General features: G+C 65.1%; 51 protein-coding genes and 2 pseudogenes (2 of these 53 running past the window's edge). 8 read left to right on the top strand and 45 right to left on the bottom strand.

Annotated features, from left to right (window positions below):
- The 3 genes in view from JL108_RS09175 to JL108_RS09165 are tightly spaced (each overlapping or abutting the next) and all read right to left on the bottom strand, a layout consistent with a single transcriptional unit that may run on beyond the window.
- A protein-coding gene (locus JL108_RS09175) for a hydantoinase/oxoprolinase family protein (protein ID WP_205198004.1) crosses the window boundary here: on the bottom strand, nucleotides 1–365 show its 5' end (the start). 1,699 nt of this gene lie to the left of the window's left edge; 365 of the gene's 2,064 nt are visible here — the first part of the coding sequence; it begins with the start codon at nucleotides 363–365; its stop codon lies beyond the left edge, outside the window.
- Nucleotides 365–1,732 carry an MFS transporter gene (locus JL108_RS09170; RefSeq protein ID WP_205198003.1) on the bottom strand — a complete coding sequence of 456 codons (1,368 nt, stop codon included), beginning with the start codon at nucleotides 1,730–1,732 and terminating at the stop codon, nucleotides 365–367. The genes JL108_RS09175 and JL108_RS09170 overlap by 1 nt, the downstream gene beginning before the upstream one ends.
- Nucleotides 1,729–2,682, bottom strand: coding sequence for a dihydrodipicolinate synthase family protein (locus JL108_RS09165; protein WP_205198002.1), 954 nt, complete (start codon nucleotides 2,680–2,682; stop codon nucleotides 1,729–1,731). The genes JL108_RS09170 and JL108_RS09165 overlap by 4 nt, the downstream gene beginning before the upstream one ends.
- Before the next feature lie 131 nt (nucleotides 2,683–2,813).
- Between JL108_RS09165 and JL108_RS09160 the strand changes: the two genes are divergently transcribed.
- Nucleotides 2,814–3,581 (top strand): IclR family transcriptional regulator, encoded by a 768-nt coding sequence (locus JL108_RS09160; RefSeq protein WP_205198001.1) that lies wholly within the window; start codon nucleotides 2,814–2,816, stop codon nucleotides 3,579–3,581.
- A 57-nt stretch (nucleotides 3,582–3,638) separates the two neighbouring features.
- Here JL108_RS09160 and JL108_RS09155 read toward each other — a convergent pair whose 3' ends face one another.
- From JL108_RS09155 to JL108_RS09100, 12 genes and pseudogenes are all read right to left on the bottom strand, one after another.
- Nucleotides 3,639–4,301, bottom strand: a complete 663-nt coding sequence (locus JL108_RS09155; protein ID WP_205198000.1) for a hypothetical protein — start codon at nucleotides 4,299–4,301, stop codon at nucleotides 3,639–3,641.
- Nucleotides 4,302–4,433: 132 nt separating this feature from the next.
- Nucleotides 4,434–6,125 (bottom strand): FAD-dependent oxidoreductase, encoded by a 1,692-nt coding sequence (locus tag JL108_RS09150; RefSeq protein WP_205197999.1) that lies wholly within the window; start codon nucleotides 6,123–6,125, stop codon nucleotides 4,434–4,436.
- A gap of 67 nt (nucleotides 6,126–6,192) precedes the next feature.
- On the bottom strand, nucleotides 6,193–6,891 hold the full coding sequence (locus JL108_RS09145; RefSeq protein WP_205197998.1) for an RES family NAD+ phosphorylase: 699 nt from the start codon (nucleotides 6,889–6,891) through the stop codon (nucleotides 6,193–6,195).
- On the bottom strand, nucleotides 6,888–7,274 hold the full coding sequence (locus JL108_RS09140; RefSeq protein WP_205197997.1) for a hypothetical protein: 387 nt from the start codon (nucleotides 7,272–7,274) through the stop codon (nucleotides 6,888–6,890). The genes JL108_RS09145 and JL108_RS09140 overlap by 4 nt, the downstream gene beginning before the upstream one ends.
- 368 nt (nucleotides 7,275–7,642) lie before the next feature.
- Entirely contained in the window at nucleotides 7,643–8,128 is a 486-nt protein-coding gene (locus tag JL108_RS09135) for a transposase (RefSeq protein ID WP_374190847.1), read from the bottom strand.
- A gap of 382 nt (nucleotides 8,129–8,510) precedes the next feature.
- Entirely contained in the window at nucleotides 8,511–9,149 is a 639-nt protein-coding gene (locus JL108_RS09130; RefSeq protein ID WP_307837227.1) for a CoA transferase subunit B, read from the bottom strand.
- A complete protein-coding gene (locus JL108_RS09125; RefSeq protein WP_205197996.1) occupies nucleotides 9,146–9,925 on the bottom strand; it encodes a CoA transferase subunit A in 780 nt (259 codons plus the stop codon). The genes JL108_RS09130 and JL108_RS09125 overlap by 4 nt, the downstream gene beginning before the upstream one ends.
- Nucleotides 9,926–10,352: 427 nt before the next feature.
- Nucleotides 10,353–11,186: a CoA ester lyase gene (locus tag JL108_RS09120; RefSeq protein WP_205197995.1), complete on the bottom strand. Its 834-nt coding sequence runs from the start codon at nucleotides 11,184–11,186 to the stop codon at nucleotides 10,353–10,355.
- A complete protein-coding gene (locus JL108_RS09115) occupies nucleotides 11,179–11,679 on the bottom strand; it encodes a MaoC family dehydratase (RefSeq protein WP_240190806.1) in 501 nt (166 codons plus the stop codon). The genes JL108_RS09120 and JL108_RS09115 overlap by 8 nt, the downstream gene beginning before the upstream one ends.
- Nucleotides 11,680–11,684: 5 nt before the next feature.
- The gene (locus tag JL108_RS09110) at nucleotides 11,685–12,875 is read right to left on the bottom strand and encodes an acyl-CoA dehydrogenase family protein (RefSeq protein ID WP_205197993.1); all 1,191 of its coding nucleotides are present in this window, start codon (nucleotides 12,873–12,875) and stop codon (nucleotides 11,685–11,687) included.
- 298 nt (nucleotides 12,876–13,173) lie between these two features.
- Nucleotides 13,174–13,353: pseudogene (locus tag JL108_RS09105) on the bottom strand (transposase); the annotation flags it as partial.
- A 1,137-nt stretch (nucleotides 13,354–14,490) separates the two neighbouring features.
- On the bottom strand, nucleotides 14,491–17,880 hold the full coding sequence (locus tag JL108_RS09100; protein WP_205197992.1) for a pyruvate carboxylase: 3,390 nt from the start codon (nucleotides 17,878–17,880) through the stop codon (nucleotides 14,491–14,493).
- A gap of 178 nt (nucleotides 17,881–18,058) precedes the next feature.
- On the opposite strand from JL108_RS09100, the gene JL108_RS09095 reads away from it, so the two are divergent.
- The 3 genes and pseudogenes from JL108_RS09095 to JL108_RS09085 all read left to right on the top strand — a co-directional run.
- Nucleotides 18,059–19,228, top strand: coding sequence for an acyl-CoA dehydrogenase family protein (locus JL108_RS09095; protein ID WP_205197991.1), 1,170 nt, complete (start codon nucleotides 18,059–18,061; stop codon nucleotides 19,226–19,228).
- Complete coding sequence (locus tag JL108_RS09090) at nucleotides 19,228–20,271, top strand: CaiB/BaiF CoA-transferase family protein (RefSeq protein WP_275888603.1); 1,044 nt, start codon at nucleotides 19,228–19,230, stop codon at nucleotides 20,269–20,271. Before JL108_RS09095 ends, JL108_RS09090 begins: the two co-directional genes overlap by 1 nt.
- A 223-nt stretch (nucleotides 20,272–20,494) precedes the next feature.
- A pseudogene (locus tag JL108_RS09085) lies at nucleotides 20,495–21,674 on the top strand (IS3 family transposase); the annotation flags it as partial.
- A gap of 256 nt (nucleotides 21,675–21,930) precedes the next feature.
- Here JL108_RS09085 and JL108_RS09075 read toward each other — a convergent pair.
- The 25 genes from JL108_RS09075 to JL108_RS08955 all read right to left on the bottom strand — a co-directional run bounded on the left by JL108_RS09075 (nucleotide 21,931) and on the right by JL108_RS08955 (nucleotide 46,994).
- Nucleotides 21,931–22,146 (bottom strand): transposase, encoded by a 216-nt coding sequence (locus JL108_RS09075; protein WP_205197987.1) that lies wholly within the window; start codon nucleotides 22,144–22,146, stop codon nucleotides 21,931–21,933.
- Nucleotides 22,147–22,408: 262 nt separating this feature from the next.
- Nucleotides 22,409–23,404: an LLM class flavin-dependent oxidoreductase gene (locus JL108_RS09070; RefSeq protein ID WP_205197986.1), complete on the bottom strand. Its 996-nt coding sequence runs from the start codon at nucleotides 23,402–23,404 to the stop codon at nucleotides 22,409–22,411.
- Nucleotides 23,401–24,921 carry a TRAP transporter large permease gene (locus JL108_RS09065; protein ID WP_205197985.1) on the bottom strand — a complete coding sequence of 507 codons (1,521 nt, stop codon included), beginning with the start codon at nucleotides 24,919–24,921 and terminating at the stop codon, nucleotides 23,401–23,403. The genes JL108_RS09070 and JL108_RS09065 overlap by 4 nt, the downstream gene beginning before the upstream one ends.
- Nucleotides 24,918–25,460 carry a TRAP transporter small permease gene (locus tag JL108_RS09060; protein ID WP_205197984.1) on the bottom strand — a complete coding sequence of 181 codons (543 nt, stop codon included), beginning with the start codon at nucleotides 25,458–25,460 and terminating at the stop codon, nucleotides 24,918–24,920. Before JL108_RS09060 ends, JL108_RS09065 begins: the two co-directional genes overlap by 4 nt.
- A 23-nt stretch (nucleotides 25,461–25,483) precedes the next feature.
- On the bottom strand, nucleotides 25,484–26,752 hold the full coding sequence (locus JL108_RS09055; RefSeq protein WP_205197983.1) for a hypothetical protein: 1,269 nt from the start codon (nucleotides 26,750–26,752) through the stop codon (nucleotides 25,484–25,486).
- Nucleotides 26,753–26,865: 113 nt separating this feature from the next.
- Entirely contained in the window at nucleotides 26,866–27,648 is a 783-nt protein-coding gene (locus JL108_RS09050) for an MBL fold metallo-hydrolase (protein WP_240190805.1), read from the bottom strand.
- Nucleotides 27,645–28,514 carry a hypothetical protein gene (locus JL108_RS09045; protein ID WP_205197981.1) on the bottom strand — a complete coding sequence of 290 codons (870 nt, stop codon included), beginning with the start codon at nucleotides 28,512–28,514 and terminating at the stop codon, nucleotides 27,645–27,647. Before JL108_RS09045 ends, JL108_RS09050 begins: the two co-directional genes overlap by 4 nt.
- Nucleotides 28,511–29,185 (bottom strand): RraA family protein, encoded by a 675-nt coding sequence (locus tag JL108_RS09040; protein ID WP_205197980.1) that lies wholly within the window; start codon nucleotides 29,183–29,185, stop codon nucleotides 28,511–28,513. The genes JL108_RS09045 and JL108_RS09040 overlap by 4 nt, the downstream gene beginning before the upstream one ends.
- A gap of 5 nt (nucleotides 29,186–29,190) precedes the next feature.
- Nucleotides 29,191–29,847, bottom strand: a complete 657-nt coding sequence (locus tag JL108_RS09035; RefSeq protein ID WP_205197979.1) for an RraA family protein — start codon at nucleotides 29,845–29,847, stop codon at nucleotides 29,191–29,193.
- Nucleotides 29,844–30,263, bottom strand: a complete 420-nt coding sequence (locus JL108_RS09030; RefSeq protein ID WP_205197978.1) for a RidA family protein — start codon at nucleotides 30,261–30,263, stop codon at nucleotides 29,844–29,846. Before JL108_RS09030 ends, JL108_RS09035 begins: the two co-directional genes overlap by 4 nt.
- A gap of 5 nt (nucleotides 30,264–30,268) precedes the next feature.
- Nucleotides 30,269–31,264, bottom strand: a complete 996-nt coding sequence (locus JL108_RS09025) for a hypothetical protein (RefSeq protein ID WP_205197977.1) — start codon at nucleotides 31,262–31,264, stop codon at nucleotides 30,269–30,271.
- Nucleotides 31,257–32,315 (bottom strand): aldo/keto reductase, encoded by a 1,059-nt coding sequence (locus tag JL108_RS09020; protein WP_205197976.1) that lies wholly within the window; start codon nucleotides 32,313–32,315, stop codon nucleotides 31,257–31,259. The genes JL108_RS09025 and JL108_RS09020 overlap by 8 nt, the downstream gene beginning before the upstream one ends.
- Before the next feature lie 22 nt (nucleotides 32,316–32,337).
- Entirely contained in the window at nucleotides 32,338–33,549 is a 1,212-nt protein-coding gene (locus JL108_RS09015) for an amidohydrolase family protein (RefSeq protein ID WP_205197975.1), read from the bottom strand.
- 22 nt (nucleotides 33,550–33,571) lie between these two features.
- Nucleotides 33,572–33,883: a hypothetical protein gene (locus tag JL108_RS09010; protein WP_205197974.1), complete on the bottom strand. Its 312-nt coding sequence runs from the start codon at nucleotides 33,881–33,883 to the stop codon at nucleotides 33,572–33,574.
- Entirely contained in the window at nucleotides 33,873–34,250 is a 378-nt protein-coding gene (locus JL108_RS09005) for a Rieske (2Fe-2S) protein (RefSeq protein ID WP_205197973.1), read from the bottom strand. Before JL108_RS09005 ends, JL108_RS09010 begins: the two co-directional genes overlap by 11 nt.
- 37 nt (nucleotides 34,251–34,287) lie before the next feature.
- The gene (locus JL108_RS09000; protein WP_205197972.1) at nucleotides 34,288–36,486 is read right to left on the bottom strand and encodes a CoA transferase; all 2,199 of its coding nucleotides are present in this window, start codon (nucleotides 36,484–36,486) and stop codon (nucleotides 34,288–34,290) included.
- A gap of 1 nt (nucleotide 36,487) precedes the next feature.
- Nucleotides 36,488–37,954 (bottom strand): MmgE/PrpD family protein, encoded by a 1,467-nt coding sequence (locus JL108_RS08995; protein ID WP_205197971.1) that lies wholly within the window; start codon nucleotides 37,952–37,954, stop codon nucleotides 36,488–36,490.
- A gap of 155 nt (nucleotides 37,955–38,109) precedes the next feature.
- Nucleotides 38,110–38,757 carry a GntR family transcriptional regulator gene (locus tag JL108_RS08990; protein WP_240190862.1) on the bottom strand — a complete coding sequence of 216 codons (648 nt, stop codon included), beginning with the start codon at nucleotides 38,755–38,757 and terminating at the stop codon, nucleotides 38,110–38,112.
- A gap of 146 nt (nucleotides 38,758–38,903) precedes the next feature.
- Complete coding sequence (locus JL108_RS08985) at nucleotides 38,904–39,881, bottom strand: amidohydrolase family protein (protein ID WP_205197969.1); 978 nt, start codon at nucleotides 39,879–39,881, stop codon at nucleotides 38,904–38,906.
- Between the two features lie 36 nt (nucleotides 39,882–39,917).
- Nucleotides 39,918–42,077: an acetate--CoA ligase family protein gene (locus JL108_RS08980; protein ID WP_205197968.1), complete on the bottom strand. Its 2,160-nt coding sequence runs from the start codon at nucleotides 42,075–42,077 to the stop codon at nucleotides 39,918–39,920.
- 1 nt (nucleotide 42,078) lies between these two features.
- The gene (locus JL108_RS08975) at nucleotides 42,079–42,858 is read right to left on the bottom strand and encodes an enoyl-CoA hydratase/isomerase family protein (protein WP_205197967.1); all 780 of its coding nucleotides are present in this window, start codon (nucleotides 42,856–42,858) and stop codon (nucleotides 42,079–42,081) included.
- 20 nt (nucleotides 42,859–42,878) lie between these two features.
- Nucleotides 42,879–43,916, bottom strand: coding sequence for an acyl-CoA dehydrogenase family protein (locus JL108_RS08970; protein ID WP_205197966.1), 1,038 nt, complete (start codon nucleotides 43,914–43,916; stop codon nucleotides 42,879–42,881).
- On the bottom strand, nucleotides 43,913–45,049 hold the full coding sequence (locus JL108_RS08965) for an acyl-CoA dehydrogenase family protein (RefSeq protein WP_205197965.1): 1,137 nt from the start codon (nucleotides 45,047–45,049) through the stop codon (nucleotides 43,913–43,915). Before JL108_RS08965 ends, JL108_RS08970 begins: the two co-directional genes overlap by 4 nt.
- Nucleotides 45,049–45,720 (bottom strand): RraA family protein, encoded by a 672-nt coding sequence (locus tag JL108_RS08960; protein WP_307837226.1) that lies wholly within the window; start codon nucleotides 45,718–45,720, stop codon nucleotides 45,049–45,051. The genes JL108_RS08965 and JL108_RS08960 overlap by 1 nt, the downstream gene beginning before the upstream one ends.
- Before the next feature lie 5 nt (nucleotides 45,721–45,725).
- Nucleotides 45,726–46,994 carry a hypothetical protein gene (locus JL108_RS08955; RefSeq protein WP_240190861.1) on the bottom strand — a complete coding sequence of 423 codons (1,269 nt, stop codon included), beginning with the start codon at nucleotides 46,992–46,994 and terminating at the stop codon, nucleotides 45,726–45,728.
- A gap of 104 nt (nucleotides 46,995–47,098) precedes the next feature.
- On the opposite strand from JL108_RS08955, the gene JL108_RS08950 reads away from it, so the two are divergent.
- Nucleotides 47,099–49,303, top strand: a complete 2,205-nt coding sequence (locus JL108_RS08950; RefSeq protein ID WP_205197963.1) for a CoA transferase — start codon at nucleotides 47,099–47,101, stop codon at nucleotides 49,301–49,303.
- A gap of 62 nt (nucleotides 49,304–49,365) precedes the next feature.
- Here the strand turns inward: JL108_RS08950 and JL108_RS08945 are convergent, their stop codons facing one another.
- Nucleotides 49,366–49,992, bottom strand: coding sequence for a GntR family transcriptional regulator (locus JL108_RS08945; RefSeq protein WP_240190859.1), 627 nt, complete (start codon nucleotides 49,990–49,992; stop codon nucleotides 49,366–49,368).
- A 93-nt stretch (nucleotides 49,993–50,085) separates the two neighbouring features.
- On the opposite strand from JL108_RS08945, the gene JL108_RS08940 reads away from it, so the two are divergent.
- The gene (locus JL108_RS08940; protein ID WP_205197961.1) at nucleotides 50,086–51,336 is read left to right on the top strand and encodes an MFS transporter; all 1,251 of its coding nucleotides are present in this window, start codon (nucleotides 50,086–50,088) and stop codon (nucleotides 51,334–51,336) included.
- On the opposite strand, the gene JL108_RS08935 is transcribed toward JL108_RS08940, so the two are convergent.
- On the bottom strand, nucleotides 51,324–52,553 hold the full coding sequence (locus JL108_RS08935; protein WP_205197960.1) for a TRAP transporter substrate-binding protein: 1,230 nt from the start codon (nucleotides 52,551–52,553) through the stop codon (nucleotides 51,324–51,326). The genes JL108_RS08940 and JL108_RS08935 overlap by 13 nt on opposite strands.
- Nucleotides 52,554–52,780: 227 nt before the next feature.
- Here JL108_RS08935 and JL108_RS20455 point away from each other — a divergent pair, with 227 nt between their 5' ends.
- Complete coding sequence (locus JL108_RS20455; protein WP_205197959.1) at nucleotides 52,781–54,385, top strand: GMC family oxidoreductase; 1,605 nt, start codon at nucleotides 52,781–52,783, stop codon at nucleotides 54,383–54,385.
- 41 nt (nucleotides 54,386–54,426) lie between these two features.
- A complete protein-coding gene (locus JL108_RS08925) occupies nucleotides 54,427–55,893 on the top strand; it encodes an aldehyde dehydrogenase (RefSeq protein ID WP_205197958.1) in 1,467 nt (488 codons plus the stop codon).
- Between the two features lie 15 nt (nucleotides 55,894–55,908).
- Here the strand turns inward: JL108_RS08925 and JL108_RS08920 are convergent, their stop codons facing one another.
- The 3 genes in view from JL108_RS08920 to JL108_RS08910 are tightly spaced (at most 29 nt apart) and all read right to left on the bottom strand, a layout consistent with a single transcriptional unit that may run on beyond the window.
- The gene (locus JL108_RS08920; protein WP_307837231.1) at nucleotides 55,909–57,165 is read right to left on the bottom strand and encodes an FAD-dependent oxidoreductase; all 1,257 of its coding nucleotides are present in this window, start codon (nucleotides 57,163–57,165) and stop codon (nucleotides 55,909–55,911) included.
- A gap of 29 nt (nucleotides 57,166–57,194) precedes the next feature.
- Nucleotides 57,195–57,518, bottom strand: a complete 324-nt coding sequence (gene fdxA / locus JL108_RS08915) for a ferredoxin (protein ID WP_205197956.1) — start codon at nucleotides 57,516–57,518, stop codon at nucleotides 57,195–57,197.
- 1 nt (nucleotide 57,519) lies between these two features.
- Nucleotides 57,520–57,671 carry the 3' portion of a hypothetical protein gene (locus JL108_RS08910; RefSeq protein WP_205197955.1) on the bottom strand. The gene runs 151 nt beyond the window's last position, so 152 of the gene's 303 nt are visible here — the last part of the coding sequence; its start codon lies off the right edge, out of view — the gene reads right to left on this strand; its stop codon occupies nucleotides 57,520–57,522.

Genomic DNA, 57,671 nt, shown 5'->3' with positions numbered 1-57,671 from the left:
ACCCGCGACCGCGGGATGAGGGGTTCGGGACGGACGGCGAACAGGTCTACCGGTTTGCCGAGGTGCAGCCGTCTGAGCTCGAGGATGTCGCGGAAGCCACGGGTCACCACGAGTCCGAGCCGCTCGCCGCGACGTTGCAGCACCGTGTTCAGCGCGATGGTCTGGCCGTGGACGAAGCGCTCGACATCCGAGGGGACGTAGCCCTTCTCGCGGAGCACCTCCTCCAAGCCGTTGACCACGGCATCGGCTGGCCGGGCAGGGGTGGTGGGGCGCTTGGCGTGATGGCGCGCGCCCGTCTGGACGTCCGTGAGGGTGAAGTCGGTGAACGTTCCGCCGATGTCGACGCCGACATGCAGGGATCCCATCACTTCATCGCCTCCTTCCGAGGGGTCGTGGTCGTGTCATAGTCCGTCTTCTCGATGATCGTCTCGGCGTTGTCCGCGAGTCGCCGCTTGTACGTCTCGGGCAGCAGCACCGTGACCGGGATGACGAGCAGCGCCAGGATGGTGACGTAGAAGCCGGGGGCCACGAGCGAGCCGGTCTGATCGACGAGCATCTGGCTGACGAACGGGGCCGTCCCGCCGAAGACGGCGTAGGCGAGGTTGTATCCGGTCGAGGCTCCCGAGTAGCGCACCGCGGTCGGGAACATCTCGCACATGATGGTGGAGAGGACCGCGGCGATGCAGGCGAAGGGCAGCGCGTAGAGCACCTGACCGAGGATCGGCGAGCCCGGTGCGCCGGACGACAGGACGTAGAAGGACGGTGCCGCAAGACCGGCCAGCAGCACGACACCGACGCCGAGGACCTTCTTGCGGCCGATGTTGTCGCTGATGAAGCCGAGGATCGGCACGAGGACGCAGACCATGACCACCACGGAGGCATTGGACACGGTCGCAAGCCCGTCGGAGATTCCGACATTCTCCTTCAGATAGGTCGGCATGTAGCTGGTGAGCGTGTACATGGCGACGGAGTTGAGACCCGCGACCGCGATCACCATGAGGACCGCGCGGCGATGTTCGCCGAGCACCGTCTTCAGCGGAGAGGACACCGTGGCCTCCTGCTCCTGCAGCGCCTTGAAGTTCGGCGTCTCCTCGACCCTGAACCGCAGGTACAGGCCCACGAGCGACAGCGGGCCGGCGATCAGGAACGGGATGCGCCAGCCCCAGGACTCGTAACTGTCGGCGGGCATCGCAGTGAAGGCCAGCACGATGAAGCCGGCCACGGCGAAGGGCAACGTCCCTGATGCCACCGAGATGCCGGCCCACAGTCCGCGACGGTTGTCCGGCGCGTGCTCGACGAGGAAGGTCGAGGCTCCCGTGTACTCGCCGCCGGAGAAGAAGCCCTGCCCCAGACGGGTGAGGACGAGCAGGACCGGCGCGGCCATGCCGATGGCGGCGTAGGACGGGATGAGGCCCATGAGGACGGTGCAGATGCCCATGCCGACGATCGACAGCGACAGGATGCGTCGTCGCCCGACCTTGTCGCCCAGGCGCCCGAGGACGAGACCGCCGACGGGGCGGAGCACGAAGCTCACTCCGAAGACGGCGAGTGTGCTGAGGAGGGCCGTCGTCCGGTCGCTCGACGGGAAGAAGACCGCGGCGATGACGGTGGCCGAGTAGGCGTAGAGGGCGAAGTCGTACCACTCCACGAGATTGCCGATGGCGGCCGCGGCGACGACGCGGGCCTTCGACGGCCCTTTCTGCTGATGCGGATCGTGGGTCGTGTCGGTCATGCCAGCTCCTTGTGCTTGGCCGATTGCAGCAGACCGAGATCTGCCAGAACGGTGGTGAGGCGACGCAGAGCCTCCGGGTCGTCCTCGATCGGAAGGCAGGGGAGGCGGGGAGCCCCGGCCGGAACCCCCTGGATGTTCATGATCGCCTTGAGTTGCGCCTGGGCTCCCCCGGCGATGCCGTTGCCGTCGGCACCGTGCAGGAGGCTGCGTGCCCGGCTGAACTCCTGGGCGATCTCGATCGCTGCGGAGACATCGCCGGCCCAGAGCAGCTCGAAGGCCTGGGCGGCACGGGGTCCGAGGAGCGTGCCGGCCCCGAAGTGACCGTCGCCCCCTACTCCGGTGGCCATCAAGCTCAGTCCGGCAGGCGTCAGTGCGTTGCCGAACACCCGCAGCTTCCCACTCACCAGCTCGACGGTGCGGTGGTACTGCCGGTCATCGGAGGTGCTGTCCTTGATCGCGACGATGTTGTCGATCTCGGCGAGAAGCGCGATCGTCTCGGGGGCGATATCGGTGACGACATCGGCCGGAATGTTGTAGGCCATGACGGGGCAGGCGATCTCCGCGGCGGTCTGCCGATAGAACTCCACGACCTCGCGCTGGGTGAGCCGGGCCGCCGGAGGCGGGGAGTAGACCACGCCCGCGGCCCCGATACGCGACGCGTGCTGTCCGAGCTCGATCGTCTCAGCCGGACGCAAGCTCGAGATGCCGACGAGGACCGGCAGGTGTTCGCCCACTTCGTCCACGGCGATCCGGGCGACCTCTCGCCGCTCGTCGGGCATCTGGCTGAACCATTCGCCGGTGCTGCCGTTGACGAGCAGGCCGTGCACGCCATCGTCGGCGAAGGCACGGAGGACGGACCTGAGAAGGGACTCGTTCAACGCGCCATCGGCGTCGAAGGGTGTCGGTGCGGCGGCGAAGTAGCCGCGCCACGGCACATCATTGCGGTTCATTCGGTGCTCTCCTCGATCCCTCGGGGCATGTGTTCGGCATTACCGAACGCTGTATGTCATCGCAGAACTAGCTTTGGGTGACCCGGGGCACATGTCAATACTTCGTTCCGAATTGCCGTTAAACTTTCGGCATGACCGAACGAAAGGCCGGGCGAGTCCAGAGCGTCGACCGAGCAGCCCGCGCATTGAAGCACGTGGCCGGTTGCGGATCGAGGGGCGCGCGATTGGTCGACGTCTCGACGGCGCTGGGCATCTCACGGAGCTCGGCACACGCCCTGCTCCGCACCTTGGAAGACCATGGACTCGTCGCCGAGACCGACGGGCCGCGGTTCGTGCTCGGCACCACGATGATCACCCTGGGCGATATCGCTGCGGCACAGCGCCCGCTGGCCGAAGCGGGCCGCCCCGTCCTGGCCGCGCTCTCGCAATCGACAGGACTCACGACGCGCCTCGCCGTCGCCGACAACGGGTTCCCGGTCTTCGTCGCGCGCGTCGACGGCCCTGGCTCCGTGCGCTTCCAGACGCCACTGGGCGGACGCGAGACACCTCATTCGAGCGCGGCCGGCAAGGTGATCCTCGCCGATATCGACGAGGATCAGATTCGTTCCATGTTCGCGGGCCAGACATTGCAACGACGCACCGATCGGACGATCGTGGATCTGGACCAGCTCGTGAAGGAGATCGACGGTGTCCGCCATACCGGCTACGCGGTCGATGACGAGGAGGACGCCGAGGGCATCTTCTGCATCGCCGCTGGAGTACGCGACTCCACCGGACGCGTCGTCGGCGCGATCTCCGTGTCCGGTATCGCCTCCGACCGTCGCGCCCGCCCGATCGAGCAACTCGGCGCGCTCGTCCAGCAGGCCGCCGGCGAGCTCAGCTCGCGGATCGGCTTCTGAGAGCGTTCACGCCTCAGTTCACGACAGGATCGAGCGAGACCGGCGGCGGCTGTGTCCTCAGCGCCGTTCGACCGTGGTGGTCCGCGCTTCTTCGGCGTCCGCCTGCCAGGTGGCGAACGAATCGCGCAGGTCCTCGACCAGCCCGGTGACGAAGCTATCGTCCTCGAGCAGATCGGCACCCGGCTCGTCGTCGAGACCGCTGACGGTGACCGAGAGCGAGATGGTGCCGTCGAGACAGCCGTGGACCTGGCGGAAAGTCGATCCGTCGCTGATCTGCTCGCTCGCGTAGAGATCGCGATCGGCGGAGTAGCCGTCCTGGTCCTCGCTCATCAGGCGCTCACAGGTGGACGCGTCGTCCCGGTCGACGACGATCTCGAGGATCTGCAGGTCATCGGCCTGGTACTCGCATGCCAAGACCCGGTGATCGACCGGGGCGATCATCTCGGCGCGCATGAACTCGGTTCCGGTGAACTGGGCGAACTCCTCGACGATGTCGTCGGGGAACTGCTCGGCGCAGAGCTCGTCGAACTCGTCGGCCGCCGCCTCACGCACGCCGTCGCGCCACTGTGCGGCGGATACCGCCTCAGAGGTCTCCGGTGCCTCCGCGGTCTCCGAGTCCTGGTCGCCATCACCGCCCCCACCACCACACGCGGTGAGCGCCATCGCCAGGAGGAGTGTCGCGCCCAGTCGTCCGGTACGTGCGGTCAGGTGCTGCCTCATGGTTCCTCCCCGCGGCCTCCGGCCGCACAACCAGGATCGTGGTGTCCGCTTGCCCGCATCACTGTGCCAGGCCCGGCGCACGGCGGCGGCAGCCACCCGTAGACCCCTCGGCACCCACGTCGTGCTATCGGCTCAGTGCGGTGAGGCGAACTCTTGGGCTCGCACCCAGGCCAGGTGGCCGTGGATGAGCGGCACCGCCGATGCACCCTCCCCGGCGGCCGAGGCGACCCGTTTCATGGAGCCGGAGCGCGCGTCCCCGACGGCGAAGATGCCCCGCACGGCTGTCTCGAGGCTCGTCGGCGGCAGGTCGCCGTCCCATCGCTCGCGCGGCACGTCGCGGCCGGTCAGGACGAAACCGTTGTCATCGCGGAGGACGTCATCGGGCAGCCACTCGCACTGCGGCTCCGCACCGAGCAGGAGGAACAGGCCGTCGGCCCGCTCGCGCACCGGATCGCCGTCGCCGGAACGCACGGCGATCCACTCCAGCCGCCCATCGCCTCCTCCGTCGACGACCTGCGATCTCGTGCGCACGTCGATCGTGGGGGTCGCGGCGATCTCGCGCACGAGGTAGTCCGACATCGTCTCCTCGATCGTCTCTCGCCGGACGACGAGGGTGACCTGACGCGCCCAGCGGGCGAGGTGGACCGCGGCCTGACCCGCCGAATTGCCCCCGCCGACGATGAAGACCCGCCGGCCCGCCATCTCCCGGGCGACCGTGGCAGCCGCGCCGTAGTAGACCCCGGTGCCGACGAGATCGTCGACCCCCTGGACGCCGAGTGTCCGATAGGCGACGCCGGTCGCCACGACGACGGTCCGCGCGCAGAGCACGGTCTCGCCGACGTGGACGTGGTGATGCTCCGGCTCGTCGACCGGACCCCGCTCGACGACCGTGACCGGACGGCCGGTGAAGGCGCGGGCACCGAACCGCGTGGCCTGGATCCTGGCTCGTTGCGCCAGGCGCATTCCCGAGATGCCACGTGGGAAGCCGAGGTAGTTGCGGATCATCGAGCTCGTGCCGGCCTGCCCGCCGATCGCCTCGGCCTCGATGACGATCGTGGTCAGCCCCTCGGACGCCGAGTACATCGCCGCCGCCAACCCGGCCGGCCCGGCACCCACGACGACGACATCGGCGACGGTTCCCGCTGGAATGGTGTCCGGCGTGCCGAACCACGCCTCGGTGACCTCGCCCGGGGTGGGCGCCACCAGTACGTCCTCGGTCATGGTCCGCACCATCGGGAAGCGCTGGTCGTCGCCCGCCTGCTGGCGGATCTGCTCGCCGATCTCGGAGTCGGGCGGATAGGTCTCCGAGGCGATCGCCATCCGGGCGAGGACATCGCGGATCGCCGCGACCTGCGGAGTCTCGCGATCCGTGACGATGGTGACCGACGAGACCACGGGCCGGGCCACGGTCGCGCCCCACTCGGAGAGCATCTCGCTCACCGCGACATGGAACTCCTCGTCGCGCTGGCCGCGCGGGACCCCGAGGAAGGTGTCGAAGTCCCGTGATGTCAGCGCGATCCGCAGCTCCTCCAATCGCTCCCGGTACTCGCCGATACCGATGAGGCACAGCCGTCCGGCCGTCGGCGCCACGCGATGCAGCTGCCGCAACAGCACATGGCCGTCGACATCGGGGAGGGTCAGTTCGGCCGCCAAGACAGCGATGGGCGTGCCGGCGGCGACGAGTCGCTCGACCGTGTCCCGCGCACCTGAGCCGTCCGGGACGAATCGGACGTCGTAGTCGCGGTCGTAGCGGCTGCGGAACTCCGATTCGAGCTTGCGGCGGTGGTCGGTCGTCACCACCAGGATCACCGGACGCTCAGACATGCGCTCAGCGTAGAGGGCCGGCTCGACCGACGGCATCAAGAGCCGCTGCCAGGTGGTCGCTCTCAGATCATTGGACCCGCAGGACGAAGAAGTCGAGCACGTCCCGGACTTCGGTCAGACCGTCGGCCAAGGGAGCCGGCGCGGACAACGAGCTGAGCGCTTGAGAGTAGTCGACATCCGTCGGCTGCTCCCAGACCGCCCACAGCTTCTCCTCGTCGCCGTGTCGGGACCGGTAGGCGATGCCCTGCAGGTCTGCGTATACGGCGTAGAGGTGGGCCGAGACCGCACGGGTCAGCTGTCGAGGCACAGCGTCGCGCAGCACGGCGGCGTCGAAGTCGGCATGCCCGAGGCGCTTGACCGTAGCAAGAAAATGCGGGCGCAGGGCCCGGATCGTCTCGGACCTCGTGATCTGGCAGAAGCGACCTGACAACAACGCCGATGAGGCCGAACGGCGGTCGAACCACGATCGACGCACCACTCCGGCGGGTTGCGTCGGGTACGCGGGATCGTCGTCGATCTCGGCAAGCGACTCGTCGAGCTGCGGGTCGACGCGGAACTGGGCCAACACCTCCAGCAGAGCACCACGCAGCGACGACGCGGCGTAGGCGACCCGGAAACGCCCATCGGGATCGTCCCATCTGTTGGTGAATATGCCGTGTTCGGCGTAACGCCAGTCGACCCAACGCCACGGGAACGGGTGGTGACCGATCCGCCAGACCTCCAACCCCGAGAGCTCATCGATGGCGAGGCCGGGCTCGTGTGTCACGACGCGAGGAACGCCCGTGCGGCTGCCATCACCTGCGACGCCACGTCGTCACTGGACGCCTCGCGCAGGGCACGAGCCGGTGAGACGTCATCGAGCTTCGGGTTCATGCCCTGGAACCACGCCTGGATGACGGCAGGCTCCTCAGCAGCGGCGAGCGTCTGGGCGATCTGGTAGCTCGCCCGCAATCTGTCCTGCACCAGCTGTGACGGCACGCGCCGTCCTTCAGCCCAGTCGGAGACCTGACGAGTCGCCTTGACACCTCCGAGATAGGCCACGAGTCGGGCGCCGAGCATCTCGCGAAGCTCCTGGACCAGAGCCGCGAAAGGAAGACGCACCGCATTCTGGTGCGCCAGCAGATCCGGGCGAGCAACATGGATCGTCATGCTGAAAGCATACTCAATCGCACCTTGAATCACCATTGCTATCGCATGGCAAAGGACCCGAATGGGGAAAGTGGGAGATCTGCCGGGAGAGGTCCTCGCACCGCCGGGAACGGGCGCCATCGTCAGCCCGCTTCGATGGAGCCCCCGACAGGATTCGAACCCGCGACATCCTTATTATGGGCCGAGCAATCCATCAGAGTGATCCGTACGGCGCACCCCCTGCCCGAAGACGGGCCAACGACGCGAAACCGCAGGTCAGACCAAAGTTTCTCGGTCTGACCAACAACGATCGCTCGTCATCCTCCAAGTTACCTCGATCCCAGCTCGGGAGACTACGGAGCACCGGCCGCCCACATTTCGCCCGCCGATCAAGTCATCCTGAGATCCACGGCACCAACCGCCACAGAAGCCACGAGCCTCATCGATGATCCAGATCCAGCTTGCGCGCCTTTCGCTCCGTCGCCGGCCCAGATACCGAGGACGTTGCGTTCCCCGTTCACGGTCACGCCCATGACGACATAGAACAGGGTGTTGCGCACTTGGCCGTCGCGGACTTTCACGACGATCGCGTCTACGAAGATCACCGGATAGATCGAGTCCAGCGGCCGGGAGACCCGTTCGGCGAGTTCGCCAGTGGCTTTCTCGGTGATGCGGCTGGCTAGCCCGGCGTTCGGAGCGGTCTCGAGGACGTTCTTCGTGAGCTGGTTCAGCTGCCCTCCCAGGCCGACCAGACTCACGCCCTGCTCTTTGGCCTGCGCGAGCAGGCGTTCTGCGAGTTCTTTCTGATCGATGATCTCCCCTGCCACAGGATCAATCATCTCGTCATCAGCGATGACGTCGGTCGTGTCAGTCACGGCCATCTCCTTACGGATCAAGCCGGACCCTCACACCGTTTATCTGACAGTCCCTGCCGAAACAAGCTCCGGTCCACCGATCGGCATCTCGGTTGAGTTCGAATACGAGTGAAACTCCATTGGGAAGCAGCAGCTCAAATGGGGTGACGCTTCGGCGAACCAGAGGGATCGCGTCAATATGCGGGAGTACGGGGACACGGGCAGCCTGATATGAGGTGAGGTCTATGGCCCGGGCGTTCGTCCGGTTCACCGTTCCGTTCGCAGTCATGGCCCGCGAAGTAGTCTGGCCGTCGATATCCTCATCGCAGGCAGGCGCACGGCGATGACTCAGAGGCAACGCTGTAGAGAAGTCCAGAGCAACCGAGCAGCTTGCCGCCGCGATTCAGCGGCTCCCATTTACGAGCGTGACGTCGGTCTTCTCGCGGACTTCGTCGATGGTGACGCCAGGCGCCAGCTCGAGGACGTGAGCTCTGCCGCCGATGAGGTCGATGACGGCCAGGTCGGTGATGATTCGGTGGACCACGGCCTTTCCGGTGAGGGGCAGGCTGCATTCCTCGACGATCTTGTGTGAGCCGTCGCGGGCGACGTGCTCCATCAACACGATGACCTTGCGAGCGCCGTGGACGAGGTCCATGGCGCCGCCCATGCCTTTGACCATCTTGCCGGGGATCATCCAGTTCGCGAGATCGCCGCGTCGGGAAACTTGCATGGCGCCGAGGATCGCGGTGTCGATCTTGCCGCCGCGGATCATGCCGAAGGAGGTCGCGGAGTCGAAGAAGCTGGATCCGGGACGCACGGTCACTGTCTCCTTGCCGGCGTTGATGAGATCGGGATCGAGCTGCTCCTCGGTGGGGTATGCGCCGGTGCCGAGGATGCCGTTCTCGCTCTGCAGGATGATCTCGATGTCATTGGGCACGTAGTTGGGTACGAGGGTCGGGAGCCCGATGCCGAGGTTGACGTACTCCCCATCGGATAGTTCCCTGGCGGCGCGTGCTGCCATCTGCTCGCGGGTCCAGCTCACGAGTGTGCCTCCTGTCGTACCGTCTTCTTCTCGATGCGTTTGGTGGCCGCCTGCTCGGCGTTGAGTGCGACGATGCGCTGAACGAAGGCTCCGGGCGTGTGGACGTGGTCCGGGTCGAGCTCGCCCGGTTCCACGAGTTCCTCGACTTCGGCGATCGTCACGCGGCCGGCCATCGCGGCGAGGGGATTGAAGTTGCGGGCTGACTGCCGGTAGATGAGGTTGCCGTGTCGGTCGCCCTTCCACGCACGGACGAGTCCGAAGTCGGCGACGATCGCCTCTTCGAGCACGAACTCCTGCTCACCTTCAGGGGTCTCGAATGCCATGACGGGCTTCTGCGGCGAACGCTTGGCCACGCTCCCATCGTCGTTGTAGCGCCAGGGCAGGCCGCCCTCGGCGACTTGGGTGCCCACGCCGGTGCGCGTGTAGAAGCCTGCGATACCGCAACCACCCGCGCGCAGTCGTTCGGCCAGCGTGCCCTGCGGGGTCAGCTCCACCTCGAGCTCGCCGGCGAGGTACTGCCGGGCGAACTCTCTGTTCTCTCCCACGTAGGAAGCCACCATGCGGCGCAGCCGTCCGGCCGACAGCAGGCGGCCCACGCCCCAGCCATCGACGCCGGCGTTGTTGCTGACTGCTTCGAGGTCGGTGACCCCCGCGTCAAGCAGCGCGTCGAGCAGCACCGACGGGATACCGCAGAGACCGAATCCACCGACCGCGATGGTGCTTCCATCACCGATATCGGCGACCGCCTCAGCGGGGGTTGCCCACACTTTGTCCATCTCAGTCCTCCTCTGTGATGACGCCGAAGAGCGATGCGCCGAGCCCGACCTGGTCGCCGATCGCCGCGCCGACGGATGTCGCTGTGCCCGCGTGGGGCGCGCGTAAGTGAGTTCCATCTTCATTGCCTCGATGACTCCGAGGACATCGCCGGCCGCGACGTACTGACCCTTCTGCAACACGCTTCCCGGCATGGGGCGAGCACTGTTCCGTCGCTGAGCGCGTCGTGCTCGCCGGTTGCTGGATCCGGTCGAAGGAACAGGTGCCGTTGTCCGTGAAGGATCGTCTGGGCGCCGTCTCGGCGCAGCTGCACGAAGGCGACCGCACGTGCCGTCGGGAATGACGCGATCAGACGAGCGATGCCGTCCCGAAGGTCCCATTCGTGCTCGCGCAGTCGCTGGCCATCGACGAGACCAGCCAGGTTCTGCATCAGGTGTCTACCATGGTCACGGCGGCGAGATGGAGCACTCGCTCGGCCTGCTGGTAGATCGGTCGGTCGACCATGCGTCCCTCGAAGGTGGTCACCTTGCGGTCGTCGCCGACCTGGGCGAGAAGCCGTCTGGCCCACTCGATTCGCTCGGCCTGGGGCGTGTAGCTCGACCGGATCACGTCGAGCTGTGAGGGGTGGATCGCGACCGTCGCATCGAATCCGATGGCGACGGCGTCCTCGCATTCGGCCGCCAGGCCTTCGACATCGGGGATGTCCATGTGCACGGCGTCGACCGCGAGGCGACCGGAGGTCTTCGCGGCGAGAAGCGCTCGGCTGCGCGCGTGCCGGGCGATATCGCGATAGTGGCCGTCCGGGAAACGGCTCGACGTGCCGCCCAGCCCGGCGACCAGATCGTCGGCTCCCCACATCACGGCCACCACATGGTCCGCCGAGGCGATCTCGCCAGCTCGTTCGATGCCAGCGGGCGTCTCGAGCAACACGATGACCTCATGGGGCAGCGCCGCGATATCCGCGACTCGCTCGGACTTCGCCAGCATGACTCTGGCGATCCCGAGCTCGCGCACCAGATCGGCATCGGGCGCATGGTCGGGTGTCTCGGCCGCATTGATCCTGATGATCGTCCGCTCCCGGTCCAACGCGCCGTCGTCGGCGAGCCGCCGGAGCGAGTCTCTGGCGGCCTGCTTGTTGTCGGGTGCCACCGCGTCCTCGAGATCGAGGATCACGACATCGGCCCGGGACAGAGCCTTGCCGTAGCGGTCGGGGCGATCGGCCGGGCAGAACAGCCAGGCGGGTCCGGGCTGCCAGTCACTCATCGGGAATCATCCTCACCAGCGTCTGCCGCACCGCGACGGCGACCTCCGCGCCGTCTTGGTTGCGGGCGATGTGCCGCATGGTGACGACGCCCTCGCCGGGGCGACTCCTGGACGCGCGCTTATCGACGATCAGCGTCTCGGCGTACAACGTGTCGCCATGGCGCATCGGGGCCGGGAAACTCACCTCGGAGAACCCGAGATTCGCCACGATCGTCCCCTGCGTCAACTGAGCCACCGACAGACCGACCAGAGTCGACAAGGTAAACATCGAGTTGACCAGCCGATCGTGGAACGGTGCCAACTGCTCGCTCTCCGCCTGATCGAGGTGAAGCGGCTGGGTGTTCATCGTCAAGGTCGTGAACAGCACATTGTCGGCCTCGGTGACCGTCCGTCCGGGCCGGTGCTCGTAGATCGCCCCGACCTCGAACTCCTCGACCCACAATCCGCGCTGGATGACCCGCCTGACCGGGCGGGTCCGATCGTCATCACTCATCGTCATCACTCCACCGGTAGGCCGAGACCACGGGCGATGAGCATGCGTTGCACCTCGCTCGTGCCCTCGCCGATCTCCAGGATCTTGGCGTCGCGATAGAACCGCGCGACCGGATACTCCTCCATGAACCCGTAACCGCCGAAGACCTGGGTCGCGATCCGCGTCCCCGTCACGGCGGACTCCGTCGCGTACAGTTTCGCCACGGCCGCGGCCTGCTTGAACTCCTTCATCGACGGAGCGCCAGACGCTCCACGGCTCATCGCGTCCTTCATCGCGGCGGCCCGATAGGTCAGCGCACGCGAGGCCTGCAACATGACCTCGAGGTCGGCGATCTGGAAGGCCACACCCTGTTTGCGGCCGATTGGTCCTCCGAAGGTCTGCCGCTCTCCGGCGTAGTCGACGGCCATGTCGCGACAGGCTTGCAGACAGCCGACGGCCAATGCGGCGATCGCGACCCTGCCATCGTCGAGTGTGCCGAGGAACTGCGCATAACCCCGGCCACGATCACCGAGAAGATAACCCTGGGGCACCCGGCAATCGACGAAGGTCAGCGGATGAGTGTCCGAGATGCGCCAGCCGAGTTTGTCGTAGGCGGGTTCGGCCACGAAGCCAGCCGTACCCGAGGGAACCACGATGGCCGAGATCTCCGGCCTGCCGTCGTCTCGGCTCCCGGTCCTGGCCGTCACTGTCACCACTGAGGTGATCGGCGAGCCGGAGTTCGTGATGAACTGCTTCGCGCCGTTGATCACCCACTCATCACCGTCGAGCTCGGCCTTCGTCCGAGTCGCCCCCGCATCGGAGCCGGCACCAGGCTCGGTCAGGCCGAACCCCGCCAGCGCCTGTCCGCTCACCAGATCTGGCAGCCAGCGCTCCTTCTGCTCCGGCCGACCATAGGTCAGGATCGGGTTGATACCCAGGCTGACAGCCGCCTCGAGAGTAATGCCCATGGACTGGTCGACCCGCCCGAGCTCCTCAATGGCGATACACAACGACAGAAAGTCCCCATCCTCACCGACACCGCCATACTCCTCAGGCGCGGTCAACCCCATCAGACCCAGCCGGCCCATACTCCGCACGACCTCCACCGGGAAGTAATGATCCCTATCCCACTGATCGGCATGCGGACCAATCTCGGCCTCAGCAAAATCACGAACCGAAGCGCGGAACGCCTCATGCTCACGGCTCAGCTCAAACATTCCACTTCCTCACCTGACGGACCGCGTCAGGCCCCGCATTCTGGTTAACATGTGCTAACCAGGAGCAGGTTAACAGTCGCTAACCGACCTGTCCACATCGCGTCCAGTCGGTTACGGCCATAGCGACAGCAAGCGAATCCCCACGCCGCCTTCGGCCCTCCTTGCGCCTCGACCATTGTCAGCGCCTGAACGACCGAGAGGACAGCGCTCGACGTTCGAAAGACTGGTCTCCGCGATGTAAAGGTGGCGGCGATACGTGGAATCCACCCTTAGCCTGGGTGGATTCAAGTGGTGGGCGCAAGGAGTCTGCGAACTTCTCAGATGGTGTCGGATAGCCCAGTGTCTTGCGTGAACGACCGTTGAGGCTCTCTTGAATCGCATTGAGTTGCTCTCGGCTGACGGCGGTGCCCGTGGGCAGGTACTGGCGCAGCAGCCCGTTGGCGTTCTCGTTGCTGCCGCGCTGCCAGGGCGAATGTGGGACTGAGATGACCATGCCTGCCCCGCATACGGGTCCTCCTGTGATCAGCAACAACCTCATCTCACAAGACTCGTGCACCGACCACTTGAATCCGCCATCTCTTTCGCCCGACGCAACTCGGCGATCTCCCTTCTTCAGCTCCCGGATCTCGGCCAGCTCCTGGGTCGTCTTGCCCGGCCTGGCGCCACCGTCGACCTCGGTCTGCCCGGACCCACTTACGCAGCGTCTCGGGCGACCCGATGCTGAGCTTCGAGGCGATCCTCCGGATCGCCTCGAATTCACTCGGGTACTCACCTGCGCCATCGCCTCGGCCACCGCCCGGACAGCGCGCTCTCGCAGCTCCTTGCTGGAACGTGCCATGGCTTCATCCTCTTCCAGCCAAAATCTCTGGACATCCCGGGACGGTTCACGGTTGGCACGGGAGGAGTGCACCTTGTCGCCGGGGACTCATTCAGGCCGTGTTCGCGGCCGTCCCGATCCGGTCGGGATACTCGGATCGTCTTCAAGACGGGGATCATCTGGGGTGAGTCTCCGGCTTGGCCGGCGGTAAGCACGAAGCCCAGCACGTGCCACTGCTGCTCGCCGGCGAGGTGGACCTTGGTCGACCAGCCTTCTCGCGAGCGCCCCAGCGCGTGGTCGGCGGGCTCGTCGGGAACTCGTTGGCTGCTGCCGCGACGTCCGCCAGCGACGTGCACGTGCGCGTGGGCGGAGGTGGAGTCGACCGAGACCTGCCAGACTACCTTCCCTGCGACATCAGCGGTTGCGATGAGCGTCTGATCGGTCCATAGCAGGGCGGAACGTCGCGCCAGGGCAACCGACCCTGACTCGGAACCGCACCCCCGTCGATCAGTCCGCGCAGCGGCCAACGACGGGGTGCGGTTCCGGCAAGATCGGCGTCGGTAGCAGCGGCTCGAGGAGCCTCCACTGCTCATCGGTCAGGTCATGACGAGACGCGGTATCTATCGTGGGCACGAGGCCTCCTGCGGTGGCGTAGATGAATAGACACCACCTGCGTCACCGCGGAGGCCTCACCTCTGCACAGACGCCACGCCGCGAACCTCACCAATCACTTTCGTGACAAGCACCTAGACGGCCGCCTCAACATCCTCCAGCCGAGGACTGCTTGACATAGGACACTCAGCCGAGGACGAGGAGGAGATCGCCTCCTTCGGCGGAACGGGTAGCGTCGATGACGACGCGCTCCACGATGCCACCGGAGGGCGCAGTGATCGCCGCTTCCATCTTCATGGCTTCGATGGTGGCCACGGTCTCGCCGGCTTCGAGCCTGTCGCCGACGGTGACTACGGGGGTGACGACACCGGCGAACGGCACCGCAATGTGACTAGAATCGGAGGGATCGGCCTTCTGAGCGGTCGGGGCGTTGGACTCTAGTGACTGGTCGCGTACCTGGACTGGTCGTAGCTGACCGTTGGCCGTTCCCAACACGCGTCGCATGCCGCGTTCGTCGGCTTCGCCGATCGCCTCGACGCTCAACAGCAGCATCGATCCGGGGCCGCTGTCGACCTCGATCTCCGCATCCGGGCGCAGGCCGTACAAGAACGTCTCCGTGGGCAGTACCGATAGGTCGCCGTAGTCCTCGGTCGATTGGCGATATTCCGCGGCGGGTCCTTCGAAGAGCAGCCGGTCCAGCACGTCACGGCGTTCACTGCCCGGCCTCGTGAGCGCGGTCTCGTCGGCCGCGCTCAGTGGGACCTCGCCCACGGAGGACGGCCGGGACGACAGCGCCTTGGTGCGGAAAGGTTCAGGCCATCCGCCGGGCGGCTCGCCCAGTTCGCCGGAGAGGAAGCCGATGACGGATCCGGGAATGTCGAAGTCCTGGGGATTCTCGGCGAAGTCTGCCGGGTCGGCGTCAACGGCGACGAGGTGCAGGGCCAGATCGCCCACGACCTTCGAGGACGGGGTGACCTTGACGATATCGCCGAGGATGTCATTCGCAGCGGCGTACATGTCCTCGATCTGCTCGAACTTCTCGCCGAGGCCGAGCGCGATCGCCTGCTGGCGCAGGTTCGACAGCTGTCCGCCTGGGATCTCGTGCCGATACACCCGGCCGGTCGGCGCCAGCAGGCCCGACTCGAACGGGGCATACAGCCGGCGCACCGCCTCCCAATAGGGCTCGAGGGCGTCGACCGCGCGGATGTCCAGGCCGGTGGACCGGGGGCTGTGGTCGGTCGCGGCCACCAGCGCCGACAGCGACGGCTGGCTGGTCGTGCCGGCGAGGGCGGCCGAGGCGGCGTCCACCATGTCGACGCCGGCGTCGATGGCCGCGGCGAGGGTGGCTAGCTGTCCGCCGGGGGTGTCGTGAGTGTGCAGGTGAACCGGAACGTCGAAGCGCTCCCGCAGCGCGCTGACCAGGGTGCGGGCCGCGGGGGCCCGCAGCAGACCAGCCATGTCCTTGATCGCCAGCACATGCGCGCCGGCGTCCACGATCCGTTCCGCCAGCCGCAGGTAGTAGTCGAGCGTGTACAGGCGCTCGCCGGGGTCGGACAGGTCGCCGGTGTAGCACAGCGCGACCTCGGCGATCGAGGCATCCTGGGCCAGCACCGCGTCGATCGCTGGCCGCATCTGCTCAACATCGTTGAGCGCGTCGAAGATGCGGAACACATCGATCCCGGTCTGTGCAGCCTCGTCGATGAAGGCATCGGTCACCCGGGTCGGATAGGGGGTGTAGCCGACGGTGTTGCGTCCCCGCAGCAGCATCTGCAGACAGATGTTCGGCAATGCCTCGCGCAGTTTCTCCAAGCGATCCCACGGGCTCTCGCGGAGGAAACGGAGTGCGACATCGTAGGTGGCCCCGCCCCAGACCTCGACGCTGAACAGCTCAGGTGTCAGCTGCGCCACGTGAGGTGCCACCGCGACCAGATCACGGGTCCGCACCCGGGTGGCCAGCAGTGACTGATGCGCGTCGCGGAAGGTCGTGTCCGTCACGCCGATGCGGTTCTCGGCCCGCCAAGCCGCCGCGAACCGTTCGGGCCCCAGCTCAAGGAGCTGTTGACGTGTGCCGCGCGCCGGGGTTGCGTGCAAGGTGAGCGGCGGGAGCTTCTTCGCCGGGTCTATGGCCAGAGGGGTCGTGCCATGGGGACGGTTCACCGTGACATCGGCGACATAGGCCAGCAGTTTATCGGCGGTATCACCAGGCACTGCCATGTGGAGCAGTTCCGGGTGGGTGTCGATGAATCCGGTCGTGGTCGGACCAGAGCTGAAGTCCGGGTGGGCCAGCAGGCCGCGCAGGAAGCCGATATTGGTGGACACCCCGCCCACCACGAACTCTCCGAGCGCCCGACGTGCCCGGGTGACCACCCCAGTGAAACTGCGACCCCGGCAGGTCATCTTGCTCAGCATCGAATCGAAATGGGCGCTCACCTCGGCCCCGGTGTAGATGGTGCCGCCGTCGAGTCGCACCCCCGGACCGCCTGGTGATCGGTAGGAGGAAATCTGGCCGGTATCGGGACGGAACTCGTTCGTCGGATCTTCGGTGGTGATCCGGCATTGCAGGGCGAAACCGCGTGCCTTGATCCGCTCCTGATCATCCAGACCCAGGTCAGCCAGTGAGGCACCATCGGCGATCCGCATCTGCGCCTGCACCAGGTCAATATTGGTGACCTCCTCGGTCACCGTGTGCTCGACCTGGATCCGCGGATTCATCTCGATGAACACATACCGGCCGTCGGCGCCGAGCAGAAACTCCACCGTGCCCGCACAGCTATAACCGATATGCCGGGCGAAACGCACGGCATCGGCACACATGGCCTCGCGGATCGCCGAGTCCAGGAACGGCGCGGGCGCGATCTCGACGACCTTCTGATGACGGCGTTGCACCGAACAGTCCCGTTCAAACAGGTGCACCACATTGCCATAGGTGTCAGCCAAGATCTGCACCTCGATGTGCCGGGCGCCCACGACCGCCTCCTCCACGAAACAGGTCGCGTCGCCGAAGGCACCGAATGCCTCTCGCATCGCTGACTCGATCGCCTCGCGCAGCCGCGCTGGATCCTCCACCCGGCGCATGCCACGGCCACCCCCGCCGGCCACCGCCTTGACGAACACTGGAAACCGCAGCGCTGAGGCGGCCTCGACCAGGACATCCACGTCGTCCGAGGGCGGCACCGAGGCCAGCGTCGGCACACCCGCCTCCGCCGCCGCCGCAATCGCCCGCGCCTTGTTGCCCGTCAGCTCCAGCACCAATGCCGACGGGCCAACAAAGGCGATACCGGCGGCCGCGCAGGCCTCGGCCAGCTCAGGATTCTCCGACAGAAAACCGTAACCGGGATACACGGCATCAGCACGGCAGCGAACCGCCACCTCCACGATCGCCGCCGGATCCAGGTAAGCCCGGACCGGATGACCGCGCTCACCGATCTCATACGCCTCATCAGCGCGCACCCGATGCTCGGAGCCCCGATCCTCATAGGGAAACACCGCCACTGTGCGAGCCCCTAGCTCATGGGTGGCGCGGTAGGCGCGGATAGCGATCTCACCACGATTGGCCACGAGAATCTTGTGGAACACGGTGACTCCTCTTTCTCTGCTCGGGTCATGGTCGGTCAGTCGCGCAGGGCAAGTAGCGCCACAGACACACCGCGATTGGGGCTGCTCCGTCGTCTCGGCGGCCCGCCTGCTGTTGCCGCCATCGAGAGGTGCCGCGTCGACGATGCAGGAGTATCTTACAGACTATATGCTCTTGATCATGCGTACTGATACACGAGAAGCTCGCAGACCTCTCCACGATCGCACCTTCTTTGCGGGGGATGAGGAAGACTACCGCCGGCTCGTCCGCGATTTCTTGGCCCGTGAGGTGAACGAAAATCTTGACAAGTACGTCTCTGGCGAGCTGTCCATCAAAGAGCTTCACCGCAGAGCCGCCGATGTCGGCGTCATCGCCACCGGCGTTCCCACGGCGTACGGGGGGCTCGGCCAGGGGCCGTTGATGAACTTCATCCTCAGTCACGAACTCAGCCGCACGGCGGGATTCGGTCTCCTTGGACCGGTACTGACGACCGATAACGCGACACAGCTGATCTTCAACGTTGCCTCGGACCGCATCAAAGAAGCGATCGCGCCGCTCATTCTCGAAGGAGCGATCCAAGCCATGGGCCTTACGGAACCGGATGCCGGCACCAATTCACGAGGCATCCGGACCACAGCGCGCAGGGATGGCGACGAATGGGTGATCAAGGGCAACAAGATCTTCATATCGGCCGGCAACTATGCCGACATCTGCTATGTCATCGCCAAGACGAACCCGGCTGACGAGGAGCCGGCGCTGAGCGCCTTCTATGTCCCGGCCGGAACACCCGGCTTCACCCAGAGCCGCGTCGACATGATGGGACTGCCGGGGAGGGGCCTCGGCGAGTGGTCCTTCACCGACGTACGCGTCCCCGCCTGGCACCTCATCGGCAACGAAGGCGAGGCGCTCAAGCTCTTCTCGATGACCATGGCCAATGACCGCGTGCACTGCGCCGGCCGCGCCCTGGGGCAGGCGGAGCTCGCCCTCCAACTCACCATCGACTACACGAAAGACCGCATTGTCGCCGGCGGACAACCCCTCTTCGAGCTCCAAAACACTCGCATGCAGCTTGCCGAGATGTACGCTCAGCTCGAAGCCGTGAACGCCCTGGTCAAGCAGATGGTCGATCGTGTGCGCACCGACACGTCGACTCCCTTCGACGCCGCGGCGTGCAAGACCTTCGCCCAAGACACCAGCGCCCGCATCCTCGATGGCTGCCTCCAGCTCTGGGGCGCCCAGGGCCTCGCCGAGGAGCAAACCATCTCGCACCTTTACACGAGCAATCGGAGTATGCGGATTCTCGCCGGCACGTCCGAGCTCCTCAAGCTCTCGGTCGCAAGCCGCCTCTGATGTCCCCTCCGCTGTCCGGCACTCGAGTCATCGACATGAGCGAGCTCGCCCCAGGCCCATTCCTGACGCAATGTCTGCGCGATCTCGGCGCCGACGTGCAGAAGATCGAACGCCCGCCCCACGGCGACCCCGCACGGCGAATGCGGCCGGCGACCCATGCGGTGCTCAACGCCGGTAAATCCACCCGCATGGTCGATGCGCGAGAGTCGAATGGCCGCGACGAGATCCTGTCGCTGGCCACCGCGGCCGACGTTTTCGTGGAAGGTGCGCGCCCAGGAGTCATGGAGAGACTCGGCCTCGGATACGCCGATCTGTCGGCGATCAACCCGATGCTCGTCTACGTCTCCATCTCGGGATACGGTGCCTCCGGCCCACTCGTCACAGCTCCCGGACACGATCTCAATTACCTCGCGACCTCCGGCGTCCTCGCGCTGTCTGGCGGGCTCGATCAATCCGTCCAGCCCGGTATCGGCATTCCCGTGGCAGACTTCGCCAGCGCGATGTACGCGCTGAGTTCCACACTCGCGGCCCTCGTCCAACGGCACGCTACCGGCCTAGGCCAGCATCTCGACGTATCGATCACGGACTGCATGATGCATTGGGTGAGCCCTACCGCGGCGCACTTCGATGATCTGGGTCTCAGCGGTCTGGCCGAGCAACGCGACGCCGTCTTCAACAAGCCCGCTTACACCAGCTTTGCCACCGCCGACGGCAGATGGATCGCCATCGCCGCGCTCGAGGATCACTTCTGGGACAATCTGGTCAACTCACTCGAGCTGGACGTCAGCGATCTCGGCACCCGAAACCTCAACGACCGGATCGCCGTGGCGCGGGTCATCAACGCGAGGATCGCGGCCATCGTCTCCCAGTGGCCCGCCGAGGACCTCCTGGAACGTCTGCTCGACCACGACGTTCCCGCCTCCATCGTGGTGAACCCCACCGACCTTCACGACACTCAGCAGGTCGTCAATCGGAATCTGCGCGAGACGACGGATGGTGTGCGCAGAATCCGTTATCCAGTGCTCATGAGGGGCATGCGCTGAGAGCCCTATGCCAAGCGGTCTCTTGTTGGAGGGTGTTAAGTCGACCGTGTAGGTCGGGGTGTAGGGCATTTGGTCGTGCCAGCAGCGCCAGAGGATCCTGGTCCAGTTCTGGGCCAGGATCCTTGCTGCGTGGGGTAGGCGGCAGCCGCGGGTGCGTGCCTGGTCGTAGGTGAAGCGCCCCAGGTTCCCGTCGCATCCTCTGTGAGTTGGAAAGATGCAGTTCATGCCGACGAAGATCAATCCGAGGGTGCGGGAGCGGTACGTGCGTCAGGTGCCGGAGCATCTGCTGCTGCCGAGGTGGTTGCTCGCCGTGAGGGTGTCGGGAAGGAATCGGTGCGTTGCTGGGTGATCCAGGCCCAGATCGATGGCGGCCAGCGTCAGGGCGCCACGAGTGAGGAGCTCACCGAGATCAAGGATCTGAAGGCGAAGGTCCGCCGGCTGGGAGAGGGCAACAAGATCCTGCGACGGGCCTCAATTTTCTTCGCCGGGGGGACTCGACCCCCGCAACCGATGATCGTCGCGTTCATCGATCAGATGAGAGCCGAGGTCCATGCGGTCGAGTCGATTTGTCGGGTGCTGCGTGAGCAGGGCTGCCAGCTCGCCGCGCGAGCCTATCGAGACTGGATCAGGGCGAACCAGCCGGTCTCAGCTCGGGCTGTCAACGACGCCGTCGTGGTCGATCTCGTGCGGGATGTGGCCTGGGTGAGCGATCATCAAGGGGTTCGACGGATGACGCCTGAGGGCCTCTATGGGCGGCGCAAGATGACCGCGCTGATCAGGCGCACCCGGCCCGAGACCTCGCCAGGCAGCGTCGACCGAGCGATGAAGCTGCTGAGCTTGCAGAGTGTGCGACGTTCCAAAGGCGTCCGGACCACGATCCCTGGCAAGAACGGCAAACGCGCCGGTGACCTGCTCGATCGTGACTTCACCGCCGTCGCGCCGAACCGGACCTGGGTCATGGACTTCACCTATGTCCGTACGTGGGTCGGGTTCGTCTATGTCGCGTTCATCCTCGACGTCTTCGCCCAGAAATCGTCGCGTGGAACGTCGCGTCGACCAAGGCCGTCGAGCTCGTCGACGTACCGCTGCGGATGGCGCTGTGGCAACGCGGCCGCGAGGGTTCTCCCGTCGTCCGCGGCGAGTTGATCGGTCACACGGACACGGGCAGTCAATACACGTCGATCACCTTCACCGATCACCTCCCTGTCGAGGCATCTGGCCCTCGATCGGGACCGTGGCCGACGCCTACGATAGTGCCCTGATGGGGTCCGTGATCGGGCTGTTCAAGACCGAGTGCATCCGCACCACGATCTTCCACCCCGGTCCTTCGGATGCTCGGCGACGTCGAGTACGCCACCGCTGGCTGGGTCGACTGGTGGAACAACCGACGTCTGCACAGCAGCGCGAGGCCACCCACTATAGGAGCGGTAGAGAATCTGGGGCGCTTCAAAGTTGTGACCGGCACGGACCAGCATCCGCAGCGCGATCGTCTCGTCGGTGTCGGGCTGCACCACAGCCCAACGACCGACGTCGGTGCGCGGCGCATCAGCCAGGACGAGGCCGTGAACCGGACATCCTTGTTGCCCGCCGACCCGTAGCGGGCTCGTAGCGACTTCACCGACCGTGCACTGATGACCACGACCTCGAACCCGTCACGGATCAGCTGTTCAACGATCGGTCCGTCGCCGCGTTCGATCCCGACCCGTTCCACGTCGTGGCGCCGCAGCGGGTGGTGATCTTGGCCAGTCCGGGCCGTGAGTGTGGCACCGTGACTTCCTCGATGCGCTGTCCATTGTCATCGACGATGCAAAGCTCGTGGTGCTGCCAGGACCAGTCGATCCCGGCGTAGTTGGAGTTGGTGGGCGTAGCCTCCATGAGAGTGCTCCTTCCGTCAGCTCACGGATTCAGCACTCCGGTCCGGGACGTGACGGTCGGTCGCTCATTGAGGCGCTCGGGGACCCTGAAGGATCCTTGGCGCATAGCCCTATGGCCGATCTGCACATCTCGGGCCGCCGGGTCCTGCAACTCTCAGCCAGATCATCCCCAAGGGCGACTCGGTCAGCCTGGCAATGCCCCGATGGGCCCGGGGCAGACAAGACAATCCGCCTCGTCCACCCCAGCGTTAACCAATGACGTGTCAGCGCTTGATACCTGGATGCCCGAGGACAGCATCCCCCACCCGTCGAATCTCAGCGACGAAATCGTCGCTCGACGGAGCACCGGTGCCCAGCATCACCACGATCCGGCTGAGGCCCAGCTCGGCCAGCTCATTCAGCCTCTCCACACATGCCTCCGGCGAACCCACGACGGCGAGGCGTCGGACCGTCGCCTCGCCCAGAACCTCCGCCTGCGGGGAACCCGAGCGAGCATGCTGATCGTAGTCGTACACCTGGCTGACTCGCTCCGCCGCGGCGACGTCCTCCCCAGCCATGACTCCGGCCCGGTCCAGGGCTCCGGCCGCGAAGTTAACAGTCACGGACAACGGTCCGCGCGCCTTCACCACTCCGTCCCGCGTCGTGTCGTCCACCCCCATCGCGACGACGGCGCCCACGGGCACCTCCTGAGAGCCTCGGCGAGCGCGCTCCAGTCCCCAGCTGATCGCCGAAGGCTGGGCGCCGACCGCGAGGGTAACCCGATCGCCCAGCTCGGCGCCGATCTCGATGACTCGGGGACCGGTCGCGGCGACATCGACCTCAACATCGCATCCTCCTTGGGCCGCCAACCACGGCACGTGGCTCCCCTTTGCACCCCCGACCGACCCGCCACGTAGATAAACACTGAGCTCAATCAGCATCTCGGTGAAGGCTGCCACCCCCGGCGGTCGGAGATGCACGGCATGGAGACTCGAATCACCACGGCCGATCCCGAGGGACATCCGCCCAGGTTCCGCTAAGCGCCCCACGCTCGCGATCGCCGACGCCAGCACCGCCGGATGCCGTACCACGGGGTTCACGACTCCGGTCGCGAGCTTGACGGTCTTCGTGGCACCCGCGGCGCGAGCGAGCGCCACGAAGACGTCACCGCTGCGCCCGTCGGCGAACTGCACGCCATCCCAGCCGGACTCCTCCGCCACCATCGCGATCGTCTCCGCTTCAGCGACCGGGGGACATTGAAGCCAGAACTCCGTAGTCATCGACCCGCCATCTGGTCTGGCACCCAGGTGACGAAGTCCGGGAAGGCGATCATCAGCCCCACCAGCAGAAGCGGGATCGGCATCAGCACAAAGACCGCAGTGAAGACGTCACCCAGGGAGATGCGCTGGCCGTTGTTGACATCTGGGTCTTGAACAATGCCGTGAACGACGAACCCGAGCACGCCGATCGGCGGCGTCAGCACGGCCAGTTCCATAAAGATGACGATGAAGACGCCGAACCAGAGCGGCGAGATATCCATGGCGCTGAACAACGGGAGCAGGATCGGGACCGTCAGCAGCATCATCGGCATCGCGTCCATGAACATCCCGAGAATGACGTAGACGATGACCATGACGATAAGGAACTGCACTCGGCTCAGGTCCCAGGCGATGATGATCTCGACGAATCCGTCGGCCAGCCCGCTCACCGAGAGAAGGCGGCTGAACATATGGGAACCGACCAGAAGAAGGAAGACCGCGCCGGTGACGCCCGCGGTCGAGTAGAGACCCTCGCGCACCGACCTCAACGGGCGATCGCGACGCCTCATCCACAGGAGAATCACCAAAGCGCCCAAGGCTCCTGCCGCTCCGGCCTCCGTGGCCGTGAAGATGCCCGACTGCATGCCGGCGATCACCAGGATGACCAAAGCCGGCGCGGCGAGGATGCCGTAGACTCCGCGGATCCTCTCGCCCCAGGTCGCCCGAACCCGGACCTGGTTCGGTCCACCGGCGAGCCGTGGCCTGAGCATCGCCAACAGGATGATGAATGCTCCGTACATGAAGGCCAACAGCACGCCGGGCACGAGTCCCGCCATCAACTGCGGCCCCACCGCCACCTCAGCCACTCCCGCGTAGATGATGAGGAAAAGGCTGGGCGGGATCAGGTGGGCGAGCGTGCCGGCGGCCATGACCGAACCAACCGCGAGTCGACGGTCGTATCCGGCCTTCAGCATCTCCGGGACACCGGCTCGCGCCAGCGGGAAAACGCTCCCCAGGGTGGAACCCGACAAGGACGCGAACCCCGCTCCGGCGAAGTTGGTACCCACCGCGAGCCCGCCCGGCATCCACCCCAGCCATTGGCGAGCGACCGCGTAGATCCGCTCGGTGATACCGGATGAGAACAACAGCGCCCCCATGAGAACAAACATGGGAACGACCGTCAGCGACCACGAGGCGACCGTTTCGTAGGGCATGCGGCGGAACATGCCCTCCAGCGCCCTGTCCCCGACGATCGAGTACACACCGATCGCGCCCGGGATCGCCATCGCCAACCCGACGGGCATCTTCATCATCATCAGCGACATCATCAGCAGACAGCCGATGCCTCCAATGATTTGCGGGGAGAGATCCAGCAGCATCATCAGCGCGGCGCAGACGACCGCTGTCAACGGAAGGCCCCATCCCCAGATGCGGTTCCATGACGCCGAGAAGGAAGAAACGGCCCCGTCTCCTCCCACCGGGGTCGTCGGCTCCTCCGGCGTCGGCGCGGTGTCGATGTCCTCTTGTTGCACGGTCATAGCGACTGCTCTTTCTCCATATCCGTCACGGCAGAGGCAACGGGACGATTACTGATCACACGACGAAGGTCGATCATCACCTGCGCGAGGTACAGCGCGAACCCGATCGGGGCCAAGAACACCGCCGGCCAAATGGTGATTCTGGAAGCACCCGTGGTTCGCCCGACCTCGTAGGCGTCGAGCGCCTCCTGCAGTCCGTACCAGGCGAACAGCGCGAGCGGTATGAGGATGAGAAGACCGCCGAGCAGCACGTGCAGCCGCTGCATCTTCTCCGACAGCCGACCAAATATCAGCTGGGCCTCAATGTGGTCGCCGCGCGACTGCGCCAGGGCGAAACCAAGCAAGGCAATGATCGGCATGAACCAGAATGCCGAGTACTCCAACGTCCCCTCGATGGGACGACGATTAGCCCTGAACAACGCATTGGCGACGACCAGGAAAGCGAGCCCGAGAATCGCCAACGCCGCGGGCGCGCCAACGATCGTTCCCAGCGACCAACTCTGTCGTCCGCGTGTCGGACGGTCTTCAGCACCTTCCACCCTCTACTCACTCCTTCACGCGGTCAGGACGGACGGTGGGGAAGAAGGACCTCTTCCACGAACCGTTCTGTCCATCCGCTGATGTCGATATCGGTCGTTGAGTACCACTCATCGAAGTCAGGCCATGCCACTTCTTCGGGATAGTCGACTGCCTCGTCGACGATCTCCAGCCATTTCTCGTGGGACTGTGTGAGCTCGTCGAGAAGCGCGCCTCCATCGACACCGCCGACGGGATCATCCGCGAGGTCTTGCCGGAAGCCGCCCCAAAAATCGCTCAGGCTGGCAGACGCCTCGGCGTCCCACTCGTTCCAGGACAGGCCAGCAGCGTTCGAGGTCTCAACCGCCTCAGCGTTGGAACCCCAGCCGCCGTCGATGACATACGACTCGACGAAAACGTCGAGGCGATCCCATAACAGCTGCTGGGCCGCCAAGGGAAGCGAGTCCCAGGTGTCCAGACTCATGTCGAAGGATGTCGTGGGCGGAATCCCGGGAGTGTCGGCGTTGAGCGTCCATGCATCGGTCAGCTCCGCCACCCCCGTCGTGGCAGCGAGGCCGAAGCTGGCGTCCATACAGTCAATCACGCCGCGCTGGGTCGCCTCGTAGACATCGGGCTGTGGCACATCGACCGATGACGCCCCGAGATGCTCGACCAGGGCCGCGCCCGCCGCGCTCTGCACCCGAATCGACTTGCCTTCGACCGTATCGAGCGACGTGACGGCCTCGTCGCGGCAGAGGAGCTCGGAGCCGCCCGATGAGGTGAACGGGATCAGGGATTTGATCCCGTTCCGCTCCAACTCCTCGATCACGGCATCAGTGTCGTACCACATCTCGTTCGCGGCGCCCATCAGCTGAAGGCTGCCGGCTACCGGATGCGTATCATGTAGTGTCAGGAACTGTCCGAGGTAAGACGTCACCGGAAAGTCCGATTGATGGTAGTCAGGGCGATGCTGGCCCATATCGACCAGGCCCTCGGCAAGCGCATTCTCCATCTCGGTGAGTCCGGCGATCGATCCGCTATAGGCGATATTGAACGAGATCTGGCCATCTGACCACTCCTCGACCGCCGCCGCGTAGTTCTCCGCGGGCAGCGAGTAGGCCGATCCCGGGGGCGTCGGCAGCTGTAACACCAGTTCGATCGGATCGACGTCGCGGAGCGCTTCGATGTAATCCTCTTTCGAAGTACCCGCTTCAACACCATCTCCGGAGTTGCCGCCGCCCGTCCCCGAGGAACAGCCGGCGAGCATCACCCCAGCGAGCACCACCGCGCATGCCGGCGCCTTGTTCTTCAGCATATATTTTCCGTTCATTGCGCGTCCACCGCTGTGAGCTAGGTCATGTCTTATACTGTATGAAAAGCATCAGGTAGTCAATAAGTGCTGAGTGATAGCTGTTCTTCGTCTTTTCCTCAGCGGAGGGTCACTCGGTCGAGCCCGCTCGCGAGCATCCCGTGGTAGACATCGGGAGCCGTGTTCTCCGGATCGGAGATGGGCAGGCCGTGCGTTGAGCAGATCATCCGCACGTCCAGGTCCGCAAGCTGCCGCTTCAGCGCCTTCACGAACGGCTCCATTTGAACGAGAGTCATCCAGTGCAGGGAGAACTCGCTGAAAATCCGAGCATGCTCCGCGATGGCCAGGCCTTCGACCTCCTCCACGAGATGACCGCAAGCGTCGTCCTCGTGATAGTGGCCATAGCAGAATCCGTCACCGGGGAAAAGGACGCCGCGTGAGGTATCCAAAGCCCATTGAGTGCCGTTGAGGTCTTTGATCGTCGGCTCGACGATCCGGAAGGTCGAGCCGCCGAGATCGATTTCGTCGCCGATCTCCCACGTTTCCATCCTGTCGACATAGTCAGGAAAGAAGAGGTGGTGATCTCGAACGTCACCCACAAGTCTCAGATCTGGAAACTTCCTCATGAGCCTTCCGACGCCTCCGGAATGAGGTGTTTCCTGGTGAGTCGTCCACAGCCACCGAATCGGCGGGATCTCATCCGCCAGGGCATCGAGCTGAGCTTCCATCACGGGAAGATGCACCAGGTGACCGGTATCGACGATGACTGATTCGCTCTCTCCGGTCACGAGGAAAGCGGAGTTGTAGCTGTGTAGGAGCCTCCCGCCGAATCTCTGAATGTGGCATTCGCCGAGCCAATAGACTCCCGGCGCGACCTCCCGAGGCAGACCGAATCTCTTCATACCGCCGCCCGCCGTTCTGTGGCCAGGGACTCGGCGGTGGCGTCGCCGAGCTGCCCGAGAACCTCAGTCAGCAGGCCGACATGACGCTCAACCACCTCGGACCCCAAGAGAACGGCGCCACGAGCCGGCGCGATGGCTTCGACATCGTGCTCAGAGAAGATGCGTTGGACATCCTCCTGAAGAAGGCTCGTCGCGGCATGGGCGAGCCACCAGTACCGTGTCTCGAGAAGATGTCGGCGGACGTCATCGACGGTCGTAGGATCCTTGTCCCCGTCCCTGATGGCCAATGCGGCCGACTCCTCATCGGCGAAGACATGCCCGAAGGAATCCGAAGTGTACAGGACCCGTGTTGTCTCGTCGTACACCCAGTACGTGGGCAACAACCTGAGCAACGGGCGAATCAGCTTGAGCCGCCGGCCCCCCACGGTCACGTTCTCAACACCCCGGATCATGTTCACTTCGATCCTGTGGAGGCGCGCTCGGTGATGGGCGTTGAGAACCTCATCCTCGGTGGAGTAGGCGCCCCACATCGGCGCGTCGTCAAAAGTCGAGTAGATCCGTTCCAACGGTTTCATCTCCTCGATCTCGACGAGATTAGAGGTGGAGTCGAACTCGCTCATCCGAAGGAGGAGCACGGAGAGCGGATGGCCTGACGGAAGGGTCCTCTCGAGCTCACCCAGTACCGTCGCCCGGTCGGCGGCCAGCCCCGTATCGATGAGCAACGATGCGCCGTCGCCGTTCACCAGGTAGCAGTTGGTTGGCGCATAACCACGGATGCCCCGAGGAAACCAGCTGATCCGGCCGTCTAGCTCATGGATCGCCTGTATAGCGATCACCTGAGAGCCGGCCATCTGAGTGGTACTCATCCGTCGACCTCCTGTCCGATCCGAGTCTGCAGCGTGTGATATCCCCAGTCATCGCGCGCCTGACGAAGTGACCGCCCATCTGCAATCGCCTTACGGATGTGCTCCTCCGCGGTCGCGACTTCCCGGGCGACCTCGATCACCTCGCGCGCGCGGCCCGCGGGGACCACGACCAAGCCATCGCTGTCGCCCCGCAGCCAATCTCCGGGTTCGACTCGGATGCCACCGATCGACACCGGCACCTGGATCGCCTCCACCCGCACGCGGTCCTTGCCGGTTCTCATCCAGTTACCACGGGAGAAGATCGGATAGTCCAGTTCCAAAGCGCGATCGACGTCCCGGCAGACACCGTCGATCACCGTCCCACCAACGTTGCGCAGGTGAGCGGTATACGTCAGGAGGTCGCCCCAGACGGTGACATCCGTCCGACCCTGGTTGTCCAGCACGACGATCTGCCTTGGGCCAAGGTCGTCGATGTAGTCACCAACCGTCCCTCCGTCTTGTCCGATCGGGCCATAACGCAAGGTCCATGCCTGTCCGACCAACCGATGGCCATGGGCCATCGGCATGATTCCGCTGCACTGACTGGGGATGCCGAGGCGATCCATCGCGTCGCTGAGATCGGTGCAGCTCAGTGCCTCGAGGGCCGCCAGATTGGCCTGTTGCTCAGTCATGGACATCACGCTTCCGCCTGGGCCAGAGTTTCGTAGTTCTTTCCCATCACCGCCGAGACGGCGCGCCCAGACCGGACCTGTTCGACCAACGCTTTTTCGGCGGCGACGACCTCCTCGGCCACGGCAACGAGATGCTCGGCGCGCTCGGCTGGAATCACCATGACGCCGCTGGCATCAGCAATGATGAAGTCTCCCGGCCGGACGGTGACGCCGTTCATCTTGACCGGTCGATTCCAGCCGACCTCGACGTACCGACCCCGGGCGGACACCGGTACCGCCGTCTTGGCGTACAGCGGCAGGCCCAACTCGATGACTTCGTCCAGATCTCGCGTAGCACCGTCGATTACGACACCGGCGACGCCTCGCTCCACGGCACCGAACGAGAGGATGCCGCCCCAGCTCGCCGCGTCGGTCCTTCCCTCATTCGCCACCACGATGACCGAGTCACCGTCGGACGAATCCACTGCCGAGCTGCACAGGTGCCGATCGGGCACGGCACCTGTGAACAAGCCGAGTTCGACGGTGACCGCGCGTCCCACCACCTTCGCATGTCCTGACAGGCGGTTCAGCCCTCTGACCGCACCCTCGATGCCTTCGCGATCGAGGACGTCGGACAATGCGCCCGTATCGAGTGCCGAGAGGCGTGGGAGGAGTTCATTCATGCGGGCTCTCCTTGAGGGTGATCGTGCGCGACCGCGAGAGCCTCGCACTGCACCAGCTGTTCACCCGGAAGTGACGTGACCTGGAGGTGACGGGCGGGACGGGAGGATGGGTCCGGAAAGTGCCGGATCCAGACCTCGTCCAACGCGGGCCGAATGCTGCGGTCGCGCGCCCAGATCGTCACTTTGAGGATGGAGTCGACAGAGCCTCCGCCGGCATCGACGATGCTGATCAGATTGTCGAACATCGAATGGATCTGGTCCCGGATGTCTGCCGACAGAGTTCCCGTCGCGCGGTCGACCCCGCGAACGCCACCGGTGGCGATGAAGGGGCCGACACGCGAACCCGCCGGTAGGGGAAGGTCTCCGTGGGCCAAGCCGTCAACGTCGATACTCGCTCGACGCGCCTGAGTCGCCATCCCGTTCACCTCCACACCGCGAAGGCCAGACCGATCCCCGTCCCCGCGGGAGTCCGGCGGACCGGGATGTAGTCGGAGTCGACCATCGACAAGGACGTCATCGCCGCCCCAGTCATGATCCAGTTGAGGATCTCGGAGTTACCCGACCGGAGAGCCTTGACGGGGATCCCCTCCAGCGTCTCCATGTCGTTCTTCTCCAGCGCAGTGAGCACCTCCCGGTCAAGCTCATCGTCCGTGACGAAGTGGCTCAGACCACCGGATGCGACGATGCCCACCCGACGCTCACCGGGCCACTGCGACACGACATCGGCGAGGTACCGGCCGAGTTCGACGCATCGTCGTGGCGTGGGCACGTTCGGCGGAAAGTAGGTGTTGAGCATGATCGGCAGAATGGCGATCCGCTTGCCTTTGATCAGTCGCTCCGCAACGAAGCCGAAAGCATGACCGAACCCGGCGGCCACAGGGTCGACGACCTGGCTGGCAATCGACACGTCAACGCCTCGCTCGATCAGTCCTTCGACGACCGCGGTGGCTAGTTCAGGGTCGGCCAGATGGCGATTGGCCGTATCCATGCTGTAGCCCTCATTCGCCGTACGGTGCCACTCCGGAAGATCGGGACTGATCTCGTTCTTCGGGTGCATGACCAGCTCGTCACCGGTATAGACAGTGAACGCCGGGTTATGGGTCAGACTGAACAGTTCGGCCTGGTCGTCGCCGATGACGATCAGAACGTCCGGCTCCGTGTCCTCGATCGCCGTGACGATGCGGTCGAGACCGGCCTGCGCGCGGGCATACGCCTCGTCGAAGATCTCGATGGTGGCTTCGGCCGTGTACCGCGCATCGACCTCCTCTTCGAGCTCGGGGTACGACAGTACTCTGCCGTCCGCGAGATGGAGATCCGTGCGACGCAGATCGTCCTTACCTCGATCGGCCCATAGCCTTCCTTCCATCGCGAGCAAGGGACTGTGCGACGTCCCTATCCCGATGACGATCTCACTCATGTGATGACTCCTCGTGGCTATCAGGTGACGAATCCGGGGTGAAGCCCGCGTGGTGAACCGCATTGATGCGCCTCAGGTCTTCTTCGCTGAGGCCGGGAGCATCCGAGGCCGCCGCCGCATCGGCGATGTGCTGCCGGGCTGAGAACCCGCCGATGATGCTCGTCACCTCTGGGTGACCGAGGATGTAGCGATAGGCGGCATCGACCAGGGTCTGTCCCTCCGACTCCAGGAACGCGAACCGTGCCGCGCGTTGGCGCTCTGGCTCGAGTTCTTCCGGATGGTCCCGGTACCAACCGCCAGAAACTGGGTGGCGGCCGTCCGGCCCCTGCTCATAGATGGCCCGAGTGAGCGCCCCGCCCGCCAACGGCCTGATCACACCGACGCCCACGTCGTTACGCCGCACCGCCTCGAAGAAACCGTCATAGTGTTCTGTTTCGGGCAGCCCGTCCACCGGCCGCACCGCGCTGGGATTGGCGAGGTTGAACCAGGCATAAACCATCTGGAACAACCCGCTGTCGAGAACGGCACCGACTGCCGCCGGCTCGGAGCGCTCTTCGCAGACGCCGATGAAGCGGGCCTTGCCGGCCGCGCGCACCTTCTCCAGCGCCGGCGCCACTTCCTCGAGAACCTGCTGCGGGGTCAGCGGCGTCCACACACGGATGTCCAGGTCGGGGGTGAGGCGACTGGGATTGTGCAGGAGAAGGAGATCCACATGGTCACGCCGGAGCCGCAACAGGCTGTCGTGGATGCTCTGCTCCACCTTCTGCGGGATACGGTGGAGCTCCTCGGGCATGATCTCGACCTTCGTCGCGACCGTGACCGAGTCAGTGGCACCCATGTCACGCAGGATCCGGCCGAGGTTCGCCTCACCCAGCCCCTTGCCGTAGTCCGGTGAGCAATCGAAGTAGTTGATTCCGGCGTTGAGCGCGTTCTCCACGAGCTCGTATTGTTCTCGGGTTTCCGCATAGACGAGGCCGCCCGCGTTGTCGCCCGTACCGAAGGCGAACTCCGAGACCGAGAGATCCGTCCCCGGTATTTTTCGATACTTCATCGCGCGATCTGCCTTTCCTCCATCACAGGTTGAACAGTCGGCGAGCGTTCTCACCGAGGATGTTGCGCTTGCCTTGCTCGGACAGGAACGGCAGCGAGGCGATCGAGGACGGAGCATCGAAATCCCAGTGCGGCCAGTCCGAGGAGTACAAGAGCGTGTTCTCGCCGTCGATCAGATCGATCGTGTACTCGAGCGCCTTGAGGTTCGTGGCCTCCATCGGCTGCGTGCTGTAGAAGCAATCCTTCATGTACTCGCTCGGCAGCCGTTTGAGCAGCGGCGCATCCGATTGCCGCATCAAGAACTCGTGGTCTAGCCGCTGCATGAGAAACGGAATCCACGCGAGCCCGCTCTCGACCCAGATGCTCTTCAAACGAGGGAACCTCTCGGGAATACCGTTGAGGATCCAGTTGGTCATGTGCACGATGTTGCAGGTCACGAAGGTGACCGCGTGAATCGCGATGAACTTGTTGAGCGCACGCGACGCGGTGTCCTGAAACGACGGCCCCGCGTGAAAGGCGATCGGCTTGCCGGTGTCCTGGATCAAGTCGTACAGCGGCATGTAATCGCGATGCTGAACGCCTTGATGGCGTTGGCTCGTGACCATGAAACCCAACACCGCCGGATTGTCAGCATGCTCGTTAACCATGTCGATGCAGGCCTTCGGATCAACGAAGGGAAGGGGAATCAGGCTCTTGATCCTGTCGTCCTCCTTGAGCGTGTTATCGACCAACCAGCGCGTATACGCTTTGATGAGCGCGACTTCGACATCGCCCTGCGGGTGCAAACCGATCTCGAGCATCGGCTGGGGAAAAATGACCTGGATATCGATGCCCATGGACTCGATCGCTCGAATGAGCAGCTCGACGTCCTCCGATCGACCTTCAGCGACGTTTTCGATCAACCGATGAGAGTTGGAATGTGGGATGCGCCCCGCCACATCCTGATAGTTCAGACCAGGCGTGTGTCCCATCAGCGCGCCGGGACGTAACCGGTTCATCGCCAGCGCGTTCCTGCGCATTACCGGGTCATCGATATATTCCAGCACCGCGTCCCAGTAACGCAGTTCATGGTGGTGGGCATCGACATCCACGATGAAGTAGTCATGGAGTCCATACCGGTCGATGTCTTTACGGGCGTTGGCCAGCATCTCGCGGGTATCGGTCTCCTGCACGATCTGCTGGACGGGACGAGGTGTCGCGAGCGGTCCGGCGGCCGGTTTGACGGTCTCAGTCATGGTGTCCTCATTTCCACGATCTTCACTGTTCCGAACTGGGCATCGCGCCCAGATGCGATAGCCAGAGCGACAGATCGAAGGCGTTGATGTTCTGTGATGTGAGAAGCGCGCCGACGAGTGTCAGCGCCTCCGTGGCCGACAAATTGGCCGCGTTCAGTTGATCGACGGCGCCGGCCTCGGAGCGCGCGAAGAAGAAGCGCGTCACATGGGTCACCAGCTCATCGACGACGGACGGATCGATCTCGACCACCGCCGCCTGGTCGGCGACCATCGTGTCGACCCGCGCGCACAGTTCCTCGGCGATGGCGACAAGAGAGTCGTGTTCAGATTTCAACGTAGATCACTCCATCTCTTTCATCGACGGGAAAAGACCTCAGCCGAGGACGACCAGCACCGGCATGCCGACCTGTATCGATCGAGAACTCGAAACCGTGCCAGGGACACACGATGCGCAGGTCTTCCTCATCGAACTCCTGACCCACCGTCATCCCGCCTTCGTCAAGGTTTTCCCTGACGCCTGGGATGATCAGCCCCTGGCACACCGGGCCGCCCATATGCGGGCAGGTGTTCTCGTAGGCGCGTAGCTGTCCGGCGACGCGGAAGACACCGACCGTCCGGTCGCCGATATCGACGACGAGCCGTCCCCGTTCGGGAACGTCCTCACTGTCGCCCACCGCCACCGCCGTCACTGAGGCACTCACAGCGCCACCTCCTGTAAATTTGCATATACTAGAATTTTCATGCTGCGGATCTCACCACTCCCGATGTCTCCAACACCTCGATCTCTTCGGCGCTGTAGCCGATCTCGCGGAGGATCCGGCAGGTGTCCACGCCCTGCGCGGGAGCCGACCGGCGAGGGAGAGCGGGGAGGCGGTAACGGCCGAGCACAAAGGGGGCTCCGAACCATCCGGTGACGGGCCCGTGCGCCTCGTCATCGACATGCAGGACGAGACCGGCTGTACGCGCCGGAACCGAATCCCGTAGCCGGGACCACCCGTCCTCGATGCACGGCTCCGCCCACACGCCGGCACCGCGCACTCTCGACAGAGCCTCACTGGAGGTCAGGGCGCGGAGGCGAGACGCGATGCGTCCGACGTCAGCGTTCCCGCTCCCCTCGGCGTCGATGTCGAGGACACCCAGAAGACGTTCGAACATCTCCCCGTCGACCGCCGCGATGGCGACCCAGCCATCAGCCGTCTCGTAAAGTCGCTCGGATGCGCCGAACCCCATTCGATCGTGATCGAGAGCGGGCCCTTGCTCGACGTCTCCATCGGGGGCACGTCGAATGTCCGTCAACAGGAACAGACCCGCACGCAGGAGGTCCACCTGCGCTTCGACCACTCCTCCTCGGACGGCCCGCACGTAAAGAGCCGCCAATGCCGCGGCGGCACCGAGCAAACCGCTGACGTAATCGACCGTGATGGTTCTCACCCACAGAGGCTGGCCGCCCGGCCCGCCGGCCCGCCGCTCGACGCCGGTGTAGGCCTGGATGAGCATGTCGAATCCGGTCTCGCTCCGCTTCGGGCCCGCCATCCCGAACGCCGACGTTCGCACCGTCACCGCACGGGGGTTGATCGCCCGCACGTCCGCCTCGCCCAGGCCGAGTCTCTCCGCGACGCCGACCCGGAAATTATGGAGAACGACATCCGATCGCCGGATCAGACGCTCCGCGACGTCACGACCGTCCCTCGATTTCAGATCGACCATGATGCTGCGTTTACCTCGATTGGCGACGACCAGCTGTCGATGAGAGGTCAAGCTACCCGCCGCATCGAGCGGCTCGACGTGAACGACCTCCGCCCCGAGATCCGCCAGAAGGCGAGCGCCGAGCGGCCCTGAGACGAAGGCGCCGAAATCGACGACGCGGATACCTTCCAGAGGTGCCCCTACCGGGCCCTCAACGCAGGTGATCTCCGGTCGCGGCCGCCCGCCACCGCGACGCAGCACACTGAACGATGGTCCGACGTACTGATAACCGCCGTGCTCGACGAGGCAGTCGTTCTCGACGACCTGCTGCTCGTCCCAGCAGTCGCCCGGGCCCCGAACGAGTTCCACGCCGATCCTCTGGCGCCTCAGCTCATCGACCAGAGTCCCGCTCTCCCAGGCCGCCACCGCTGGCGCGAGCCTGTCGTAGTCGGCGAAGTAACGACGCGGACCCTTCCCTGCCGCAGCTCGACCACCAGGAGAGGCATCGACATCACCGCCGAGCCGGAGGATCTTTTCGAGCCGCGCGACGGCACCGACGTCACCGAGGGTGAGCTGGACATGACAACCGTCCGCGGTCGGAAAAATAAGCTGCTGAACATCCCGCGGTGGATAGACCTGCAGTGGGCTGTCACTTCGGGCGGTCGTCATCCACAAGGCATTGAACAAGGACGCGAGCCCATGTGTATACGTCGTACGCACCAGCTGTCCGCAGCCGGACCGTGCGCGCTCGACGAGGGCGGCCCAGCCGCCGACGATGGCATTGAGGGCCGCTCCATAGGTCGCGGGCCGCAGCCCATGAACATAGGGACGATCAGCGAACTGCTCGAACACCATGCCATTGCGGGCCTGCGCCAGAAGCTCGTTGCCGACATCCGACTCACCATCGACCAGATCAGACGCGATCTCGATGACGACCAGGCGCGGATGGGTCTCGGCAAGTTTCGCGGCGTCGAAACGCCACCGAGCAGCCGGATCGGTCTCTCCCCCAAGAATGCAGACGTCAGCACCGGCCACGGACTGCTCAACGGCATGGCGCGGGACTTCCGTCATCAGGCTGGACCAGTAGGCGAAAGCGGGATAGTCCTCACCGCGATCAGGGCAGGAGGGCCGAACGCGCTCGACGTTCGCGCCCAGCTCCGCGAAGTGTTTGGCCACCACCATCGGAGCAAGCCCGAGGCCGAGAGTCGTCACGCGGAGCCCCGAGGCCACGGCCGTCGGAAGAGTAGCCATCCTAGCCCTCACGAACGAGATTCCGGACGAGCTCACCGAGGTCGTCGCAATGCTCTACATCCATGACGATCGACGCCACCCGATCGATCTGAGCGGCGGACAGGATACCCCCGCAGAAGTCCTCGAACTTCGTCACGAGGCGGTCGTAGTCGAAGGCATATTCCGGGTCGAAGACATCGCCCTGGGCGTAGACCGCCTCGCGCTCGTAGATCCGCCCGTCATCGACACGGACGCGAAGACGAGTCGGCATCCGAACCAGATGCCCGCGCGTCGAAAGATCCTCAGCAGCCAGTTCGCCGGCACCCTCGATGGGCCGGATCGTCATCTTCCTGGCGAGATCGGCGATCAAGGGGCTCATCCGGACTTCCTCGCTCAGCCAACCAGGCCCCGGCGGCCCCGCATATGCCGCGGCTCCGAGCAGATGCGGGAGGCTGAAGGTGGCATCGACGAGACTTTCCGCTGGGAAGACATCCGCGCGATGCTTCTTGAGCCCAGCCGGGGGAACCTCGACGACGATCTCGGCGATGCGCGCCGGATCGACCTGCTGGTCCCTCAGGACCTCGAGAAAGAGATCAATGGCCGGGTTGTTGAACCTGCACGCCGGATACGGCTTGAAGCAGGCGTCCTGGATCAACCAGCGGTTCTCAACTCCACGAACGAGGACCTCCACATCCCTTCCGAGAGAGCCCAATGCCGGGACGATGCCCCCATCGTCATCCTCGAAGAGCCGGGCCTTGCCCGTGAAGCCCTGCTCGGCCAGCATCGCCGCGAGCGCCCCCGACTGAGCCGCGTTGCCGTACATCACGTACTTCGTCATGGGACGAGGCAGCATGGAGCCGAACATCGTCGACGCGGGGATGATGAGCGTGCTGGCGCCAATGCCCACGGCATTTCTCATCTGCTCGACACTGACACCGAGGAGCCGGGCCACGGTCACCACCGAGCCGAAGCCGACCCAGCCATAGCCGGACACCTTCTGGAAGGCCGTCTCTCCCGCTTCATTCACCCGAAGCCCTTGGAGAGACAGCCCGATCCGGGCGGCTATCTCATAACCCGTGATGACGGTGGTGAGGAAGTCCCGGCCCGAGGCGCGCTGCCGCTCGGCGAAGGCGAGGGCGGGCGGAACCGTCGCCGCCGCGATGTGCCCCTTGTATCTCATCGTGTCATCGGCGTCGATCACGTTGGCGCTGTGCGCGTTGACGTAGGCGGCGTTGAGAGCCGGCAACCGCGTTCCCGCCGCGGGCCCGCCGCCGAGAAGGGTCGCTTCGGCCCCTCCTCCCAGCTGGGAGAAGACTCCCGCCGGGATGGTCGCCGAATCCTCGACAGAGCCGGCGACCACACAACAGAGCGTATCGAGAATCAAAGACTTGCCTGCGCGAAGAGCCTCGTCGCTCAATGCCGAGTAATCGGTCGACCACGCCAGGTCGACCAAGCACTCGGTCACCTCTGCCTTGGTCTCTACCGCCATGACGCATCCTTCCGCGAGCGAGGTGTCATCCTCCGTCTGAGACCAGTCTCACGAATTTCATGCACTATGTCAATTATAATCTATACTGAATGTCCACAGGCCTCTGCCGAGGTTGAAGTTCACGCGCGAGAAGGGCGACGCGGGCGCAGACCGGTCTACACGGTGGGAGCGGGCAGCTTGCCGAGCAGGCTCGCGCGGCCGGCTTCCAGGTGTGACCGCGTCAATCGAGCGATCAGCCGCCCGTCACCCTTCTGGAACGCCTCGACGATCTCGATGTGCTCAGCGTGCACCGTCGAGGCGACAGCCTGATCGCGAAGAAGTATCGCGCGATAGCGATCGGCGCGATCCCACAGCCGGTCGAGCACCGCGGTAAGCTCCACGTTGCCGCCCGCCGAGTACATGGCGCGATGAAGCGCGCGGTTCTGCTTGAGATGACCAGCCATATCGTCGGCAATCGGCTCCTCGAGCATTTTCAGCACCAACGCCCGCTCCTGGTCCGATGCGTTCTTGGTGCCCAGCTGAGCGCCGTAGGATTCCAGCCGGATACGTAGCGCGTAGAGGTCTTCCAGCTCCTTGAGCGAGAGCGGCGCGACCCTCATCTCACGATGAGCGACCTGGTGAAGAAACCCCTCGGCCTCCAGCCGGCGCAACGCCTCGCGAAGCGGAGTGGTCGAGACCCCCAGCTCTCGGGCGAGCATCTCCTGTTCGACCACGGAGCCGGGCGCAAGCTCGCCGAAGAGGATGCGCTGCCTGATCGAGGCGTAAGCAACATCCGTCTTCGTCGCCCAACGGGGGACGTCCAGGTCGGAAGAAATATTCGGCTCCTTATGGTCTATCCTCTATTAGCCTATCCTAAGGCTCTCGCCGCCCGGGGTCCACTCCGGTCGCGGGCGACGGCGGCCCGAGAGACCCGCCCCCGGACCACCAATGTTCGCCGTGCGGCGCGAGCTCAGAAGGCGCGTGGGTACAACCGCCGAGCGTTGTCCTCGAAGATCAGTCGCTGCCCACCGTCATCCAGGTTCGGAAGCTTCTCGATCACCGGTTTGAGGTCCTCGAAGGCGAACCCGCTGCCCGGGCGCTCCGTTCCGAACAGCACCCGGTCGGCGCCCACCACATCGATCAACAGCGACAAGGCCTCGGGGGTGTAGAGGCAGGTGTCGTAGTAGAAATGACGCAGGAGCTTCTTCATCTCGTTCAACGAGTCCTCGACACCACCCCAGCCGCGGTGTTTCCCCATATGCGCGGCCCATCGCCCCAGCTGATAGGGAACCGAGCCTCCACCATGCGGAACAATCAGTTTCAAGGTCGGAAAGTCCTCGAACACCGTGCCGCGCAGGATCGCCAGGATCGCCAGTGACTCCTCACTGATGAAGTGCTCGCTGAAACTCTCCCGGCCGTAGCAGCCGGCACAGTGCAATAGGGCGGGAACGTCGTACTCGACCAGCTTCTCGTAGAGCGGGTACCAGTACTCGGAGTCCATTGTGGGTGTCTGGCCGTCGCCCTCGCCGGGATCCGGGTTCACGAGGACACCGACGAAGCCCAGCTCCTCCACGCAACGAGCGAGCTCTTCGAACACCACCGTGGTGGGCTCCCCCGCCTGCTGTGGCAGCGCCCCCACGCCTTTGATCCGGTCCGGGCGCGCGGCCGCCTGCACCGCGATGGCGTCGTTGTTGTTCTGAACCCACCATTCGACGATCTTGCCCGGCTTATGCGAGTGCTTGAGGGTATAGGGCCGCGCCGAGGTGAACTGCACATCGGTGCCGACCTCATCCATCATCGCGATCTGCTTGTCGGCCCACTCCAGGAGTTCCTCGTCCGAGGTGTGCATCCTGGTGCGTCCGCTGTACGTTCCCGCCGCTTCCATCATCGTCCAGGCCGCCTGGAAGGACGGCGGTGCGACGAGGTGGGCGTGAGAGTCGATGATCATGAGTCTCCTCGAGATAAAGGTTGGATACGAATAGAGTCAGCCGTCATCGGATCGACGCGTGACGGCAACAAAATCGAGGGCGATGGCGGCGTCCGGGGTCAGCCGCAGCGGATTGATCTCGATCTCCGTGATATCCGCGGTGGTGGCGACGATCTCAGACAAGCGAGCGATTCCCTCGCAGGCGGCCTCGACGGCGACCGCCGCCGCGCCGCGGTATCCCTGCAGCAAAGGCCAGCTCTTCAGCTGCTTCAACAAAGCATGGATGGTCTCGGGCGCTGCCGGCGCTATGGCGCGCGCGATATCGCGATACAACTCCGTGGCGATGCCGCCCGCGCCGACGGTCACCACCGGCGGGTAGCCGTCACCCTCTCGGCGGACACCGACGATGAGATCGACCCCGGGTCCCTGCTGCTCCTGCACGAGAACGCCCTCGATCGATGCCTGGGGCACCTTCGCTGCCACCGCCGTCCGTATCTCATCGATGCTCCGCGCGAGATCGACGGCTTGGACCCCCAGCCGAACGCCCCCGACCTCGGTCTTGTGGAGGACATCAGGCGACTGGACCTTGACCACGAAAGGAGCGCGGAGCCCTGCCGCGGACGCTACGTCGCCGATCCCGTCGATCAGCACTCCCGAAGGAGTGGCGATGCCGGCGAGCTCGAGCAGAGACCGCCCACGGCATTCGGTGATGACCCCCTTCGGCTGACCGGCGACGACCGCGTCCACGAGCCGCAGGCGCTCATCATCGAGCACCCGTGACGGAACGGCCTCCGGTGTCATGGTGCTCAGCCGATAATGCATCGACCGCGCCGCCGCCGCCAACGAGCCATGCACCCTGATGCCGCCTTTCAGCAGGGCTTCCCGGGCTTCACCGATCCGGTCAGCGGGAGCCAGCCACGCCACCTGGACCGGAGCCGGATGATCAGCGGTCGCTTCGACGATGTCCTCCGCCACCTCGCGGGCCGTCGCGCCCGTCAGGTTGGTCACCACCACCAGAACGGCATCGATCCCGGCATCGCCACACACCGTCGCGCAGACCTCACCGAACACCGGTTTTTCAGCGGCGAACATCTGAGCCGTCACATCAACCGGATTAGCGGTCGAACCGAAGCTCGGCACCAGGGCATCGAGCCGCCCCCTGGTGGCGTCGGAGAGAACGGGCACATCGATACCGAAGTCGTAGAGGTGGTCGGCAGCGAGTCCGCCCGCGCCGCCAGAGGTCGTGACGATGCCGACCCGCCGGCCAATGACCGGAGGCGCCAGTGACGCCTCCACGACATCCAGCGCGGTGTCGATGTCATCGACGACGGCGATCCCCGCGCTCCGCGACAGCAGGAGGAATGACTCGTCGCCCCGTGACATCGCCCCTGTGTGCGATGCGGCGGCGCGACGGCCGGCGTTCGACCTGCCCGAGCGTATGCAGACGATCGACTTGCCGGAGTGTCGAGCACGCTCCGCCAGCGTCAACCACATCGGACCGTCCGGGATCGCCTCCAGGTGAATGACGATCGTCTCGATGTTCGGCTCGCGCAGCAGCGCCTCGGCGGCATCGGTAGCGGTCAACCCGGACTCGTTTCCTGTGCTGAACCAGGAGCTGACGCCGATCCCCCGTTCCATAGCCAGGCCGAGGACGGCGCCGCCGAGCGCACCGCTCTGCCCGACATAGGCAACGGAGCCATCCGAGCTCAGGCCATGGTCGAGCGTCGTCGAGAAACTCGCGACCACCGACGAGCCCAGATGGAAGAACCCCTGGCTGTTGGGACCCAGCAACGTCATGCCGCGCGCCATAGCCATGGCGCTGATCCGCTGCTGAGTCTCGAGACCTTCGCCACCGAGCTCGGCGAAGCCCGAGGAATAGATCACTCCAGCGGTGACGCCGATCTCGCATGCCTGGCGCACGGCGTGCTCGATCCCGGAGGCGGGGATCATGAAAAGCACCAGATCGGGCACCGTGGGTACCTCGGCAAGGGTGGGGAAACACGGATACTCGAAGACCTTCTGGCGCCGTGGATTCACCGGGTAGATCTCACCTCGATAACCGAACTTCGCCAGGTTGCGCAGAACCTTCGCGGGATAGCTCCCTTCCGTCTCCGAAGCTCCCACGATGGCGACCGACGACGGGCGCAGCAGTCCCTCGAGCACGGAGCCATCGGCCTTCGGAATCTCGTCGATACCGAGCTCAGGCTTCACTGTCACGTCATGCTCCCTCATAGTGGCCCTGCCGACGCTCGCGGAACGCCCGCATCGCCTCGCGGTGGTCTTTGGTCGCCATCGCGATTCCCATATGCGAGGAGATCAGATCCAGACTGGTCGCCAGATCGGATGTGCGGGCGCGTCGAACCGCCGATTTGATCAACTGGACATGAGCCGGCGGCGCCTCGGCGAGTCGGCGCGCGAACTCATAGGTCTTGGGCAGGAGCTCGTCGGGGTCGAACAGCTTCGTCGCGAGGCCGATCCGCAGCGCTTCCTCGCCGTCGACGAGATCGCCGGTCATGAGCAACTCGAGAGCCTTCGCCTCGCCGACGATGCGCGGCAGATAGAAGCAGCCTCCGTCGCCGGGCACCAGGCCTACCTTGACGTACCCCTCGGAGAACTTCGCCCGCGGAGAGACAAACCGCATGTCACACATCAGCGCCATGTCCATGCCCGCGCCGACCGCCACTCCGTCGATTGCCGCGATCAGCGGTTTGTCAAGCTGCTCGACGGCCCGCGCGACGGTGTGGACTCGTCGAGTGAGCATGTGCTTGTGCGCCAGCGGGCTGTCCTCGACGGTGGCGATCTCCGAGAGTTCGACACCCGAGCAGAATGCGCCCCCCGCCCCGGTCAGCACAACGGCGCGGACCTCGTCGTCGGCCTGAGCCTGTTCCAGGGCCCGCGTCCACTGCTCGAGCATCGCAAACGTAAAAGCGTTCTTCAGGTGGGGGCGATTGAGCCGGATAGTGGCAACCTGTCCCTCAACCGAGTACTCCAGATCCATCGTTCTCCGTTCATGCCATGTCAGTCGAGGCTGATCTGAGCCCAGGCGTCAGCCGGCGCGCGTCCCGGCAGAGCGTCGGCCAGCTCCGTAATCCATCGGCGGCCGTCACTGAGTTCTTGCCTCCATGTCCACAACCGCGTGGTACTGCGGTGAAGCGCATGCTCCTGGGTGAAGCCGATCGCGCCATGAAGCTGGTGCGCCTGAGCAGCCACCTCGCCGATCGCCTCATGCGCCGCGACCAGTGAAACGACGACCAAGAAGGCCGAGGAGTCGTCCTCGTCTCGCGACAGGACATCCACCGCGGTGGTCGAGGCGGTGTGAAGGAATCGAGCCGCGGCCGCCAACCGGGCGACGCGGTGCTGCACCGCTTGAAACTTGCTGAGAGCACGGCCGAACTGAACGCGTGTCGTGACGTACTCGATGCTGAGACGCTCAGCTCGGTCCGCCGCGCCCACAGCCTGAGCCAGCATCGCGACCGACATCCGCAGCGCGACATCCCGGTAGGAGACCGGCGCGGGCGTCAACTCGGCGGGGCTGAGGACGAGATCGTGGAACTCCACCGCATCGCGGGACGTGCCGGCGATCGTCTCGCCGGGGACGACCTGGACCCGTCCGGCATCGATCAGGGCGATCATGCTTCCGGGGCCATCCTGCGGAAGCATCACCACCAGACCACGCGCGAGCGCGGCCGCGCCAATACCGTCGACTCGGCCGGTCACCACATAGGCGCCGTCGGAGCGACGGGAGGCCAGCGCGTCGAGGGGGACCACGGACAGAGGCTCGGCGGGTACGTCCAGTCCGGCCGCCGCCAGAAGCCAGCCGGCGCCCCAGCTCGTCTCAACCAGGGGCGCGTCGGCGCTCACCGCGGCCATGGCGCGCAGGATGATGGCGGCTTCCTGCCAGCTCCCACCGCTTCCGCCGCGATCCTCGGGGATTCCCACGCGCGTCATTCCCAGCGATTCGAGTACATCCCACGCCGCGCGAGGATCCGTTGCCGGAACGTCGGCGAGAGCTCCTTCGACGGTCTGCGTCAGTACGGCGTATTCCGCGGCGCTCATCGCGCGCCCACCGACTTGGCCACGATGCCGAGAAGAATGTCTGTCGCCCCGCCGCGCACGCCGAATGTCGGCGCATGAGTCAGCCCATGAGCCAGCTGCGTCTCGAGCTCGGTGCCACTGAACGAGGGGACCGCGCCGAAGAATCTACTCACCGACTCCACGACTCGTTGCTCGAACTCGCCTCCCAGGGCCTTCACCATCGCCGCCCGGGTCTCGGGCACCGATCCCTCTTCCAGCTCGGCCGCGATCTCCACCGACATTCGCCGCAACATCACCAGCCGGGCTATCAGGGCGGCGTACTCCTCACGCGCGCTCTGGTCCTCGGCTCGCAACGAATCACCCCAAGCGAGGAGGAGCGGAACGGAGCTGGAAATGCGCTCGGGCCCGCTTCGCTCGTAGGCGAGTTCCATCGTCACCTGTCGCCACCCCTCACCCTCGGTGCCCAGCAGGGCGTCTTCGGGCAGCGCAACGTCATCGAACACCACTTCGTTGAAGTGGGCTTTACCGTCAATCGTCTGAATCGGTCGTATCGAGACTCCGTCCCGAGGCAGTTCGACCAGGAACTGGCTCAGCCCCACATGGCGCCGCTCCCCCAGCGGTGACGACCTCGCCAGGAGCAGAATCGCCCCCGCGACCTGAGCATGCGATGTCCACAGCTTCGTCCCGTTGAGCACCCATCTCCCGTCGGGATGACGCTCGGCCCTGGTCCGGACGGCAGCGAGGTCGGATCCAGCGTCCGGTTCACTCATACCAAGGCAGAAGATGAGTTCAGCGCTCGCGATCCCAGGAAGAAACTTGCGACGTTGCTCCTCGGTGCCATGTCGCAACAAGCTCGGCGCGACCTGGCGATCACCGATCCAGTGGGCGGCCACCGGAGCCCCGGCTGCGAGCAACTCATCCGTCACGACCCATCGCCGCAGAGCTGTCGAACCGGCGCCTCCGTACTCCCGGGGGACCACCATGCCCACCCAGCCACGGGAGGCGAGGCGCCGACTGAACTCAGGGTCGACCCCCTGAACCCAGCCGTCGACCATGGGGCGATATCCGCCGCGCTCGCGCTCCTCGGCCAGAAAGGACCTCACCTCGGCCCGGAGCTCGGCCACCGCGCCGCGCCATGCCGCGTCCAGAGCCATCAGAGTCCACCCGGCGATCCCGCCACGGCGGGGAGGTCATAGATATCCACGGTGCGCTCCCCGGCGCGAAGACGATCCATGTACTCGGCCTCATCTCGCTCTCGCGCATGTGAAGCCTCGATCACCGGCGCCACCCGGCCTTCGGGGATCACCACGACGCCATCCGCATCGCCGACCACCAGGTCTCCTGAGCTCACCGTCACCTCACCGACGCAGATCGGGCTGCCGAGCGATCCCGCCCCCTTCGGGTCTTTCCCGGTGCCTCGTATGCACAGACCCGCGCTGAAGACGGGAAAGCCCACTTCTGGGAGCTGGTCGCTGTCCCGAACGCACCCGTTGATGACGAGTCCGCCAAGGCCCTGAGCCATGGCGGCGACGCTGAGGATCTCTCCCCAGTAGCCGAACTCGGCGCCCGCTCCGACATCGACCACCAGGACCGCGCCGGCCGGGGCGGCATAGACAGCATGATGCAGCCACAGGTTGTGGCCCGGAGTACAGGAAACCGGGTAGGCTGGCCCAAAGACCCGTGCGGATGGGCTCACCGGCTTGATGGAGAAGGGTAGCGCGCCGATACGCCCCGCCGCTTCGTGGAGCGTGGCAGTGGAAAGCGCCCGGTCGGCGGCGTCGAGCGCGTTCCACCAATCGGCGCCTGTCGTTGCTCGGATAGTCACCGCAGTCACTCCGGACGATTCGGGTCGAGGATCTCAGAACGCAGTCGGTCGACGTAGGCTTCGAGGTCGACCTCGTTCTCGGCGAACCACGTCTGGGCGTCGGCCCAGCCAACCTCGTCCTCGTAACCGAGCTCCTGCACGATGCCGAGCCATTTCTCATGAGTCTCGACAACGTCGTCGACGATGTCAGCGGCATCCGCCGTCGGCAGGTCCGCTTCGGCATAGCGGTCGCGGGCCTCGTCGAAGTAGCCGTTGACGGCCTGCGCGAGGTCGTCAGAGGCCGTCTCGATCGTGACACCACTGGCCGTCGAGGTCTCCAGAGCCGTGGAGAACATCTCAAAACCGGCGGTGCTCGCCACGGTTTCCTCGAGGAAAACGTCCAGGCGATCCCACAGCAGCTGCTGTGCCACGAGCGGCAGGCTCTCCCATCTGTCCAATCCGATGCTGACTCCCGACGGGTAGGTGGAGAAACCGAATCGGTCATCCAGGGTCCAGCTGTCACCCGCTTCGATGAATCCCCCGCCCTCGGCCATCGCCAAAGAAGCGATCACACAATCAACGACACCTCGCTGAAGGCCGTCGTACACCTCAAGGAGCGGTAAGGTCACCGGGGTCGCGCCAAGCGCTTCCAGCTCGCCGGCCTGCCCCTCGGACCCGGCGCGGATCACCTTCCCCCGCGCGTCGTCGAGGCTGCGCACCGGCTCACCGCGGCACAGCAGCCCCGAACCCTGGTTGGGCGCGAAGGGCACGAGTGGCTGGATGCCGTTCTCGATCAGCTCGTCCTTGAAGGGGCCGGGCACCGCGCCGGCTTCTGCCCACGCGGCAGTGAGCTGAAGGGTTCCGACCACCGGAGTCGGCTCCTGGAGGAAGAGAAGATCAGCACCCAGGCTGGTGACCGGATAGGTGTCGGCCTCGTAGGTGGTGACATGATGCCCCATGTCGACGAGCCCTTCCGCGAGCGCGCTGGTCATCTCCTGAAGCGCCACCCGTGAGCCGCTGTAGAGGAGTTCGATCTCGATCTTCCCGTCGGACCATTCCTCGACAGCCTCGGCATACCGCTGGACGGGCGCCGCGACCAGCGACTCCGAGCCAACGGCGAGCTGGAAACTGAGTGTTACCGGCTCGACATCGGCGAAGGCCTCCTGGTAGGTCTCCAGGTCGGCACCGGCCTCCACCCCATCACCGCTCGGGCCGCTATCACCGCCGCCCGAGCACGCCGCCAGCACCACGCATCCAGCCGCGCCCGCGGCCAGCCACTTCAGCCCATATCGCATCCGCACAATGCCCTTCCATCCTCGCAGTTCTTATGTAATATAACTTACATACTACGTTACTGTCACGCCCCATCTGGCAAACGACCGCAGTACTGGAGGAACCCGTGACCATCGAAGGCGCCACTCGGTTGACAGTGATCGACGCGGGTTCCCTACTCGCCACAGCTCTGTTCGCCAAGACTTTCCGAGAGCTCGGAGCCACCGTCGTCCGCGCAGAACCGGAGCCTCAAGCGCCGATCACCCAACGCCACCCATTCATCGAGGGCTGGGAACCCTGGAACCGCGCCGCGCCCGTCGACGACCTCGACGCGCTGGCAGCGACCGCCGACGTCCTTATCATCGGCAGCGAGTCTCGCGTATGGAACGCGGAAGCCTTCCGCGAAGCGCACCCGTCGTTGATCGTCGTCGACATCGGAGGGTGGCCAGGAGATCCCGACTTCCCCGCAATAGAACTCCTGGTGCAAGCGAGATCCGGCATCGCCTTCGAGCAGCATCCGGATCGTCCGGTTCTTCACGGGCAGCAGCCTGGAATGTACGGCGCCGCGATCCTCGCGCTCTGCGGCGCCTGGGCGGCGATCCTGCAACGGCGGACATCGGGACGCGGACAGACCGTGCGCACCAGCCTCCTGGAAGGGTTGGCCCTCACCTTCCCGTCGCTATGGATGGACGCGGAAAAGCCCGACGCGAAATTCAATCTCGTCCAGCCTCGCGGCGTCCAGAACATGGTGTTCCCCTGTGCCGACGGCCGCTGGATCCAGCTGGTGCTCGGCACCCGCGGAGCACTTCCACGGCTCCTCACCGCGCTCGGCATCGAGGCCGACATCGACTCCGACCACTCGGGAGCCCCTGATCCCCACGGTGGTCTGCGCAACTACTACGGCCCCTACGACCTCATCGCCGAAGGTGTCGCGCGATACGACCGCCAGACCCTCGTCCAACGGCTGCGCGATGCCGAGGTGGGAGTCGAACTCGTCACGGAGCCGGGCGAGAGCTGGGACGATGCCCAGGTCCGATGCGCCGAGATCATCACACCGACCGGCCAAGGCGGACGGCGCGTCGGGCTGCCGCTCACGGTCCGTCCGACGGACAGCACGGCGCGTCCAGCGGACACCACGACGCAACACGGGGATGACGCTCGCGCAGCGGGCGGACCGCTGTCCGGAGTCCGCGTCGTCGACTTCGGCAACTTCGTCGCCGGCCCCATGACCTCGAGAATCCTGCACGACCTCGGCGCCGATGTCATCTGGGTCGAACCGGTGGCCAATCCCCGACCGGTCAGTACCTTCCGCACCATTCTGGTGTCAAATCGTGGAAAGCGAAGTCTGCGCGCCGATCTGAAATCGCCTGAGGGGCTCGCGATAGTACGCACGCTGAGCGCGACCGCCGATGTGGCCACTCACAACTTCCGCGTCGGCGTGGCCCAACGGTTGGGCATCAGCCCGGCGGACCTGCGACAGGCGAACCCCGCTATCGTCACCCTCCAGACCAGCGGATACGGGCAGCACGGTCCACGGTCCACAGCGACGGGCTTCGATCCCATCTTCCAGTCTTTCTCCGGTCTTGCCGGGCGAGCGAGCGGGCCCCAGAACCCGCCTGAACTCTGCCGCTCGACGATCGTCGACTACTGCACAGCGGGCCTCGGCGCCCTCAGCGTCCTCATCGCGCTGAACGAACGCGCCGAGACGAGCCGAGCCCAAGAGACCGAGGTCGACCTGCTGCGCACCTCGCTCTTCCTGCTCTGCGATGTCATCGAGGACGCGGCCGGAACACGTCGCGGCGCTTTCACGCTGAACCCCGAACAGACCGGCTTCGAAGTGGCCGAGCGAATCTGGCGCACCCAGGACGGCTGGATCGCGGTCAGCGCGCGCTCCGAGGCGCAACGCCACCGCTTCATCTCCGCTCTCGGCCTGCCGAAGAACGCCGATCTCTCCGCCTCGGCGGGCACCGCGGAGGCACTGGCGCTCGAGATATCAGGGCAGAAGACCGTGGAGATCCTCGACAGGCTCACCGACGTCGAGGTATGGGCCGCTGCGGTGTCCGAGACCGGGTGGAGTGGCATGCGTGACGACCCAGGGGCCCGCGCGAGCGGCCTCGTCACAGCGGTCGAGGACCAGCGATACGGTCGCGTCGGCGGTTGGTTCGGCTCGCTGATCCGGCTTTCTAGCTGGCGGGACGAGAGCGAGCAGCGCTCCGTTCCGCGGCCAGGTGAACACACCGTCGAGATCCTCGAAAGCCTTGGTCTCGACCACGCCGAGGTCGATCGGCTGATCACTCGCCGAGCGGTCGCCGGAGACGATTCCGGTTGGTAGACCATGGTGCCGGAGATCGTGAGACCGACCCGGCGGCCATCGGGTCGGCTAGGCGCTATGGCTCAGTCCGACAGTCGATCGGCCAAGAGCGCGCGTGATTCCTTCAAAGACGCTTTCATCAGTCGGGCGACCTCAGCACCGTTACCCGCGACAAAGGCATCGACCGTCGCGCGATAGTCTTCAAGGCGGATACCCGTCGCGGCTACTTCGCTCATCACAATCACTTGGTAGCGTCCCGCGCGGTCCCACAGCGTATCCAGCAACTCGGTCAACGGCACGTTGTCAGCCGCCGAGTACATCAGCCGGTGTGCCACCCTGTGCTGACGGATCATCTCGTCTACCGGGACGTCCGTGCGCAGTTCCCGCATCTCGGCGAGTTGCTCGCGCACCGCCGCACTCGCTTGCTGAGCACCGAGACGACCCGCGAAAGGGTCGAGCTGCAGCCTGATGTCATAGATGTCGATGATTTCCTTCCGCGTCAACGGAGGAACCCGCATCTCCCGGTGCGCCAACTGCCTCAGGAAACCTTCTGCCTCAAGACGGCGCAAGGCCTCGCGCAGCGGCGTCGTCGACAGACCCAACCGCCGCGCGATCTCTTCCTGATCCATCCGCGACCCCGGCTCGAGGGTCCCATCGAGGATCTCGGCGCGGAGGATCCCGTAGGCGGCATCGGTCTTCGTAGCCCACATGGCAGTCACCTGCCGAATCGTATCCCCCGTATCCCACCGAGTCGGCCAAGACCCGCCCCAGTGCGGTCCTGGATTGCGCAGCAGAGGAGACTCATGGCACCCCCTGATCGGAAGCCCGGCCACGAGCCCGCCGATGATCGTCCCCGCGGAGCCGTCCAACTCGCCTTCTCTCGATCATTCGGGCCCTACTTCTGGGCGCTGCTGACCTCCGTGTCGGGCATGTGGATCTTCAATATCGTCGCGGTCATCGTGGCGTTCGACATCTCGGGCTCAGCGCTGGTGGTCGGCCTCGTCGGCTCGATGCAGTTTCTCCCCCAGTTCTTCATCACCCCCATCAGCGGACGTTTCGCCGACCAAGGGAACGCGGTTCTGCAGATGCTGCTCGGACGGATCATCATGACGACGGGCACCGGTTCCCTGGCTCTTTGGATCTGGTGGACAGATCCGGCGCAACGCGACGCCTGGCCCCTGCTCGCCGTTTCTCTCTACATCGGCCTAGGGTTCGCCATCGGTGGCCCAGCGATGCAGACGCTGATTCCCACCCTGGTCCGGGAGCAGGAACTCCCGGCGGCCATGACGCTCAACAGCGTTCCGATGACCGTAGCGCGGTCTGCCGGCCCAGCCTTCGGCGCTTTCATCGCCTTGCACTTCGGTGCCGGCGCGGGATTCTTCACGGCGGCTCTGTGCAACCTGGCGTTCGTCATCGTCGTCGCAGCGCAACGCTATGGACGTGGTCTGCGGCGCAACGAGCAAGCAGACTATTCCGTGCGCGCCGGTATCGTCTACGCCCGCAGAACACGACCGCTGTCGCTGCTCCTGCTGGCTGGAACCGCCACCGCCCTGGCCGCCGACCCCGCCCTCACCCTGCTGCCCACGCTCGTCGACGACAGAAGTGGCGATGCCGCGATGGTGGGATGGATCGCCTCGTCATTCGGCATCGGTTCGGCATTCGGCCTTCCACTCGTGCCGACGCTAGCGCGTCACATCGGGCTCGAACGATTGTCGGCTTGTGGCCTGGTGACCATGAGCGCTGGCTTGGGCATCGCGGCCATCCCCTCGGCACTCGCGGCACTCACGGGATTCCTCGTGTGCGGGACCGGCATGAGCCTTGCGCTCACCGCTGTCATGACGCTTACCCAACAACACGCCGTCGCTCACATGCGTGGCCGCGTGATGGCTCTTCTCCTCGTCGCGTTACTGGGTTCGCGGCCGGTCGCCGCCACGGCCAACGGCGCGGTCGCTGACCTGACCTCGGCGACCGTCGCGATGCTGATGATCAGCGCGCTGACGCTGTTCATCGCCTATCTCTCGCGACCCGGAAGACTCCGGGTTCATGGCCGGTGAGGCATGAGAATCTCATCGACATAGACCTCGATCAACGGCTTGAAGTCGATCGCGTCCTCGTGAGCGGCATACCAACTGTCGAAGTCTCCCCAGCCCACCTCGGCTTCGAAGCCGAGATCATCGCGAACGATGCCGAGCCATTTCTCGTGGGCGGCCTCGACCTCGACGAGGTCGGCCTCGCCGTCTCGACCGTCTACCGCCTCATCGGCGACGCTCTCGCGGTACTGCTCCCAGAATCCCTCGATATCAGCAGCAGCCTCAGCATCCCAGTCCTCCCAGGCGAGGCCGGCTTCATTGGAATCTTCGACGGCCAAGGCATTGGAACCCCACTGGCCGACCATGAGATAACTCTCCAAGTAGACATCGAGACGATCCCATAAGAGCTGCTGAGCCGCCAAAGGCAGCGACTCCCACTTGTCGAGACTCATATCGAAGCCGGTCACAGGCGCCGGCCCAGCAGTGGGGTCAACGGTCCATCCGTCAGTGACATCGGCCAGTCCCGCAGTCGACAGCAAACCGAACGACGCCTCCATGCAATCGACCACACCTCGTTGAGCGGCCTCATAGAGTTCGTTCTGAGGCAGGCTCACCGCCGAGGCGCCGAGGTGATCGATGAGCGCGGCGCCGGCGGGCGTCTGAGAGCGGATCGATATGCCCTTGGCGGCCGCGAGCGACGTGAGGGGCTCACCGCGACACAGCATCGCGGCGCTGCCGGTCGCCGTTGCGGGCACGAGTGGGCGGATGCCGACTTCCTCAGCCTCCTCCCACAGAGCGTCCGTATCAGACCAGATCTGGCCCAAGGCGCCGAAGAGCTGCAGGTTGCCGACGATGGGGTCGGCCTCGTGAATCGAGAGGTACTTTCCGAAGTAGGTGGCGACAGGGAACGAGTCCTGCATGTACTCAGGACGGTGAATCCCCATATCGACGAGACCGTCACCCAGCGCCTTGCCCATCTCCGGCAGCGCCGCGATCGCACCGCTGTAGGAGACGTCGAAGGTGATCTTGCCTCCCGACCACTGCTCGACGGCTTTCGCGTACTCGTCACCTGGAGTAGTGAACGGGTTATCGGGAGGCGTGGGCATCTGGAGAACGATCTCGATCGGCTCCGCATCCGCCAACGCCTCGATGTAGTCCTCCTGGCTGGCGCCCGCGGCAACGCTCGGCCCGCCAGCGGATTCCTCGCCGGAACCCGAACTCTGGCAAGCGGCAGTCGCCATCGCCAGCCCCCCTGCCAGAGTCAACGTAACAATTCGGGATAAACGCACCTGTCATTCCTCACTGTCGGTCCAAAGATTCGGGATGCCGCGGATGCGTCTGCGCATACGGCATGCGTCGGCTACCTTCGACACTTCCTTGCATTAAACAGACTATAAAATATAGTCTACGTTTGTGATCCGGAACACCGCAACATTTTCGCGCTCACGCCAACCGAGAGGACTCCTCTGTGTCCTATGACTACATCGTCGTCGGAGCCGGAGCAGCCGGCTCCGTCGTGGCCCACCAGCTCTCAACGAATCCCTCGACTCGCGTTCTCCTCCTCGAAGCCGGCGGAACCGACCGCCATCCCATCAACCTGGTGCCTAAGGGCTTCTATTTCACGATGTCGAACCCGCGATTCTCAAAGACTTTCGTCGCCGGACCCTACGGAGCCGTTGACGCCACGGAGCCCTGGCACCGTGGCCGAGTGCTCGGTGGCTCGACCACCACGAACGGCATGATCTGGAATCGCGGCTGGGCACCCGACTACGATGCGCTGGTCGACGCAGGAAACGCCGGTTGGGGGTGGCGGGAGTTTCTCGACGCGTTCCGCTATCTCGAGAACCACCAGCTCGGCGGCTCGGAGCTGCGCGGTACGGGCGGTCGCGTCGACGTCTCCATCGCCGCACCGCCAGATGATCTGAGCGAGGCATTGATCGCGGCTGCCGAGGCCGATGGCCTTCGACGCGTCGACGATTGGAACGGCACCGACGATGAGCGCATCGCCTATGTGCCGTCCAACATCGGGAAGGGACTTCGCGTCAGCTCCGCGCGCGCCTTCCTCCGCCCGGCGCTGCGACGCGAGAATCTGACCGTTGTCACCGGCGCCGAGGTCCACTCGGTCGTTCTCGACCATCGCCGAGCCACCGGCGTGCTCGCCCGGGTCGGTGGATCCGAGCGGACCTTCTCCGCTCGACGCGAAGTCCTCCTCTGCGGAGGCACACTGGATACGCCGTTGTTGTTGGAACGATCCGGCATCGGCCATCCAGCGGTGCTCCATGCCGCGGGCCTGCCACTACGCGTGGAGAGCCCCAACGTCGGCGAGAAGCTGACCGAGCACCGCGGCATGGATTTTCGATTCCGCATCACTGGCGCCGAGGGGCAGAACAAACTTATCGCGGGACAGATCCGTCGTTACCTGACCGGCGCGCGCTATCTCGTCGAGCGCAACGGCATCATGTCCTATGGCGGCTTCAACGTCATCGGAGCGTTCGCGGCGCACCCCGACGCGACCCGGCCCGATGCGCAGATCGTTTTCACACCGGTCTCGATCGACGGATCACGGCTCGGCCCGAAGCGCGCGCAGCCGGAAAAAGAACCTGGCGCGATGTTGTCGATGCTGCCTTTACGTCCAACCAGTCGCGGGAGCATCCATTCGACCGGCGCCCGCGCTGGCGATGTCGCTGCCATCGCCCCGAACTTCCTCGCCACGGAACACGACCGCGAGGTTCTCGCTCATGGGGCGCGGCGCGCGCGCGGAATCGCCGAACACCCCGAGTTCGGTCAGTATGTCGCCAGACTCACCAAACCGGTCGATCTCGACCTATCGTCCGACGAGGCGCTTGCGCACCACGCGATCAACTTCGGCAACAGCGGCTATCACACCGTGGGCACGGCGGCCATGGGGCCGGACGATGACGATGTCGTGGACGCCAACCTGCGGGTGCGCGGCACTGAGAACCTCCGCGTCATCGACGCCTCGGTCTTTCCCCACATCACCTCGGGCAATATCAATGCGCCCACCATGGCCTTGGCGCTGATCGCCTCCGGACGCATCCTCCAGGGTGACTGACGTATGCCCGAGGAGAGACATATCGACGAAAGGGATCCGCTATGGCAACCGAACTGCTCAAGGAGCTTCCGGCGCCTGTCTTGCGAGTGGGTGGCGACAAGCTCGCCGCCGGGTCCGGTGGATACCACCGGCACATCAATCCTTACGACGGAACCTTCCAAGGCGATGTCCCCCTAGCCGGTCGGGAGGAGGTCGACCAGGCGGTCGAGGCTGCGCTGGCCGTCGCGGATGAATGGCGTTCATGGCGACCTGAGCAGCGCCGGGAAGTCCTGTTGCGACATGCTGAGCTTATCCGGAATCATCGCGAGGAGTTCGGGCGCCTCGGCGCGCTCGACAACGGGATGCCGATCACGATGGGGCGCGGCAGCGCTGATCTCGCCGCCGAATGGACCGCCTACTACGCCGGATGGTGCGACAAGATCGATGGCGACCTGCTCGCCACCTACGGAACCCGGAACAGTTTCTCCTATACCGCCCCTGAGCCCTACGGCGTCATCGGCGTGATTCTCACGTGGAACGGACCGCTGGTATCGCTCGGGATGTCAGTTCCGGCTCCACTCGCCGCCGGCAACTGTGTCGTCGTCAAGCCCTCGGAGTTGACGCCGTTCTCGGCTGAGCTCTACGCGGATCTCGCCGACCAGGCCGGTATTCCCGCCGGAGTGATCAGCGTGTTGCCAGGCGGCGCCGAGGCCGGCGACGCGCTGGTGCGCCATCCGAGGGTCGACAAGATCAGCTTCGTCGGCGGCCCGACCACGGCGCGCAAGATCCTCGCCGCCTGCGCCGAGAGCTTCACACCATCGGTGATGGAACTCGGAGGAAAGTCCGCGGGCCTGGTGTTCCCCGATTGCGACGACCTCGACGCCGTCGCTCAGCGGGCGGCCTTCTCCGCCTTCGGGAAGATGTCGGGCCAGGCTTGCGCTGTCCCGACCCGGCTCGTGATTCACGAAGATCTCCATGACGAACTGGTCGCCAAAGTCTGCGATGCCGCGCGTGCCTACACGATGGGCGATCCGCTCTCCGATGACGTCCAGATGGGGCCGGTCATCAACGCCGCGGCACAGCGACGAATCCTGGCGATGATCGACCAGGCCGTCAGCGATGGCGCAGGGCAGGTCGTCCAAGGCGGAAACGCTCCGGCCGGTCAGCTGGGCGGCAAGAACTTCGTCGAGCCGACGGTGCTGATCGTCACCGACCCTTCCCATGAGATCGCGCAGACGGAAGTCTTCGGCCCCGTTCTGTTGGTGTTCCGCTTCACCGACGAGGATGAGGCGATCAAGCTTGCCAATGACACCGACTACGGTCTCGCCGCATACATCGAGTCGAACGATCTCCAGCGGGTCCACCGTGTCGCCGAAAGACTCCGGGCCGGAGGCGTGTACGTCAACGGCGCGACGACAATCAACCCCTACACGCCTTACGGCGGCCTGGGACTCAGCGGATACGGGAAACAAGGAGGTCGGGTCGGTATCGACGAGTTCGTTCGCTACAAGACAGTGTCGATCGCCTGAACATCCCGTGTCTCGTCACCGACGGGCGGCCTTCAGGAGGTCCTGCCAACTGCTGAGCTTCACCCTGGCGGCCTCACGCGTAGTCCCGGCGTCGACCTCCGCCGCGTCGATGTCCAGCCAGTTGGACCACTCGATCATCTCCGGAAGATCCTCACCAGTCAGTGGGCGCGCCTGAGGGGTGACCGATTCAAGATCGGCGACCAGCGTGGCGACCGTCGCCGCGGCATCCGCCCGATTGACGCCGATCACGCCGGACGGTCCCCGTTTGATCCACCCGACGACATACTCTCGGCCGTGCCTGTCGGGGGAGTGAACACGGCCCTCGGTATGCGGGATGACCCCGCTCTCCGAGTCGAAGGGAACGTCATCGAGGGAACGCCCGAGACTCCCGACCGCAACCAGCGCCAGATCGGCGGAGAACGACCGGGCCTCGCCGGTGAGCGTGTCCGTGAAACTCACCGACCGCACTCGCTCGTCACCCTGGATCGCAGTCGGCGTCAACCCGAAGTGAAAATGCACGGTGCGGGCACGCTTGACCTCCGCCTGGTGCTTCCACTGCCGGAAAAGGTCGAGAACCGTGGAACCCGCTGGCGCCTGTCCCGGTTCGTCCCCCAACTCCTCGGGATCGGCGTGAACGACGACCCCGGCGTTCAGCAATTCGCCGAACTCCGCCAACTCCTTGAAGGTGAACTTGACATCAGCCGGACCGCGTCGGGCGAAGACATGGATATCCTCCACCCGACTGGTCTCGAGCCGCTCCAGGACGCCCGACGGGATGTCCGTATGACTGAGTTCGGAGGCCGACTTCGCCAGCACCCGCGCCACATCGAGAGCCACATTGCCCGCGCCGAGCACGGCAACGGACGTAACCGTCGATAGATCAACGGGAGTGACAGCATCGGGATGGCCGCTGTACCAGGAGACGAACGAGGTGGAGGGTAGGACACCGTCCAGTCCCTCCCCGGGAATGTTCAGCTGGCGGTAGCCGGGAGCGCCCACGGCATAGACGATCGCATCGTACCGCTCGCGCAACTCGCTCACCGTGACGTCCCGGCCCACCTGGACGTTCCCCAGAAAGCGCACTTCCTCATGTTGGAAGACACGCTCCAAAGCTCGTGACAGGCTTTTCATTCTGAGGTGGTCGGGGGCCACTCCGTACCGCAGCAAGCCATACGGGGTCGGAAGCCGGTCGATGATATCGACTCGCCAGCCCTGGGCGCGCACGATCTCGTCGGCGGCGTAAACCCCGCTCGGGCCCGCGCCAACGACCACCACATGTGGCACTTTCACCAACGGACTCCTTATCCGGTCTGAGACGACTGCCCGGACTCCGCCGGAATGACATCTCGTGATTGCGGACCTATGTTGCGCGATCCACCCGGCATGCCCAGCGGCTCGAAGAACTCGCGCGCGGCATCAAGGTGGCCCTCCTGCCCAACGGGAACCGTCGCGTCGAGAAAGATCGCGTTCTGCGGGCAGGCAGACTCGCAGGCGCCGCAGTCGATGCACTCGTCCGGATGGATATAGAGCTTCCGCTCACCTTCGTAGATGCAATCGACCGGACAGTAGGTGACACACGACCTGTCCTTGATGTCAATGCAGCCGTCTCCGATCACGAATGTCATCTCAACCACCCACGGAGATCGGCTCGATCGTGACGTCCTCCTGATGAAGCGCCCGATTCATCTTCACCCGCTTACCGAGCAATCCCAGCGGAAGCCCGGCGTCGAGCTCTGCCCGACGGATATAACTGAGAATGTCGTAGACCTCGGGGCTGA

The sequence above is a fragment of the Aeromicrobium sp. YIM 150415 genome, from assembly GCF_016918125.1.
GTDB lineage: Bacteria > Actinomycetota > Actinomycetes > Propionibacteriales > Nocardioidaceae > Aeromicrobium > Aeromicrobium piscarium.
Note: the sequence above shows the minus strand (reverse complement) of the source record. Positions and strands in the feature narration are given on the sequence as shown.

What these genes read in the sequence shown, in the direction of transcription:
- JL108_RS09170 (WP_205198003.1), bottom strand. Translation starts at nt 1,732, where the DNA reads ATGACCGACACGACCCACGATCCGCATCAGCAGAAAGGGCCGTCGAAG.
- JL108_RS09165 (WP_205198002.1), bottom strand. Translation starts at nt 2,682, where the DNA reads ATGAACCGCAATGATGTGCCGTGGCGCGGCTACTTCGCCGCCGCACCG.
- JL108_RS09160 (WP_205198001.1), top strand. Translation starts at nt 2,814, where the DNA reads ATGACCGAACGAAAGGCCGGGCGAGTCCAGAGCGTCGACCGAGCAGCC.
- JL108_RS09155 (WP_205198000.1), bottom strand. Translation starts at nt 4,301, where the DNA reads ATGAGGCAGCACCTGACCGCACGTACCGGACGACTGGGCGCGACACTC.
- JL108_RS09150 (WP_205197999.1), bottom strand. Translation starts at nt 6,125, where the DNA reads ATGTCTGAGCGTCCGGTGATCCTGGTGGTGACGACCGACCACCGCCGC.
- JL108_RS09140 (WP_205197997.1), bottom strand. Translation starts at nt 7,274, where the DNA reads ATGACGATCCATGTTGCTCGCCCGGATCTGCTGGCGCACCAGAATGCG.
- JL108_RS09125 (WP_205197996.1), bottom strand. Translation starts at nt 9,925, where the DNA reads ATGGACAAAGTGTGGGCAACCCCCGCTGAGGCGGTCGCCGATATCGGT.
- JL108_RS09120 (WP_205197995.1), bottom strand. Translation starts at nt 11,186, where the DNA reads ATGAGTGACTGGCAGCCCGGACCCGCCTGGCTGTTCTGCCCGGCCGAT.
- JL108_RS09115 (WP_240190806.1), bottom strand. Translation starts at nt 11,679, where the DNA reads ATGAGTGATGACGATCGGACCCGCCCGGTCAGGCGGGTCATCCAGCGC.
- JL108_RS09110 (WP_205197993.1), bottom strand. Translation starts at nt 12,875, where the DNA reads ATGTTTGAGCTGAGCCGTGAGCATGAGGCGTTCCGCGCTTCGGTTCGT.
- JL108_RS09095 (WP_205197991.1), top strand. Translation starts at nt 18,059, where the DNA reads ATGCGTACTGATACACGAGAAGCTCGCAGACCTCTCCACGATCGCACC.
- JL108_RS09090 (WP_275888603.1), top strand. Translation starts at nt 19,228, where the DNA reads ATGTCCCCTCCGCTGTCCGGCACTCGAGTCATCGACATGAGCGAGCTC.
- JL108_RS09075 (WP_205197987.1), bottom strand. Translation starts at nt 22,146, where the DNA reads ATGGAGGCTACGCCCACCAACTCCAACTACGCCGGGATCGACTGGTCC.
- JL108_RS09070 (WP_205197986.1), bottom strand. Translation starts at nt 23,404, where the DNA reads ATGACTACGGAGTTCTGGCTTCAATGTCCCCCGGTCGCTGAAGCGGAG.
- JL108_RS09065 (WP_205197985.1), bottom strand. Translation starts at nt 24,921, where the DNA reads ATGACCGTGCAACAAGAGGACATCGACACCGCGCCGACGCCGGAGGAG.
- JL108_RS09055 (WP_205197983.1), bottom strand. Translation starts at nt 26,752, where the DNA reads ATGCTGAAGAACAAGGCGCCGGCATGCGCGGTGGTGCTCGCTGGGGTG.
- JL108_RS09050 (WP_240190805.1), bottom strand. Translation starts at nt 27,648, where the DNA reads ATGAAGAGATTCGGTCTGCCTCGGGAGGTCGCGCCGGGAGTCTATTGG.
- JL108_RS09045 (WP_205197981.1), bottom strand. Translation starts at nt 28,514, where the DNA reads ATGAGTACCACTCAGATGGCCGGCTCTCAGGTGATCGCTATACAGGCG.
- JL108_RS09040 (WP_205197980.1), bottom strand. Translation starts at nt 29,185, where the DNA reads ATGACTGAGCAACAGGCCAATCTGGCGGCCCTCGAGGCACTGAGCTGC.
- JL108_RS09035 (WP_205197979.1), bottom strand. Translation starts at nt 29,847, where the DNA reads ATGAATGAACTCCTCCCACGCCTCTCGGCACTCGATACGGGCGCATTG.
- JL108_RS09030 (WP_205197978.1), bottom strand. Translation starts at nt 30,263, where the DNA reads ATGGCGACTCAGGCGCGTCGAGCGAGTATCGACGTTGACGGCTTGGCC.
- JL108_RS09025 (WP_205197977.1), bottom strand. Translation starts at nt 31,264, where the DNA reads ATGAGTGAGATCGTCATCGGGATAGGGACGTCGCACAGTCCCTTGCTC.
- JL108_RS09020 (WP_205197976.1), bottom strand. Translation starts at nt 32,315, where the DNA reads ATGAAGTATCGAAAAATACCGGGGACGGATCTCTCGGTCTCGGAGTTC.
- JL108_RS09015 (WP_205197975.1), bottom strand. Translation starts at nt 33,549, where the DNA reads ATGACTGAGACCGTCAAACCGGCCGCCGGACCGCTCGCGACACCTCGT.
- JL108_RS09000 (WP_205197972.1), bottom strand. Translation starts at nt 36,486, where the DNA reads ATGGCTACTCTTCCGACGGCCGTGGCCTCGGGGCTCCGCGTGACGACT.
- JL108_RS08995 (WP_205197971.1), bottom strand. Translation starts at nt 37,954, where the DNA reads ATGGCGGTAGAGACCAAGGCAGAGGTGACCGAGTGCTTGGTCGACCTG.
- JL108_RS08985 (WP_205197969.1), bottom strand. Translation starts at nt 39,881, where the DNA reads ATGATCATCGACTCTCACGCCCACCTCGTCGCACCGCCGTCCTTCCAG.
- JL108_RS08975 (WP_205197967.1), bottom strand. Translation starts at nt 42,858, where the DNA reads ATGGATCTGGAGTACTCGGTTGAGGGACAGGTTGCCACTATCCGGCTC.
- JL108_RS08970 (WP_205197966.1), bottom strand. Translation starts at nt 43,916, where the DNA reads ATGAGCGCCGCGGAATACGCCGTACTGACGCAGACCGTCGAAGGAGCT.
- JL108_RS08965 (WP_205197965.1), bottom strand. Translation starts at nt 45,049, where the DNA reads ATGGCTCTGGACGCGGCATGGCGCGGCGCGGTGGCCGAGCTCCGGGCC.
- JL108_RS08955 (WP_240190861.1), bottom strand. Translation starts at nt 46,994, where the DNA reads ATGCGATATGGGCTGAAGTGGCTGGCCGCGGGCGCGGCTGGATGCGTG.
- JL108_RS08945 (WP_240190859.1), bottom strand. Translation starts at nt 49,992, where the DNA reads ATGTGGGCTACGAAGACCGATGCCGCCTACGGGATCCTCCGCGCCGAG.
- JL108_RS08940 (WP_205197961.1), top strand. Translation starts at nt 50,086, where the DNA reads ATGGCACCCCCTGATCGGAAGCCCGGCCACGAGCCCGCCGATGATCGT.
- JL108_RS08935 (WP_205197960.1), bottom strand. Translation starts at nt 52,553, where the DNA reads ATGGCGACTGCCGCTTGCCAGAGTTCGGGTTCCGGCGAGGAATCCGCT.
- JL108_RS08925 (WP_205197958.1), top strand. Translation starts at nt 54,427, where the DNA reads ATGGCAACCGAACTGCTCAAGGAGCTTCCGGCGCCTGTCTTGCGAGTG.
- fdxA (WP_205197956.1), bottom strand. Translation starts at nt 57,518, where the DNA reads ATGACATTCGTGATCGGAGACGGCTGCATTGACATCAAGGACAGGTCG.